This window comes from Microbacterium sp. MRS-1, from assembly GCF_000585455.1.
GTDB lineage: Bacteria > Actinomycetota > Actinomycetes > Actinomycetales > Microbacteriaceae > Microbacterium > Microbacterium laevaniformans.
This window is the reverse complement of the sequence record NZ_JAUF01000022.1, coordinates 1-44156: the sequence shown is the minus strand read 5'-3', so window position 1 is coordinate 44156 and position 44156 is coordinate 1. Positions and strand designations below refer to the sequence as shown.

At 69.6% G+C, this 44156-nt stretch carries 45 protein-coding genes and 1 tRNA gene; 25 read left to right on the top strand and 21 right to left on the bottom strand.

Going from position 1 to position 44156, the window contains the following annotated elements:
• Window positions 1–1205, top strand: a 1205-nt coding sequence (locus AS96_RS06055) for an ROK family transcriptional regulator (RefSeq protein ID WP_036286855.1), incomplete at its 5' end; no start/stop codon positions are given.
• Window positions 1206–1215: 10 nt separating this feature from the next.
• Here AS96_RS06055 and AS96_RS06050 read toward each other — a convergent pair.
• The 3 genes from AS96_RS06050 to AS96_RS06040 are packed head-to-tail and all read right to left on the bottom strand — an operon-like array spanning window position 1216 to window position 4053.
• Entirely contained in the window at window positions 1216–2256 is a 1041-nt protein-coding gene (locus AS96_RS06050) for a lactonase family protein (protein WP_036286852.1), read from the bottom strand.
• Window position 2257: 1 nt separating this feature from the next.
• Entirely contained in the window at window positions 2258–3544 is a 1287-nt protein-coding gene (locus tag AS96_RS06045) for an adenylosuccinate synthase (protein WP_036286848.1), read from the bottom strand.
• Window positions 3529–4053: a DUF5979 domain-containing protein gene (locus AS96_RS06040; protein WP_036286844.1), complete on the bottom strand. Its 525-nt coding sequence runs from the start codon at window positions 4051–4053 to the stop codon at window positions 3529–3531. The genes AS96_RS06045 and AS96_RS06040 overlap by 16 nt, the downstream gene beginning before the upstream one ends.
• A 184-nt stretch (window positions 4054–4237) precedes the next feature.
• Here AS96_RS06040 and argG point away from each other — a divergent pair, with 184 nt between their 5' ends.
• From argG to AS96_RS06015, 5 genes are all read left to right on the top strand, one after another.
• The gene (gene argG, locus AS96_RS06035; protein WP_036286841.1) at window positions 4238–5680 is read left to right on the top strand and encodes an argininosuccinate synthase; all 1443 of its coding nucleotides are present in this window, start codon (window positions 4238–4240) and stop codon (window positions 5678–5680) included.
• 106 nt (window positions 5681–5786) lie between these two features.
• On the top strand, window positions 5787–6410 hold the full coding sequence (locus AS96_RS06030; RefSeq protein ID WP_036286839.1) for a TetR/AcrR family transcriptional regulator: 624 nt from the start codon (window positions 5787–5789) through the stop codon (window positions 6408–6410).
• Window positions 6410–7105, top strand: a complete 696-nt coding sequence (locus AS96_RS06025; protein ID WP_036286837.1) for a hypothetical protein — start codon at window positions 6410–6412, stop codon at window positions 7103–7105. The genes AS96_RS06030 and AS96_RS06025 overlap by 1 nt, the downstream gene beginning before the upstream one ends.
• The gene (locus tag AS96_RS06020; protein ID WP_036286835.1) at window positions 7102–8955 is read left to right on the top strand and encodes a YhgE/Pip family protein; all 1854 of its coding nucleotides are present in this window, start codon (window positions 7102–7104) and stop codon (window positions 8953–8955) included. The genes AS96_RS06025 and AS96_RS06020 overlap by 4 nt, the downstream gene beginning before the upstream one ends.
• Before the next feature lie 103 nt (window positions 8956–9058).
• A complete protein-coding gene (locus AS96_RS06015) occupies window positions 9059–10522 on the top strand; it encodes a phytoene desaturase family protein (protein WP_036286833.1) in 1464 nt (487 codons plus the stop codon).
• Between the two features lie 19 nt (window positions 10523–10541).
• On the opposite strand, the gene AS96_RS06010 is transcribed toward AS96_RS06015, so the two are convergent.
• The 8 genes from AS96_RS06010 to AS96_RS05975 form a co-directional block, all read right to left on the bottom strand.
• The gene (locus AS96_RS06010) at window positions 10542–11108 is read right to left on the bottom strand and encodes a GNAT family N-acetyltransferase (RefSeq protein ID WP_036286862.1); all 567 of its coding nucleotides are present in this window, start codon (window positions 11106–11108) and stop codon (window positions 10542–10544) included.
• 264 nt (window positions 11109–11372) lie between these two features.
• Complete coding sequence (gene mnhG, locus AS96_RS06005; RefSeq protein ID WP_036286831.1) at window positions 11373–11729, bottom strand: monovalent cation/H(+) antiporter subunit G; 357 nt, start codon at window positions 11727–11729, stop codon at window positions 11373–11375.
• A complete protein-coding gene (locus AS96_RS06000) occupies window positions 11726–11995 on the bottom strand; it encodes a monovalent cation/H+ antiporter complex subunit F (protein ID WP_036286829.1) in 270 nt (89 codons plus the stop codon). The genes mnhG and AS96_RS06000 overlap by 4 nt, the downstream gene beginning before the upstream one ends.
• On the bottom strand, window positions 11992–12573 hold the full coding sequence (locus AS96_RS05995) for a Na+/H+ antiporter subunit E (protein ID WP_036286827.1): 582 nt from the start codon (window positions 12571–12573) through the stop codon (window positions 11992–11994). Before AS96_RS05995 ends, AS96_RS06000 begins: the two co-directional genes overlap by 4 nt.
• Window positions 12570–14135, bottom strand: a complete 1566-nt coding sequence (locus AS96_RS05990; protein ID WP_036286825.1) for a Na+/H+ antiporter subunit D — start codon at window positions 14133–14135, stop codon at window positions 12570–12572. The genes AS96_RS05995 and AS96_RS05990 overlap by 4 nt, the downstream gene beginning before the upstream one ends.
• Window positions 14132–14677 (bottom strand): Na(+)/H(+) antiporter subunit C, encoded by a 546-nt coding sequence (locus AS96_RS05985; RefSeq protein WP_036286822.1) that lies wholly within the window; start codon window positions 14675–14677, stop codon window positions 14132–14134. Before AS96_RS05985 ends, AS96_RS05990 begins: the two co-directional genes overlap by 4 nt.
• On the bottom strand, window positions 14674–17601 hold the full coding sequence (locus AS96_RS05980; RefSeq protein WP_036286819.1) for a Na+/H+ antiporter subunit A: 2928 nt from the start codon (window positions 17599–17601) through the stop codon (window positions 14674–14676). The genes AS96_RS05985 and AS96_RS05980 overlap by 4 nt, the downstream gene beginning before the upstream one ends.
• A 56-nt stretch (window positions 17602–17657) precedes the next feature.
• Complete coding sequence (locus AS96_RS05975; protein ID WP_036286816.1) at window positions 17658–18707, bottom strand: LacI family DNA-binding transcriptional regulator; 1050 nt, start codon at window positions 18705–18707, stop codon at window positions 17658–17660.
• Between the two features lie 108 nt (window positions 18708–18815).
• Here AS96_RS05975 and AS96_RS05970 point away from each other — a divergent pair, with 108 nt between their 5' ends.
• The 6 genes from AS96_RS05970 (at window position 18816) to AS96_RS05945 (ending at window position 24602) form a co-directional block, all read left to right on the top strand.
• Window positions 18816–20048, top strand: a complete 1233-nt coding sequence (locus AS96_RS05970) for an MFS transporter (protein WP_036286813.1) — start codon at window positions 18816–18818, stop codon at window positions 20046–20048.
• A gap of 83 nt (window positions 20049–20131) precedes the next feature.
• Window positions 20132–21487 carry an HNH endonuclease signature motif containing protein gene (locus AS96_RS05965; protein ID WP_036286810.1) on the top strand — a complete coding sequence of 452 codons (1356 nt, stop codon included), beginning with the start codon at window positions 20132–20134 and terminating at the stop codon, window positions 21485–21487.
• 44 nt (window positions 21488–21531) lie between these two features.
• Window positions 21532–22224 carry an endonuclease NucS gene (nucS, locus tag AS96_RS05960; protein WP_036286807.1) on the top strand — a complete coding sequence of 231 codons (693 nt, stop codon included), beginning with the start codon at window positions 21532–21534 and terminating at the stop codon, window positions 22222–22224.
• Between the two features lie 20 nt (window positions 22225–22244).
• Window positions 22245–22940, top strand: coding sequence for an HAD hydrolase-like protein (locus AS96_RS05955; protein WP_036286804.1), 696 nt, complete (start codon window positions 22245–22247; stop codon window positions 22938–22940).
• A 136-nt stretch (window positions 22941–23076) separates the two neighbouring features.
• Window positions 23077–23577: a septum formation family protein gene (locus tag AS96_RS05950; RefSeq protein ID WP_036286801.1), complete on the top strand. Its 501-nt coding sequence runs from the start codon at window positions 23077–23079 to the stop codon at window positions 23575–23577.
• Window positions 23574–24602 (top strand): hypothetical protein, encoded by a 1029-nt coding sequence (locus AS96_RS05945; protein ID WP_036286798.1) that lies wholly within the window; start codon window positions 23574–23576, stop codon window positions 24600–24602. The genes AS96_RS05950 and AS96_RS05945 overlap by 4 nt, the downstream gene beginning before the upstream one ends.
• 94 nt (window positions 24603–24696) lie before the next feature.
• Here the strand turns inward: AS96_RS05945 and AS96_RS05940 are convergent, their stop codons facing one another.
• Window positions 24697–24903 (bottom strand): cold-shock protein, encoded by a 207-nt coding sequence (locus AS96_RS05940; protein WP_028496198.1) that lies wholly within the window; start codon window positions 24901–24903, stop codon window positions 24697–24699.
• Between the two features lie 208 nt (window positions 24904–25111).
• Here AS96_RS05940 and AS96_RS05935 point away from each other — a divergent pair, with 208 nt between their 5' ends.
• Entirely contained in the window at window positions 25112–25762 is a 651-nt protein-coding gene (locus tag AS96_RS05935) for a GntR family transcriptional regulator (RefSeq protein ID WP_036286795.1), read from the top strand.
• Window positions 25763–25807: 45 nt separating this feature from the next.
• Here AS96_RS05935 and AS96_RS05930 read toward each other — a convergent pair whose 3' ends face one another.
• Window positions 25808–26554: an SDR family NAD(P)-dependent oxidoreductase gene (locus tag AS96_RS05930; protein ID WP_036286791.1), complete on the bottom strand. Its 747-nt coding sequence runs from the start codon at window positions 26552–26554 to the stop codon at window positions 25808–25810.
• Window positions 26555–26563: 9 nt separating this feature from the next.
• Window positions 26564–27769, bottom strand: coding sequence for an MFS transporter (locus tag AS96_RS05925; RefSeq protein WP_036286788.1), 1206 nt, complete (start codon window positions 27767–27769; stop codon window positions 26564–26566).
• A gap of 59 nt (window positions 27770–27828) precedes the next feature.
• Here AS96_RS05925 and AS96_RS05920 point away from each other — a divergent pair, with 59 nt between their 5' ends.
• Both AS96_RS05920 and AS96_RS05910 read left to right on the top strand, forming a co-directional pair.
• The gene (locus AS96_RS05920; RefSeq protein WP_036286785.1) at window positions 27829–28515 is read left to right on the top strand and encodes a GntR family transcriptional regulator; all 687 of its coding nucleotides are present in this window, start codon (window positions 27829–27831) and stop codon (window positions 28513–28515) included.
• A gap of 491 nt (window positions 28516–29006) precedes the next feature.
• The gene (locus AS96_RS05910; RefSeq protein ID WP_036286782.1) at window positions 29007–29675 is read left to right on the top strand and encodes a GntR family transcriptional regulator; all 669 of its coding nucleotides are present in this window, start codon (window positions 29007–29009) and stop codon (window positions 29673–29675) included.
• An 82-nt stretch (window positions 29676–29757) separates the two neighbouring features.
• Here the strand turns inward: AS96_RS05910 and AS96_RS05905 are convergent.
• A tRNA-Leu gene (locus tag AS96_RS05905) sits at window positions 29758–29841 on the bottom strand.
• Between the two features lie 208 nt (window positions 29842–30049).
• On the opposite strand from AS96_RS05905, the gene AS96_RS05900 reads away from it, so the two are divergent.
• From AS96_RS05900 to pknB, 7 genes are all read left to right on the top strand, one after another.
• Window positions 30050–30781, top strand: coding sequence for an FhaA domain-containing protein (locus AS96_RS05900; protein ID WP_036286779.1), 732 nt, complete (start codon window positions 30050–30052; stop codon window positions 30779–30781).
• Window positions 30778–31329, top strand: a complete 552-nt coding sequence (locus tag AS96_RS05895) for an FHA domain-containing protein FhaB/FipA (RefSeq protein WP_036286776.1) — start codon at window positions 30778–30780, stop codon at window positions 31327–31329. Before AS96_RS05900 ends, AS96_RS05895 begins: the two co-directional genes overlap by 4 nt.
• Before the next feature lie 10 nt (window positions 31330–31339).
• Window positions 31340–32578, top strand: a complete 1239-nt coding sequence (locus AS96_RS05890) for a PP2C family protein-serine/threonine phosphatase (RefSeq protein ID WP_036286773.1) — start codon at window positions 31340–31342, stop codon at window positions 32576–32578.
• Window positions 32575–33966 (top strand): FtsW/RodA/SpoVE family cell cycle protein, encoded by a 1392-nt coding sequence (locus tag AS96_RS05885; protein ID WP_036286770.1) that lies wholly within the window; start codon window positions 32575–32577, stop codon window positions 33964–33966. Before AS96_RS05890 ends, AS96_RS05885 begins: the two co-directional genes overlap by 4 nt.
• Complete coding sequence (locus tag AS96_RS05880; protein WP_036286767.1) at window positions 33963–35423, top strand: peptidoglycan D,D-transpeptidase FtsI family protein; 1461 nt, start codon at window positions 33963–33965, stop codon at window positions 35421–35423. The genes AS96_RS05885 and AS96_RS05880 overlap by 4 nt, the downstream gene beginning before the upstream one ends.
• Window positions 35420–37156 (top strand): protein kinase domain-containing protein, encoded by a 1737-nt coding sequence (locus tag AS96_RS05875; RefSeq protein ID WP_036286764.1) that lies wholly within the window; start codon window positions 35420–35422, stop codon window positions 37154–37156. The genes AS96_RS05880 and AS96_RS05875 overlap by 4 nt, the downstream gene beginning before the upstream one ends.
• A 104-nt stretch (window positions 37157–37260) precedes the next feature.
• Window positions 37261–38964, top strand: a complete 1704-nt coding sequence (gene pknB / locus AS96_RS05870; protein ID WP_036286762.1) for a Stk1 family PASTA domain-containing Ser/Thr kinase — start codon at window positions 37261–37263, stop codon at window positions 38962–38964.
• Here pknB and AS96_RS05865 read toward each other — a convergent pair.
• From AS96_RS05865 to AS96_RS05855, 3 genes are read right to left on the bottom strand one after another with little or no spacing between them, the layout of a single operon-like run.
• The gene (locus AS96_RS05865) at window positions 38899–39609 is read right to left on the bottom strand and encodes an anthranilate synthase component II (protein ID WP_036286759.1); all 711 of its coding nucleotides are present in this window, start codon (window positions 39607–39609) and stop codon (window positions 38899–38901) included. The two genes, pknB and AS96_RS05865, sit on opposite strands and share 66 nt — an antisense overlap.
• Window positions 39590–39748 (bottom strand): hypothetical protein, encoded by a 159-nt coding sequence (locus AS96_RS15450; protein ID WP_036286756.1) that lies wholly within the window; start codon window positions 39746–39748, stop codon window positions 39590–39592. Before AS96_RS15450 ends, AS96_RS05865 begins: the two co-directional genes overlap by 20 nt.
• On the bottom strand, window positions 39748–40668 hold the full coding sequence (locus tag AS96_RS05855) for a class E sortase (RefSeq protein WP_231477132.1): 921 nt from the start codon (window positions 40666–40668) through the stop codon (window positions 39748–39750). Before AS96_RS05855 ends, AS96_RS15450 begins: the two co-directional genes overlap by 1 nt.
• Window positions 40669–40723: 55 nt before the next feature.
• Between AS96_RS05855 and AS96_RS05850 the strand changes: the two genes are divergently transcribed.
• The gene (locus tag AS96_RS05850; protein ID WP_005054721.1) at window positions 40724–40963 is read left to right on the top strand and encodes a cell division protein CrgA; all 240 of its coding nucleotides are present in this window, start codon (window positions 40724–40726) and stop codon (window positions 40961–40963) included.
• 106 nt (window positions 40964–41069) lie between these two features.
• Here AS96_RS05850 and AS96_RS05845 read toward each other — a convergent pair whose 3' ends face one another.
• The gene (locus tag AS96_RS05845; RefSeq protein WP_036286754.1) at window positions 41070–41915 is read right to left on the bottom strand and encodes a rhomboid family intramembrane serine protease; all 846 of its coding nucleotides are present in this window, start codon (window positions 41913–41915) and stop codon (window positions 41070–41072) included.
• Window positions 41916–41935: 20 nt separating this feature from the next.
• Entirely contained in the window at window positions 41936–42493 is a 558-nt protein-coding gene (locus AS96_RS05840) for a peptidylprolyl isomerase (protein ID WP_036282703.1), read from the bottom strand.
• Between the two features lie 91 nt (window positions 42494–42584).
• Between AS96_RS05840 and AS96_RS05835 the strand changes: the two genes are divergently transcribed.
• Window positions 42585–43154 (top strand): hypothetical protein, encoded by a 570-nt coding sequence (locus tag AS96_RS05835; protein ID WP_036286752.1) that lies wholly within the window; start codon window positions 42585–42587, stop codon window positions 43152–43154.
• Window positions 43147–43629: an aminoacyl-tRNA deacylase gene (locus tag AS96_RS05830; RefSeq protein WP_051498769.1), complete on the top strand. Its 483-nt coding sequence runs from the start codon at window positions 43147–43149 to the stop codon at window positions 43627–43629. Before AS96_RS05835 ends, AS96_RS05830 begins: the two co-directional genes overlap by 8 nt.
• A gap of 18 nt (window positions 43630–43647) precedes the next feature.
• Here AS96_RS05830 and AS96_RS05825 read toward each other — a convergent pair whose 3' ends face one another.
• Window positions 43648–44085, bottom strand: a complete 438-nt coding sequence (locus tag AS96_RS05825; RefSeq protein ID WP_036286749.1) for an NUDIX hydrolase — start codon at window positions 44083–44085, stop codon at window positions 43648–43650.
• Between the last annotated feature and the right edge of the window lie 71 nt (window positions 44086–44156).

The following is a 44156-nucleotide window of genomic DNA, read 5'->3' as shown; positions in this document are numbered from 1 at the left end:
CCTCCGCGGCGCCCGCCTCGGCGACCGTCACGACGCTGCGTCAGCAGAATCGTGCGGCCGCTCTGCGCTTCGTGCTGCAGCAGGGCGAGACGACCCGGGCCGATCTCGCGCGGCGTTGCGGATTCTCTTCGGCTTCCGCCGCGAACATCACCTCCGAGCTCATCGATGACGGGTTGCTGGCCGAGGTCGGCTCGGTCTCCTCGCGCGGCGGACGACCGATCTCACTCATCGCGCCCCGCGCCGAAGGTGCCTACGCGATCGGCGTCGATGTCGGCGAGCGCGGCGTCGCCGTCGAGCTCTTCGACCTGTCGTTGACGATGGTCGACCGCGAATTCCGCGGCGGAGGCCACGACGAGACCCCGCCGGACATCCACCGCGATCTCGTCGAAGCCATCGCCGCGTTGCGCGCGCGCAATCAGGAGCGGTGGCCGCGTGTCCTCGGCATCGGGCTCGGGCTTCCGGGTGTGGTCGAGACCGGACCCGACGGTGCCCAGGTGCTCTACGCCCAGAGTCTCGGTTGGGAGCCGTGGCCGATCCCGCGCGACCTGGACGCGGATCTGCCCGTCTTCGCGGAGAACGGTGCCAAGACGCAGGCGCGGGCCGAGCTCTGGTACGGCGCCGCACGCGGAATCGACCATGCCGTCGTGGCCCTCCTCGGTCGCGGCGTCGGACTCGGCGTGATCAGCGACGGAGCCCTCGCGCACGGCGCGTTCAGCAGCGCCGGCGAGTGGGGTCACACGAAGATCGTGGTCGGCGGCGCGCGCTGCCGGTGCGGACAGAACGGCTGCGTCGAGGCCTACCTCGGCGCCGACGCGATCCTCGCCGAATGGCAGATCCGCGGCGGCTCCTTCGAGGGCTCGGGGTGGCAGGCGATCGGCGCGCTGCTCGCCGCGGCGGACAGCGACACGGACGCGCGCGCCGTCGTCGACGGGGTCGTGGAGGCGCTCGGCGCGGCGCTGGGAAGCGTCGTCAACCTGACCAACCCCGAACGCATCGTCGTCGGCGGATGGGTCGGGATGCGCTTGATGGAGCACGGATCCGCACGGATCGCCGATGCGGTGCGGCGCAACTGCCTGACGCGCCTGGGCACCCAGTTCGAGATCGTCCCCGCGTCCTTCGGCGGCGACACGGTCGCGCTCGGATCGGCGCTGATGCCCATCACGGCACTGATCGACACTCCCCGCAGCGAACTGTTCGCCGTCTGAGCCCCACGCCTCAGGATGCCGGGAGCAGACAGGTCGGCGAGGGGGCGTCGACACGGCGTCGCGCTCGCCCCGGCACCCCGGTGCGCTCGTTCAGCGTGAGCGCGGCGATCTCGTCGGAGTGCTGACCGGCGACGAGGAGGGTGTCGCGCACGACGACGTGATGCCGCGGCCCCTCCACGCCCGCATCGACGAGCGCGACGGGACGCAGCTGCGCCCCGTCACCGCGCACCTCCACGACGGCGATCGTGTTCGAACCGCGCAGCCCCGCGTAGACGAAGCGGCCGTCACGCGAGAAGGCGAGCTCGGCCGCGGCGTCTCCGGCGAGCGCGCCCGGCGACAACGCCACGCCGGCGGCGACGCGCCACTGCCCGCTCGCGTCGGGCGCCAGCGCGTAGAGCTCGTTCGACTGCTCGGTCACCACGAAGAGGTGCTCCGACGGATGCCATCGACTGTGGCGCGGCCCGGTCTGCCGCGGAAGCGCGACGTCGCGCGAGCCCTGCGTCCCCGTGCCCCGCCAGAAACGCACGAGATCGAGCCCGAGATCGGTCGTCGCCATCGTGTCGCGCGGCAGGAACCGCACGTGGTGCGCGCGCGACGGCCGCGGCTCCTGCGATATGCCGACCAGGGCATACGGGTCGGACGCGGCGGCGAGCACGCTCGGCTGGGACGGGCGTCCCTCGGCATCCAGCGACATGCGCACGAGGCGCCCATCACCCCAGCAGGCCGCGATCAATGCGTCGCCGGCGGGGGCGACGGCGAGATGGCAGACGGCATCGCCGGCCTCCACGGGGGCGCCGAGGGCGATGAAGCCCTCCTCGCCGGTGCGGCGATATGCCTGCACGACGCCGCGCCCCTCCAGCGCGGCGTAGACGACCGCACGCGTCGGATGGCACGCGATCCATGACGGCGACTCGGCGCCGACGGCGACCTCCGCGCGCCGGGCGAGCTCTCCCCCGGCCGATCCGTCGTCGGGGTCTCCAGCCAGGAGCGTGCCGATGCCCTCCGCGCGGCCGCCCATGTCGGCGGAATACCCGCCGAGGAAGAAGCGCACCTCAGTCGACGAGATCGTGGCGCACGATGACCGCGTCCCGGGCGGGACCCACACCGATCACCGAGATGCGCGTGCCGCTCATCGCTTCCAGAGCGAGCACGTACTCCTGCGCCGCGACGGGCAGGTCCTCGAAGCTCCGCGCGCCGGAGATGTCGTCCTGCCAGCCCGGGAAGTACTCGAAGATCGGGGTCGCGTGGTGGAAGTCGCTCTGATTGACCGGGACCTCATCGAACCGCTCGCCGTCCACGTCGTATGCGACGCACACGGGGATCTGCTCGAGTCCGGTGAGGATGTCGAGCTTGGTGAGGACGAGGTCGGTGATGCCGTTGATGCGGGTCGCGTAGCGCGTGATCGGCGCGTCGTACCAGCCCACCCGGCGGGGCCGACCCGTCGTCGTGCCGAACTCGAAGCCGCGCTTGCGCAGCCACTCGCCCTTGTCGTCGAACAGCTCCGTCGGGAACGGGCCGGAGCCCACGCGTGTCGTGTAGGCCTTGACGATGCCGACGATGCGGTCGAGGCGGTTGGGGCCGACGCCCGAACCGGTCGAGGCGCCGCCCGCGGTGGCGGAGGAGGAGGTCACGAACGGGTACGTGCCGTGGTCCACGTCGAGCATCGTGGCCTGGCCGCCCTCGAAGACGACGACGTCACCGGCATCCAATGCCCGACTGAGCAGCAGCCCGGTGTCGCAGACCATGGGGCGCAGGCGCTCGACGTAGGAGAGCAGATCGTCGACGACCTCGTCGACGGTGATGGCACGGCGGTTGAAGACCTTGACCAGCAGGTGGTTCTTCTGATCGAGCGCACCCTCGACCTTCTGGCGCAGGATGTTCTCGTCGAAGAGGTCCTGGATGCGGATGCCGACCCGGTTGATCTTGTCGGCGTAGGTGGGACCGATGCCGCGGCCGGTGGTGCCGATCATGCGCTTGCCGAGGAAGCGCTCGGTGACCTTGTCGAGGGTGCGGTGGTACTGCGTGATGACGTGCGCGTTCGCACTGATCTTCAGGCGCGACGTGTCGAGGCCGCGGGCATTCAAGGCCTCGAGCTCGGCGAAGAGCACCTCGAGGTCGACGACGACGCCGTTGCCGATCACGGCGTTGACGCCGGGGGACAGGATGCCGGACGGCAGCAGATGCAGCGCGTACTTCTCGTCGCCGATGACGACGGTGTGACCCGCATTGTTGCCGCCGTTGAACTTGACGACCCAGTCGGTGCGCTCACCGAGGAGGTCGGTGGCCTTGCCCTTGCCCTCGTCTCCCCACTGGACGCCGACGATCACGATGCCTGGCATGGACTGCTCCCCCGTTTTCGGCCTTCTGGCGCATATCGGACGGTTGCACCGGGAATGCCGGTACACCCCATCCTATCGAGCGGCCCGCCCTGCGCTCCGACACCGCTGAGCACGATGCCGACGATCAAACCTGCGATCCCGGAGCCAGACACCCCGAGCACGAGCGCCGAGCTGCCACCGGTGGCCGGCAACGGCTTGTCGAAGCGGTTGTCGACGCCGACCGCGATCGTTCTGTCGGCGGTGATGACGACGCTCGCCGGGTTGGCGGAGTGGCCGCCGTCGACGATCATGGTGACCTGCTTCGCCTCGCCGGTGCGCGTCTCGGTGAGCACGCACGCGGCATCCGTCGGCAGATCGGTGTACACGACGGGCGTTCCCACGGTGAGATCGCGGACGGCGCCGCCCGGGATCGGCAGGTTCTCGCCGTACCAGGTGCACACGAGCGTCACACCGAAGGTGTCGCCGGTGTGGGCGGATGCCGCGGTGCCGCTGACCAGCGCGCATGCCAACTACGCCCAAGGCAGAGCGCCCCTGCCACCGACCCACGTCGGCAGCCTCGATCCCACATCGGAGGGCGCACGTGGGTCCGACCATAGGGCATACATGCACAGCTATGCGAATCCGGTGACCCCCCGCGATCGGGGGGGTCGCCTCCGCAGGTTGCACCGCCGCCGCTCAGTAGACTGAGGTTCCATGTCGAAGGTCCTTCAGTCCCTGCCCGTCGGCGAGCGCGTCGGCATCGCCTTCTCCGGGGGTCTCGATACCTCGGTCGCGGTCGCGTGGATGCGCGACAAGGGCGCCGTTCCGTACACGTACACCGGCGATCTGGGGCAGTACGACGAAGACGACATCGCATCGATCCCCGGTCGCGCGCTGCAGTACGGCGCCGAGAAGTCGCGCCTCATCGACTGCAAGCCGCTGATGGTCGAAGAGGGGCTCGTCGCCCTCTCGTGCGGCGCGTTCCACATCCGCTCCGGCGGCCGTACCTACTTCAACACGACACCGATCGGCCGCGCCGTCACCGGCACTCTGCTCGTGCGCGCGATGAAGGAGGACGGCGTCGACATCTGGGGCGACGGATCCACCTACAAGGGCAACGACATCGAGCGCTTCTACCGCTACGGCCTGCTCGCCAATCCCGCCCTGCGCATCTACAAGCCCTGGCTGGACGCCGATTTCGTCACCGAGCTGGGTGGTCGCAAGGAGATGAGCGAGTGGCTCGTCGCCCATGACTTCCCGTACCGCGATTCGGTCGAGAAGGCCTACTCCACCGATGCCAACATCTGGGGCGCCACACACGAGGCGAAGACCCTCGAGCACCTCGACGTCTCACTCGAGATCGTCGACCCGATCATGGGCGTGCGCTTCTGGGATCCGGCGGTCGAGATCGCGACCGAAGACGTGTCGATCACCTTCGAGGCCGGTCGTCCCGTCGCCATCAACGGCGCCGAGTTCACCGACACCGTCGCGCTCGTGAAGGAGGCCAACGCCATCGGCGGCCGTCACGGACTGGGCATGAGCGACCAGATCGAGAACCGCATCATCGAGGCGAAGTCCCGCGGCATCTACGAGGCGCCGGGCATGGCGCTGCTGTTCATCGCGTACGAGCGCCTGGTCAACGGCATCCTGAACGAAGACACGCTGGCGACCTATCACGAGCAGGGTCGCCGGCTCGGCCGCCTCATGTACGAGGGACGCTGGCTGGAGCCGCAGTCCTTCATGCTGCGCGAGTCGATCCAGCGGTGGGTGGGCTCCGCCATCAGCGGCACGGTCACCCTGCGTCTGCGCCGCGGCGAGGACTACACGATCCTCGACACCGTGTCGCCGAACCTGTCGTACGCGCCGGAGAAGCTCTCGATGGAGCGCGTCGGAGACGCCGCGTTCGGTCCGACCGACCGCATCGGCCAGCTCACGATGCGCAACCTCGACATCGCCGACTCGCGGGCCCGTCTCGAGCAGTACGCGGGTCTCGGGCTCATCGGCGGTGCGACCGCCGAACTGGTGGGCGAGCTCGCGTCGGGCGCATCGGCGGAGATCACCGGACACGCGGCTCCGTTCGACGAGGCGCGCGAACAGCTCGCCGAGGCGGTCGACGAGGCATCCGAGTCGGCGTCGTTCGACTTCGGCGCCGACTGAGCGCGGCATCACGGCGTCCGCGTTTCGACTCGTCACCGCGCTCCTCGCGCAGCGAGGCGAAACGTCGTAACTTGCACACCTCTGTGCAGGTTTATACACTGAACCGGTGACCACCACCGCTCCCCTCCGCCGTCCGCGCAAGGATGCCGCCGCAAACCGTGCCGGCATTCTGCGCGCCGCCGCGACGACCCTCGCGGTCGATCCCTCCGCCTCGATCGATCAGATCGCCCGCGCAGCGGGATTGTCACGGCGCGCGCTGTACGGCCACTTCGACGACCGCCGGGCGCTGCTCACGGAGCTCATCGCCGCCGGCGCGCAGCGCTTCAACGCCATCGCCGCCTCCCTCGACGAGCCGCATCCTCCGCTCGCTCTCGCCCGCCTGACCGCCGCCCTCTGGACCGAGGCCGCCCACGTGCAGGTCGCCGCAGCGCTCGCCCTCCAAGAGGGGCATCTCGAGCAGACGGCCACCGCCCTGGCACCGCTGCGGCGCGCCCTGGTGGCCGTGGTCCGCGCCGGTCAGGACGACGGGACCCTCCGCGTCGACATGGCCGCCCCGACTCTCGCCCGTCTCATCGAGGAGACGGCGCGCGCGGCGGTCAGCCGCATCGATGCATCGTCGCCGATCGCGACCTCGCTGGCCGTGCGGGCCGTCCTCAGCATCGCCGGGCTGTCCTGGCGGGAGTCCGAAGCCCTGCTGAACGCCCACCCCGATGTGCTGGAGACGAAGTGATGCGCGTACGTCTGGATGAGGTGCAGAAGGGGCGCCGCGGCGAGGCCCTGGGGGCGACGAGCCTCACCTACCGCAGCGGGCGCGCCACGCTCGCGGTCGCCGAGACCGAACAGCGCCCCACCGTGCTGGGTCTCATCGCGTCGGGGCGTATGCGCCCCGACGCCGGCACCGTCGCACTCGATGACGCCACCGACCGCCGTGCGCACAACGCGCTGCGCCGTCGGGTTGCCCTGGTCGATGCTCCCGACGTGAGCGAGCCCGCCCCGAACATCGCGGTGGCCGGTGTCGTCGCCGAGGAGCTCATGTTCGCAGGCCTCGCCTCCGATCCCCTGTCGGCTCGACGGTGGCTCGACGAGCACGACCTGCGCTCGTCGGCGCGACTGCCGATCGCCGACCTCGCACCGGCGCACCGACTGCGCATCCTTCTCGAACTCGCCTCTGCGCGCCCCGGGGTCGACGGCCTCGTCCTCGTCTCCCCCGACCGCCACGGGGGCGACCCCGTGCAGTGGTGGGAGCTCGCCGAGGAGTTCGGCGAGCGAGGCTACGCCGTGCTCGTCATCGCCGGCGAGGCCGCCGCGTCGGCCCTGATCGACACCTCGGCATCCCTGGCGCCGCATCCCTCCAGCGCCCGCGTCCTCAAGCCCAGTCGGGTGCGCCTGCGCACCACCGCTCCCCTCGCCGGAGGCCACCGATGAAGATCCCCGCCATGATCGCCGCCGAGCTGCGGCGCCTGACGGCGACGCGCATGTCGGTCATCGCTCTCGTCGCCCTCATGCTGGTGCCCGTCCTCTACGGCGGGCTGTACCTGTGGGCCAACCAGGACCCGTACGGGCATTTCTCCGAGGTTCCCGTCGCCCTGGTCGATCTCGACGAGGGGTCGGGGACCGGCGGCGATGCGGCGCAGTACGGCAGCCAGGTCTCGCAGCAGCTGATCGACGGCCACGCCTTCGACTGGCGCGCGATGAGCGCGGCCGATGCCGCAACCTCTCTGCACGAGGGGACGGTCGACTTCATCGTGACGATCCCCTCGGATTTCTCCGCGGCCCTCGTCTCCTCCGGCGGCTCCGCACCACGCCAGGCGACCATCGGCCTGCAGACCAACGACGCCAACAACTACCTCGCATCGACCATCGGCACCCAGGCCGTCGAGAAGATCCGCCGCTCGGTCGCCGAGCTCGTCGGCCAGGAGGCGGCTTCGCGCTTGTTGGGAGGGCTCGCCGACATCCGCGCCCAGCTCGTGCAGGCGTCCGACGGCGCCACGACCCTCGCAGACGGGGCCGCCCAGGTCGCCGGAGGCAGCACGACACTGGCGCAGGGCACCGCCGCACTGGCGCAGGGCGCGGGAACGCTCACCGACGGCGCCAACCAGGTCGCCGCGGGCGCCGCGCAGGTCGCCGACGGCGCCCGTCGCGTCTCGGCGGGGACGGCGACGCTCGACGGGTATGCCGATCGCGCGGCATCCGCGGGGCAGCAGGTGGTCGCCGCCCTCCCGCAAGCTCGCGCCGACATCGCGACGCTGCTGGCCGACCGCGGCGTCGACCAGGCCACGATCGACCGGGTGCTCGCCGCGCTGGATCCCATCGGCGACGCCGCGGTGACCGGCAACAACCGTCTTCAGGCGGCCGTGTCACAGGTCGATCAGCTGGCATCCGGGGCAGCGCAGGTCGCCTCCGGCGCCGCGCAGGTCTCCGCCGGGGCGACGCAGGTCGCGGGCGGCGCCGGCTCGCTCCGCGACGGCGCCGACCAGGCCGCGGCCGGCGCGGCGACCCTCGCGTCCGGCGCCGGCCAGGTCGCCGGCGGCGCGTCACAGCTGCGCGACGGTCTGGCTTCGGGGGTGCAGGCGATTCCCGACACGGATGCGGCGACCCGCGACGCCCAGGCCAAGACCATCTCCGATCCGGTCGCGGTGAGCTCGAGTGCGCAGACCTCCGCGGGCGATTACGGTGCCGGGCTCGCGCCGTTCTTCGCTGCCCTCGCCGGCTGGATCGGCATCTACGCCCTCTTCCTCATCGTCAAGCCGATCTCGCGCCGAGCCGTCACGGCGTTGCGCTCACCGGTCCGGGTCACCATCGCGGGCTGGCTCACCCCGGCTTTCCTGGGCAGCGTCGGCATGGTCGCGCTGTTCGGCGTGCTCTCGTTCGCCCTCGGCTTCCGGTTCGCGAACCCACTCGGCACTCTCGGCATCCTGATGCTCGCCTCCTTCACCTACGCGGCGATCATCCTGGCGCTGAACGTCTGGCTGGGCTCGGTGGGCCAGTTCGTCGGTCTCGTGCTGATGGTGCTGCAGCTCGTGACGGCGGGAGGCACCTTCCCCTGGCAGACGCTGCCGGCACCGCTGGCAGCACTGCATCACGTGCTGCCGATGGGCTACGTCGTCGACGCGATGCGCCAGCTGATGTACGGCGGTGACCTCGCCCGCGTGGGCACGGACATCGGCGTGCTGCTGCTGTGGCTCGGCGGGGCGCTGGCGCTGGCGGCGGTGGGGGTGACCCGGATGACCCACCGCCGAACGCTCCGCGACCTGCAGCCGAGTCTCATCGGGTAGGGCGCCGGGGCATCGTCCCGCCGCCCGCCCGCCCGCCCGGCCGCCCGCCCGGCGACGGCGGGCGGCCCGCCTCTACGATGGGAAGGGACCCGGAGGAGGCTCCATGGCGACCAGCGCATGGCCGTTCGACGTCGAGGTCGTCGGCTCCGGCCCCAACGCACTGGCCGCCGCCGTCACCCTCGCACGCGCGGGCCTGTCGGTGCGCGTCTTCGAGCGGATGTCGCACCTCGGCGGGGGAGCCCGCACCGCCGAGACGGTCGCGCCCGGATTCCACCACGACACGTGCTCGGCCGTGCACCCGTTGGCGCTGGCCTCACCCTTCTTCCGCGCCTTCGGGCTCGCGCGTCGCGTGCAGTTCGTCACACCGGAGATCTCGTTCGCACATCCCTTGAGCGCCGCCGACGGCGGCTCCGGCATCGCCTATCGCGATCTGGAGCGCACGGTCGAGAGCCTGGGCCGCGACGGCGCCGCCTACCGCCGCCTGATCGCGCCGCTCGCCGCGCGTTCGCGCGAGATCGCCCGGTTCACGGGTTCCCCGCTGCTGCGCGTGCCTCCGCATCCTCTCGTCAGCGCCCGCTTCGGCGCGCGAGCGGTTTTGCAGGGCAGCGCCGCCTGGAATGCGCCCTTCAGCGGCGCCGTCGCTCCGGCGATGATCACCGGCGTCGCCGCCCATGCGATCGCGCCGCAGCCGAGTCTGATCGCCGCGGCCGCCGGCCTCGCCCTGCAGACGCACGCGCACGCGGCCGGTTGGCCGATCCCGATGGGCGGCTCCCAGGCGATCTCCGACGCCCTCGCCGACGATCTCCGCGCACACGGCGGCGAGATCGTGCTCGACCACGAGATCGCCTCGCTCGACGAGCTGAACGCTCGCGCGGTGGTGCTGGACGTCACCCCGCGCGCGCTCGTGCGGCTCGCCGGCGAGCGGATGCCGAGCGGCTACCGGCGGCGCCTGGAGCGGTTCCGCTACGGCAGCGGCTCGGCAAAGGTGCAGTTCGCACTCTCGGGTCCGGTCCCCTGGGCCGACGACCGGATCGCCGAGGCCGGCACGGTGCACATCGGCGGCACGCGCGCTCGCATCGCTGCGGCCGAACGCGAGGTGCTCGCCGGGCGACACGCGGCATCCCCCTATGTGCTCGTCTCCCAGCCATCGGTCTTCGACGCGACACGAGCGCCGCACGGCCACCACGCCCTCTGGGCGTACACGCACGTGCCGGCCGGTTCGACGCTCGACCAGACCGAGGCCGTCACCCGCGCGATCGAGAACGTCGCACCCGGATTCCGCGATGTCATCATCACGTCGCGCAGCACGTCGGCCGCGCAGCTCGAGGCCGACAACCCGAACTACATCGGCGGCGACATCGCGGCCGGCGCCGCGACCCTGCGCCAGCTGCTCGCACGGCCCGTGCTCAGTACTGAGCCATGGCGAACACCCCTGCCGGGCGTCTACCTCTGCGGCGCGGCGACGAGCCCCGGGCCGGGTGTGCACGGGCAGTCGGGATGGTTCGCCGCGCGGAGTGTGCTGCGACACGAGTTCGGAATGGCCCGCACACCGTCACTCGCACCCTGAGGTCGCCGCGCGAGGCGCGTCATCGCAGCGGCAGCATGACCTTCTCGAAGCGGAAGCCGCGATCCTCGCCGTCGAAGCTCTCACCCGGTCGATCCGCTGCATCCGGCTCCTCGGGCGGGCCGGGATGCGGGTGGCCCTCGTGGAAGAACTCGACCGCGTGAAAGCCGCAGACGTTGATGTAGAAGTGGATGTTGCGCACCTCGAAGTGCGGCGTGAAGGTATCCCAGACGCGGGTGTCGGGGTAGCGCTCCTCGATCGCGCGCCACGCCCGCCGACCGAGTCCCTTGCCCTCGCGACCGACATCGATGAAGAACAGCTCCAGCGCGCGGCGGCCCGCCTCGCGGCCCGGAACGACGACGGCCCCTCCGACGCGTTCGCCGTTCTCAAGCAGGTGCAGCACCTCGGCATCGGGAGCATCGAACGACTCTGCGAGCTCACGATCGCTGGGAATGGGTTCCGTGCTGGGCTGCCCCGTCTCCTTCTCCATGGCGGGGGCGAAGGCCGCCTGAATGCGCCGACCGACGTCGGCGAGGTCGTCGCGGATCGCCGGTTCGAGCGTCAGGGATGGCGTGTTCGCGGTTGTCATGATTCGTGCCTCTCTCACGCGGTTCTTCCAGTCGATCAGCACGCCGCGTCGGCCGCATCGCCCGAGCGACCGGACTTTCCCGCCGATCGGGGGACGCGGCCGCGGACCGAGGGGAGGGATGCCGGGGCCGGACCTGTGACCCCCCAGTTGACGGTCCGGCCCCCGACTCGTCCAGTGTGGCGGCGATGCCGGACGTGTGCGCCGTTGTCCACAAGTGCCGCCGGCAGCGTCCGCACATCCGACGATGGGGAGGAGTTCTCGCGCTCAGCCGCCCGCCGCAGGGGGCGTGCGACGGGCCTCGTCGAGCTCGTCGACGTACAGCGAGCGTTCGTCGATCGTGCCGTTGCGATAGGCCTGGCGTCCGACCATGTGAGCCGACAGCGGCGCGGTGGCGAGCTGCATCATCACCACGGGGACGAGGAAGGCGACCACCGGCCAGCTCCGCAGCGACAGCGCGATCGCGAGGCAGATGAGAATGAGCCCGAGCACCTGCGGCTTCGTCGCGGCATGCAGCCGCGTCGGCACATCGCGAAAGCGCAGCAGCCCGATCGCCGCCGTGACGCACAGCAAGCCGCCGATGAGCACGAGCACGAGGGCCGCGATGTCGAGGAGATCGTTCATCGGTCGGTGTTGTCCCTCCGTGCGACGAAGCGCGCCACCGCGATGGAGCCGAAGACACCGACGGCGGCGATGATGAGCAGCGCCGGCAGCGACCGGGTGTGGTGGTTGATCACCATGTCCGCGCCCAGGGCGCACATGACGAGCGTCAGCAGCACGTCCGATGCCACGGCGCGGTCGAGGATCGACGGCCCCACGATGATGCGCCACAGCGTGAGAAGGCCCGCCGCCGCGAAGACGACGTAGATGGCGATGATGAGAACGGTCATCGAGGTGCGCCGCCTTCCCGCGGCGAGCGCGCACCGATCTGCTGAATGGCCCGCAGCTGGGCGCGCGATCCCACCGCGCGCACGATGCGCGCCTCCCAGCCCTGCACGGCGCGGCGCTGCTTCTCCACATCCTCGGCGGAGGAGACGCCGATGACGTGCAGGAAGAGAATGCGCCGGTCACGGTCGACGTCGACGATCAGCGAGCCCGGGATGAGTGACGCCGTCACGCCGACGTGGGCCATGATCAGGTCGTCGTCGGTGCGCAGCGGCACCGCGATCACCGCGGTGCCCGGATAGCGTCGCGGATTGAGGGTCTGCCACGCGACGAGCAAGGATCCACGGATCAGAGCGAGGAAGAACATCACCACGAAGACGAGGCCGTACCAGAAGTTCACCCGTCCCGACAGCTCGACCGCCGGCAGTCGGAACACGCGGGTGACCACGAGCGCCACGACGACGCCGGTCACGGCGGCGAGCACCGTGAACTGACCCCACAGCAGCATCCACAGGGCGACCAGCCACACGAAGAAGGGAAGCTGGCGCCAGACGGCAGCCGCCACCGACGACGTCGGACTCATGATCCGCCCCCGTCGTCGAGCTGCACCAGTGTCACGGGCGTGAGCAGCGCGTCGCCGATGCTCGCGCACAGCGCGTAGAGGGGACCGGCGAAGACCGTGAGGGCGACCGTGACCGCGACCATCCCCGCCGTCGTCGCGGTCATGATGCGCGGAATGACGCGACGCGCGCCCTCGTCGTCGGCTGCCGGGGCGTCACCGAGGTACGAGATGCGCTCGACGACGCCGGTCTCCTCCGAATGGTCGTCGTCCTCGCGCCAGAAGGCGAGGTTCCACGCGCGCATGAGGGTGTACAGGGTCAACAGCGACGTGACGATGCCGCCGATGATCAGGAGGTACATGAGCGGCGTGCCGACCTCGGCCGCCGCGTCGAACAGCGCGAGCTTGCCGATGAATCCCGAGAACGGCGGCAGCCCGCCGAGGTTGATCGCCGGGATGAAGAACAGCACCGCGAGCAGGGGTGCGGCGCGCATCAGCCCCTTGACCTTGAGGATCGATGTCGAGCCGGCACGACGCTCGACGAGCCCGACCGCGAGGAAGAGCGTGGTCTGCACGATGATGTGGTGGACCATGTAGTAGATGGTCGCGCCGAGAGCGAGAGGCGTCGCAATCGCGAGCCCGAACACGAGGTAGCCGACGTGGCTGACGAGTGTGAACGACAGGATGCGCTTGAGCTCGGCTTGGGCCAGCGCGCCGAGGACGCCGACGATCATGGTCGCCAGCGCGACGATCAGCAGCAGCGTGTTGACGTCGTTGTCCCGGAAGATCTGCGTCTCGGTGCGGATCATCGCGTAGACGCCGACCTTCGTCAGAAGGCCTGCGAAGACCGCGGTGACGGGTGCCGGCGCGGTCGGGTACGAGTCCGGCAGCCAGAACGACAGCGGGAACACGGCCGCCTTGATGCTGAAGGCGAGCAGCAGCATCAGATGCAGGACGAGCTGCGTCGAATCGGGAAGCTCCGTCATCCGCTCGGCCAGCTGCGCGATGTTCACGGTGCCCAGGGCGCCGTAGATGGCAGCGATGGCGGCGAGGAAGAGGATCGAGGAGACGAGCGAGACGACGATGTAGACGACCCCGGCGCGGATGCGCGACTCCGTGGAACCGAGGGTGATGAGCACGTACGAGGCGACCAGCAGGATCTCGAAGCCGACGTACAGGTTGAAGAGGTCGCCCGCGATGAACGCGTTGAAGATGCCCGCTGACAGGATGAGATACGAGGGGTGGAAGATCGTCACGGGGGTGTCGTCGTCGCCGTCGGCGGCGCCCTGCCCGACGGAGAAGAGCAGAACGGCAAGCAGCACGATGCTCGAGATCACCACGAGCAGCGCCGCGAGACGATCGACGTACAGCACGATCCCGAACGGGATCGGCCAGCCGCCCACCGACACGGCGATCGCCTGCCCCGACGAGTCGACGGTGTACAGGAGCACGGCGGCGATCGCCGCCACGAGCGTCAGCGTGATGACCGAGACACCGACCTGGACGCGGCGCTGGCGACCGAAGACGAGCGCGATGCCCGCGCCGAGCAGCGGCAGGGCGACGAGAAGGGGAACCAGAGCGCTCACCGCGCATCACCCCCGTCTCGGCCGTCTCGACCCGGGCGATCGACGGGTGCGTCGTCGCGGATGCCGTCGAGGTCGCGGTGGTGCAGCACCGTGATCGGGGCCGTCTCGGTGCCGATGAAGTCGGTCGTCGCATCCTCGTCGTCGTCTTCGATGGACGTCTCGTCGTCCATCTCGTCCTCTTCGACCGCACCGCGATCACGCACGGCGATGTCTTCCTCATCGTCGACCACCGTGTCGGCCTGGCCCAACTGCCAGGAGCGGTAGATGAGCGCGAGCAGGAAGGCCGAGACGGCGAAGGTGATGACGATCGCCGTGAGCGTCAGCGCCTGCGGCAGTGGGTCGCTCATCTCATCGACGTCACCCGCGCCGAAGAAGGGGGCGATGCCGGGGCGGCCCATGACGACCAGCAGGAACAGGTTGGTCGCGTTGCCCAGCAGCAGGAAGCCGATCAGCACGCGGGTGAGGCTGCGCTCGAGCATCGCGTAGGCGCCGCACGCGAAGAGGGCGGCCATGATGACGATGAGAACGGCCGAGACGGTCACGAGACCATCACCCCCCGCTTTCGAAGTTCCTGCGTCTGCCGGTCGACCTCGCCACCGAGCGAACGCAGCACGTCGAGCACGAGGCCGACCACGACGAGGTAGACGCCGATGTCGAACAGGGTCGACGTCACGAACTCGATGTGACCGATGATCGGGATCTCCGCCTCCCAGAACACGCTCTTCAGCGGCGGCAGACCGAACAGTAGCGGCACCACCGCCGTGGCGACGGCGAGCGCCATCCCGGCGCCGAGCAGACGCCCGGCATCCGTGGGGGCCGCCGCACCGAGCTCGTACCGACCACCGGCGACGTAGCGCATGACCAGCGCCATACCGGCGACCAGGCCACCCGCAAAGCCGCCGCCGGGAAGGTTGTGACCGGCGAAGAGCAGGTAGATCGACACGACGATGATCGTGTGGAAGAGGATCCGAACGATGACTTCGAGCAGGATCGACCGATTCTCCGGGCGAACCTTCTGTCCACCCACGAGCCATGTCTGACGCGTGCTGTCGGGATCGCTTCCGCGGGGACGCGGCCCCTCCGCGGTCTCGATGAGGGGCCGCCGCGTGCGGGTGACCCCCGTCGGCAGCGCCGAGATCGATCGCGAGATGAGATCGGAGCGGTGGGTGACGAAAACCAGCGAGGCCACCCCAGTCGCGGCGAGGATCAGGACCGACAGCTCTCCCATCGTGTCCCAACCGCGCAGGTCGACGAGGGCGACGTTCACGACGTTCTTGCCGTGCCCGAGCTCGTAGGCGAGGTCGGGGAAGCGATCGGAGATCGGCGTCGCGACGCGCGCACCGGTCGCGACCATCGCGACCATCGCCATCGTCGCGCCGACCGCAATGGCGAGGATCGCCCGGAGGATCGGCTTGACGGAGGCGTTGTGCTCCCCCAGGCGCGCGGGGATCCGACGCAGCACCAGAGCGAACGCCACGAGGGTGACGGTCTCGACGAGGATCTGCGTCAGGGCGAGGTCGGGCGCCCCGCTCGTTGCGAACAGGGCGATCATGCCGAGTCCGGTCGCCGAGACGAGGACGACGCCGGTGTAGCGCTTCCGAGCCCGTACCGCGAAGATGCCCGCGACGATCATGATCGGCGCGACCACCAGCTGCATGGGCGTCTGCCAGGCGTCGAGCGAGATCTGCCAGTCGCGGCCCGCGAACAGCGCCGTGCCCTCGGCCGCCACGAAGACGACGAAGATCGTGCCGACGTACAGCGGAAGCGAACCCCGCTGGGTGAAGGTCGTGGTCCACACGGCGATGCGCGCGATCATGCGCAGCACCAGGTTGTAGACGTCGGCGGCCGTGAACGGCAGCAGGCGACGCGGCATACGCCCCGTGCGCTGTGCGATCGTGAATACCAGCGCGCCCAGGGCGATGCTGCCCAGCGACAGGAACAGGGCCGGCTCCCATCCGTGCCAGAGCGCCAGGTGGTACGGATATCCGCCGGCGGTGGGGAGCGTGTCGGCGTAGCCGGAGAAGGCGTGATCGAGCAGCGGTGCCGTGAAGCCGGCGGCGAGAGTCAGGACGGCCAACAGGATCGGCGCCGCGAGGAAGGCCAGCGGCGGATCGGGCCATTGCGTGGCAGGGCGGGCCGCGCCGTCGGCATCCTTCTTCGTCCAGAAGGCGCCCCACACGAAACGCAGACCGTACGCGGTCGTGAGGATCGAGCCGAGAAGGATGCCGAGCAGAGGGATGAGCGCATCAGGGCGCGTGCCGCCTTCGAGCAGCGAGCTGAGCACCGCCTCTTTCGCAACGAAACCGACGGTGGGGGCGAATCCCACCATCGATGCGACAGCGATGATCGAGACCACCGCGAGCGTGGGTGCCTGGCGCCCCACGCCGGACAGTTCACCGATGTCACGGGTCGACAGCTGACGGTCGATGACGCCGACCACGAGGAAGAGCGCCGATTTGAAGAGCGCGTGGCCGATCAGCAGCGCGAGGCCCGCGAGCGCGGAGTTGCGCTCTCCGTAGCCCAGCACGACCGTGAGCATGCCGAGCTGGCTGACCGTGCCGAACGCGAGGATGCGCTTGAGATCGGATTCGCGCAACGCCTGGAAGCCGCCCAGCAGCATCGTGAAGATTCCCAGACCGATGACGATCGGTCGCCACAGCTCGTTCTCGGCGAACGCCGGCGCGAGCCGGGCGATCAGATAGATGCCGGCCTTGACCATCGCGGCCGCATGCAGATACGCGCTCACGGGCGTGGGCGCGGCCATCGCACCGGGGAGCCAGAAGTGGAAGGGGAAGATGGCCGACTTGCTGAGCGCACCGACCAGCAGCAGAACGATCGCGGTGGCGAGCAGTCCGTCACTTCCCGGCCGCAGGGCCGCCGCACCGCTCACGATCGCGGTGATGCTGTTCGTGCCATAGATCACCGAGAGCATGACCGCGCCGACGAACATCACGAGTCCGCCGAGCGTCGTGACGAGCAGCGCCTGGAGGGCGGCTCGTCGGCTCGCGCCGCGCGCGTGGTAGAAGCCGATGAGCAGGTAGGACAGGATGCTGGTGATCTCCCAGAACATCACGAGCACGATGATGTCGTCCGTCAGGACGAGTCCGTACATCGCCCCCGCGAACCCGAGGAGCACCGCGGCGAACAGGCCGACGCCCTGCGTCTTGCCGTCGAAGTACCAGCGGCAATACAGCAGGACGAGCGCTCCCACCCCGGTGACGATGAGCGTGAGGACCCAGCTGAGGGTGTCCATGCGCATCGAGAGATCGATGCCGAGTTGGGGAATCCAACGAAGGGACTCGGCCGGCACCCGACCGGCGACGACCTCGGGCGTGGCCATGGCGGCGTGGACGAAGGCCACGACCGGCAGCAGCGCTGCGACGAAGAATGCTCGCGAGCCGATGCGCCCGACCAGCCACGGCAGCGCCAGCGGAATCACCGCGAACGCAGCCAGGAGCACGAGCAATCTGGCCTCCTGACGGGTCGCGGGGGTCGGAAGGCCAGTCTACCGGGCGCCCGGTGTCACCCGGCGCGCGAGGTCGTATTACCGATGCGGAATGTAGAAGTGAGGTTGACCGACTCCGGTTCACGCCCGTCGAGCATCGCAGCGATCGCGGCGCCTGCCGCGCGGCCCTTGGCCGTCGCGGGCTGGACGAGCGTGGTCAGCTCGTAGGGGGCGAGCCCGTCGACGGGAACGCCGTCGAACCCGGTGACGCTGACGTCCTGGGGCACGCGCAGACCGGCATCCTCGGCGGCGCGGATGACACCGGCGGCCAGAAGGTCGCTCTGCGCGATGACGGCGGTGGGCCGGGTGCGCGGGTCGGCGAACAGCACGCGCCCCGCGGCGAATCCGTCGTCGATGGAGCTGCCTGCGCACGCGAAGGCCGGCGCGTCGGGAAAGACGTCACGAGCTCCCTGAAGACGATCGCGCGTCACGTCGACCGCGATCTCGGCATCCGGCGCGATCCATCCGACCGTGCCGGCGGCGTCCTGCCACAGCGTGACGATCGCGACGCGGGCGTGGCCGAGATCGCGGACGTACTGCGCCGCCCGCCGCTGCGCGTCACGGTTGTCCAGAGCGATGCGGGGAATGCCCTCGCCGGCGTCTCCTTCGACCACCACGACGGGGATGCCGCGGGCCTGGACGATCGGCAGCGACGCGCGGAGCGACCCATCGCAGCCGATGAGCACCGCGGCGTCGATGGACGCCGTCGTCAGGGTGGGGGCGTTCTCGATGTCGAGCTCGTCGTCGCGGCGAAGGAGGAGGAGGCCCGCACCGAGGGGGGCGACGGCTTCGGCGAGCCCGTCCATCAGGAGACGCTGGACGGGGTCGACGAACATGAAATTCAAGGATGAACCGACGACGACGGCGACGATGCCGCTGCGGCCCAGACGCAGCGAGGCGGCGCGGGGGTCGGGCCCGGTGTAGCCGAGGGAGTCGGCGGCCTCGATGACCCGCAGTCGCGTGGTGTCCGAGACCGGGGTCTTGCCGCTGAAGACGACGGACGCCGTCGACGGCGAGACGCCCGCGACGCGGGCGACGTCGGCGATGGTGGCCCGGCGGTTCGTCACTCCCCGATGCTAACCCGCGTCGAATCGTTTCGGGGCGGGGATCGGGGATGTGGCGCGCTCGTCATCGAGGCGTCGAATCGATTCGAGAAATGTGGATACAGTGAGGGGGTGATCTCCCGCTCCCGCCTCGACCGCCGCCAGCTCGTCCGCTGGCGGACCTCGATCTTCACGCTGTTCCTCCTGTGCGGCGTGACCTTCGCGTCCTGGGCGTCGCGGCTGCCGGCCGTCAAGCAGAACCTCTCGATCGACGACTTCGAGGTCGGCATCCTGCTGTTCGCCATGGGTGCCGGCTCGCTCATCGGCGTGATGTCGGCCAACGTCGTGGTCGTTCGCTGGGGCGCCAAGCGCGGACTGTCCGTCACGATCGTGGGCATCGCCATCGGCCTGTTCCTGGCCGCGCTGGGAGTGGACGCGCTGTCGTCCTATCCCCTGACGGTGATCGGATTGGCGACCCTCGGGCTGTGCTTCGGCGCCACGGACGTCATGATGAACGTCGAGGCGGCCGAGGTCGAGCAGGCGTTCGAGCGCACTCTCATGCCGCTTTTCCACGCGTTCTTCAGCCTCGGCACCGTCGCGGGCGCCGGTATCGGCGTCGCGATGACGGCCTGGGGCGTCGGTGCATCGTGGCACCTCGGCACCGTGGCCGTCGTCTGGCTCGTGATCACGGCCAACGCGCTGCGATCCATCCCCCTGCAGGCGCAGGTCACGGTCGACCCCGACGCCGCGTCTCCGGGGCGCCGGGAGCGCCTGCATGCCGCGCTCGAGGTCTGGCGTGACCCCCGCACCTATGCGATCGGCGCGATCATCCTCGGCATGGCCTTCGCCGAGGGCAGCGCGAACGACTGGCTGACGATCGCGGTCGTCGACGGTCACAACGAGTCGGAGGCCACCGGAGCGGTCTTCCTCACGGTCTTCTCCGTCGCGATGACGGTGTTCCGCGCGGTGGGCGGCCCGCTCGTCGACCGCATCGGTCGCGTGTGGACCCTGCGAGCCCTGTCGGTGGCCGCCGGGGTGGGTCTGGTCGTCTTCATTCTCGCGCCGAACCTTCCGGTCGCCTTCATCGGCGTCGCCCTGTGGGGGGCGGGCGCGTCGCTGGGCTTCCCCCTCGGCATGTCGGCTGCGGCCGACGATCCCCGCAAGGCCGCGGCATCCGTCTCTGCGGCGGCGACCATCGGCTACGTCGCCTTCCTCTGCGGACCGCCCGTCCTCGGCTGGGTCAGCCACCAGATCGGCATCCTGAACACCCTCTGGATCATCGTCGGGCTCATCGCCATGAGCGGCTTGGCATCCGGCGCCGCCAAGCCGATCGCGGGGTCGAAGGTGGGCGCGGGACACCACTAAGGCGGTCGCTCTCCCCGGGATGCCGCGACGGTCACCTGTGGATAGATCGAACAAATGTCCGAATGTCGCCGTACACTCGGGGTATGACGGAGATCGCGCCGGGGGGCGTCATCGAGACCGACAACGGCGGCCGGTTCGTGGCTATACTGTCGGGTCTCGTTGCGGACACTGAGGCGGTGTCTCGCGCTGTGACGGCGGCGCAGGTCGCGGAGGTGCGGGTGCTGGCGCGGGCGGGTCAGCTCGCGGAGCGGGAGGCGGCGGCACAGCGGGGGTCGGTGCGGGAGCACGACATGGTGTTGCGCTCGATCGCGGCGGAGCTGGGCGGGGTGCTGCGGGTGACCGATCGGACGGTGCAGCAGCGGATCGGTGAGGCGCGTGAACTCGTCGAAAGCTACCCCGCGACCCTCGACGCGTGGGAGGCGGAGCGGATCACGCGTGGTCATGTGCGGGTGATCGTGGATGCCGGCGGGCTCGTTCCCGCCGAGCGGCGGGCGGAGTTCGAAGCGGAGGCGATCCGGCTCTGTGAGGGGGATACGCCCAACCGGGTGCGGGCGGCGGTGGAGATTCTCGCCGAACGCACCGCGGAGCGTTCCTTCACCGAGCGCCACCGCACGGCGAGCGCGTGCCGCCGGGTCCGGGTGATCCCCGGGGCTGATGGCATGTCCGACCTCGTCGCGACAGTGCCGACGGTCATCGCCCACGGCATCCTCGACCGTCTTACGCAGCAGGCGATGGTGATCGCCGACAGCCGCCATCACGAGGGCGACGGCGTTGGCGATGGCGATGGCGATGGCGATGGCGATACGCGGACGATGGATCAGATTCGCGCCGACGTGCTCTGCGACATGCTGCTCACCGGCAGCCCGACCCTCGACCCCAGCGCGGTCGGCGACCGGCCCGGGGCCCTGGGCGCGATCCGCGCGCAGGTTCAGGTCATCGTCCCCGCACTCACCCTGCTCGACGCCGACGACGGACCCGCCGACCTCGTCGGACGTACCCCGGTCGACGCCGATACCGCCCGCGCTCTCGCCGCAAACGCGCCCACGCTCACCCGGATCCTCACCGACCCCGTCGACGGGGCCGTGATCGCCGTCGATCGGTACCGCACCGCACAGTCGCAGCGTCGATTTCTCCGCGCGCGCGACCAGCACTGCCGGTTCCCCGGATGCCGACGGGCAGCGATCCGCTGCGAGATCGACCACACCGTCGACCACGCGCAGGGCGGCCCCACTGCCCTCTGGAACCTCGCCCACCTGTGTCAGCGGCACCACTCGATGAAGCAGTTCACCGCGTGGAGAGTGCGACAACACCCCGGCGGCATCCTCGAATGGACCTCACCCACCGGACGGGTCTACCGAGAAGACGCCCCCGTCCCCCTCGTGGCGTTCACGGTCGACCCACCACCGCATCCACCAGCGGAATCCGTGCCACCCTTCTGAGCGACCGCGCGGGTTCTCCCCGCGCGCCCTGCGAGACTGGACGAGTGCGTCTCATCATCGCCCGCTGCTCCGTCGACTACTCCGGACGGCTGAACACCCATCTTCCGCTGGCGACCCGCCTGATCATGATCAAGGCCGATGGCACCGTCGCGTTCCATCGGGACATTCAGCACGCCCCGCTCAACTGGATGAGCCCGCCGTGCACCCTGACCGTCGAGGCACCGGATGCCGAGTCTGCGTCGGCCGGTGTGATCGAACACTGGCGCGTGACCCATGCGAAGTCCGGCGATGCTCTTCTCGTGCGCATCTATGAAGTTCTGCACGACTCGTCGCACGAGCTCGGTGTCGATCCCGGCCTGCAGAAGGACGGCGTCGAGGCCGACCTGCAGCGCCTGCTCGCCGAGCAGGTCGAGGTCATCGGCGACAACCTCACCCTCGTGCGCCGGGAGTTCCCGACCGCGATCGGCCCGGTCGATCTGCTGTTGCGCAATCCGGACGGCGGAACGGTCGCGGTCGAGGTCAAGCGCCGCGGCGACATCGACGGCGTCGAGCAGCTCACCCGTTACCTGGAGCTGCTCAACCGCGACCCGCACCTCGCACCGGTGGCGGGAGTGTTCGCCGCCCAAGAGATCAAACCGCAAGCCAAGACGCTCGCCGGCGACCGCGGCATCCGTTGCGTGACCCTCGACTACGAAGGCATGAAGGGCGTCGAATCGGGCGCGCCGCGACTGTTCTGACGGCACCCTAGGCTGGACCCATGACGATGCGATCCCCTTTCACGTGCGTGCTCTGGGACGTCGACGGGACCCTCGTCGACGCTTCCGACGGCATCCTGCGGCGCCTCACGACCGCCCTCGAGCACTTCGGCAAGCCCGCACCGACGCGTGACGAGCTCGTGCACTGGATCGGCCCGCCGATGTTCAACTCGTTCCAGGACAACGTCGGCATGACCCCGGAGCAGGCCACCGAGGCCGTCGCGTACTACCGCACCTTGGGCAAGGCCGACGGTTACACCACGGGAGCGCGACTGTACCCGGGGGTGGCCGAGATCATCGCCGACCTCGACGCTGCGGGAATCTCTCAGGCGACGGCGAGCTCGAAGCCGGAGGTGCAGGTCGTCGCACTCATGGAGCACTTCGATCTGGCGCCGCACATGACGGCGATGGTCGGCTCCACCCCCGACGAGAAGACGCTCGCATCGAAGTCCGACATCGTCGCCGAAGCCCTGCGCCGCCTGCGCGCGGCGGGCGTCGACACGAGCCGCCCGGTGCTCATCGGCGACCGCCACCACGACGTCGAGGGCGGCGCCGCGCAAGGAGTGCCGGTGGTCTTCGTGCGGTGGGGCTTCAGCTGGCCCCACGAGGCCGATGGCGCGTCGGCCGCCGTGGAAAATGCGGCGCAGCTGCGGTCACTGCTGCTCATCGATGATGAGACGGCGTCTCACGCCGGCTGAGCTCTACCGATATATTGGGGGCGCTGCACGGTCGGGGCACGGCCGGGAGTCGGTGACGTGCCCCTGTCTCTCTCACGCGGAGCGTGGGAGCGTGCGGCCCGTGTGAGTCGACATACGTAACCGGAAAGAGTGCCCCATGCGCCTGCACCGCATCATCCCCGCCGCCGCCCTCGTGTCGAGCATGATCCTCCTCGGAGGCTGCTCCACGATCACGAACCTGATCGGGGGTGATCAGGCCGTCCGCGACGCCGACACCGGACAGGTGACGGAATCCGGCAAGGCCGACGCGTTCACCATCAAGGTCGGCGACTGCTTCAACGACCAGAGTGGCGAGCAGATCAGCGATGTTCCCGCCGTGCCCTGCACCGACCCGCACGACAACGAGGTGTACTACGACCTGACGATGCCGGCCGGTGACTACCCCGGCGACAGCGCGGTGACCGACGCCGCCGAGAAGGGATGCGGAGACGCCTTCTCGACGTTCGTCGGCGTGCCGTACGAAGAGTCGACGCTGGAGTTCAGCTACCTGTTCCCGACGAAGGACAGCTGGGAGGGCGCCGACGACCGCCTGATCTCGTGCATCGTCTACGACCGGTCCGGCAAGGTGACCGGCAGCCTCGCCGGCGCCGCCCGATGAGCACGCCGTCGGGCGAGCAGGTCGTCTTCCGCAGCTCTCTCGCCCGACGGGCGCTCGGCGCCCTCGTCCTGTCGGCGATCCTCGGTGCCCTGGCACTGTTCGCCCTGCCCTCGTTTCTGCCCGTCACCACGAGCAGGTCCACGCGGGCCACTCTCGCCATCACGGCCGCGGTCATCGTCGTCGCCCTCGTGTGGGGCAGCGCGCTCTGGTATGCGAACACGCGCGTGATCGTCGACCGCGACGCCGTCGAGATCCGCCGTCCCGGACAGCTGCTGCATCGGTGGGAGCGCTCGAACGCGGCGTTCACCAGTCGCATCACCAAGCGCTACACCAACGGCATCCCATCCGGCGTCGATCGCACGCTGATCGTGGAGTCGCCCGGCCGCCGCGACGAAGTGAACGTCCCGCTGTCACGCGAGGCGTTCACCGAGCTGGTGGCCCTGCTCTCGCCGCTCACGGAACACGTCGCCGTCCGAGAGGCCGACGGCATCCACACCGCTGCGTCTCTCGTCGGCACGCGGAGCTTCAGCCCCGATGCCACGGCAGTGCGGCGCAGCGCACGTCGCGCCGGCGTCGCGGCCGCCGTTGTCGTCGCCATCGCCGCCGTCACGATCGCCGTGGCGATGTCGGGCGTGCTGGTGCGCGACGATCGCGAGATCGTGTCGGTCGTGGTCGTGCCACTGCTGCTCGTGCTCGCGGTGATCCTGGGCGTCGTCGCGCTCGTCACCGCCGCGCGGGCTCGCTCGGTACCCGGACGCGTCGATGTGTCGGCGGGTGCCGTCACGGTCGACGGGCAGACCTTCTTCCTCGCACAGCAGCGCGCCGTGCGTCTCAGCCCGCCCGCCTATCCCCGACGCCGACTCGTCGTCGTCGATCCGACGGGAACCACCCGCCGCTGGCTGCTCGGGCTGCCGGGATCATCGAAGCGCACGCCGGAGATCCTGCCGGCCTACCCCGACCTCGTGGCCGCCGTCGCCGCTGCCGCCGTCGGCGCCGAGCAGATCGTGCGGCTCGATCTGGAGTGATCCTCGCTCACGACGAACGAGCCGCCGCCGCACAGGTGCGGACGACGGCTCGCTCCGACGTGAAAACGGCCCGCTCGAAAGCGGGCCGTCGAACTCACAGGGGTCGGATGTTCTCCGCCTGCAAGCCCTTGGGGCCCTGGGCGATCTCGAACTCGACGCGCTGGTTCTCCTCGAGCGAGCGGTAGCCGCCCGACTGAATGGCGGAGTAGTGGGCGAAGACGTCAGCGCCGCCCTCATCGGGAGCGATGAACCCGAAGCCCTTCTCCGAGTTGAACCACTTGACGGTACCGCTGGTGCTCATGAACTGCCTTACTGACGTGCGATGACGACGCGAGTGCGCCGACGGGCTCCACGCTAACGGTCGGCATGGCCTCGCGCAGTATCAGATGAGACAAGGTGACACAAACGTTGCAAGAACACAGCCAAAGGTGGCAACCCCGACACACTCGCCCACCGGCGGCCGGCAGCCGTACACTCATCACTGAGATGACCCGAACCGTCTCAGTAAGATGTCTACTTTTCTTCGACCGATCGATCACAACGATCTGACCACTGGCGTAAGCCTGAGCGACGAGGTCTACGCGCGCATCGGCGCGGCCATCGTCGATGGCTCCCTCGCGCCCGGAGAACGTCTGCGCGACGGCGACATCGCGGCGCAGTTGGGCATCTCGCGCACTCCCGTGCGAGAGGCTCTGCAGCGCCTGGAGCGTTTCGGCCTCGTCGAGATCGCCGTCGGGCGCTACACCCGCGTGTCCGTGCCCGACGAGCGCGTGCGACGCGAAACCGGAGTGTTCACCGCCTACCTCATGGGCAACGCGATCCATCTCGCGCTCGCCAACGCCACCGACGACGAGCTCGACGGCATCGTCGCGGTGGCCGGCACCGTCGTCGACAGCGCGGCGCACCGCGACATCGCGTCGCTCTTCTCCCGCTGTACGCAGATGTTCGAGCTCATGACCCGCGCCACCCACAACACGGTGTTCATCGGCGTCGTTCGCGAGGTGGCGCTGACGATCGAGCGGAATCTGCGCGGTTGGGACCCGTTCCTCACGGCAGCGGCCGGTCGCGTCGACCTCTTCGACGCGCTGCGACGCCAGCTCGCCGAGCGCGACGGTCGCGGCGCCGAGGAGACGCTGCGACGGCTCCACGATCTGCACTGATCCCGCGCCGATGCGAGTCGGCGGATGCCGATTGACCGGCGGCGTTCAGCGTCCGAGCACCATGCCGCCGTTCGCCGAGATGATCTGGCCGGTCACCCACCCGGCATCCGGACCGAGCAGCCAGGCGATGATCCCGCCGATCTCCTCGGCCGTGCCCACCCGGCCGACGAGGGTCTGCGCGACGCGGTTCTGCACGACGTCGTCCGAGACCCCCGCCCAGAACTCGGTCCCGGGCACGAATCCCGGTGCGACGACGTTGGCGGTGCCGCCGAAGCGGCCCAGCTGCGCGGCGAGATCGAACATCCACGCGTGCAGGGCAGCCTTGGACGCACCGTACGAACCGGTCCGCGAGCCACGCAGGGCCGAGACCGACGACAGCAGCACGACGCGTCCCCCGTCGGCTTCCAGCGCGGGTCGCAGCGCTTCGACCAGCAGGACCGCGGTCATCACGTTGAGGTCGAATCCCGCACGCCAGTGATCTCGGATGGCTTCGAGGTTGTCGTCGGACGCCGCGGGGGCGTTGCCCCCGGCGGAGGCGACCACACCGACACCGCCCAGGCCCGCGTCGCGCACGGCATCCGCCACACGGCGCGCGCCGTCGGGGGTGCTGACATCGGCATCCACGACGAGGAACGACGACGGTTCGTGGGCGGCGACCTCCTCGAGCGGTGCCCGCCGGCGGCCGACGAGGGTGACGTGGCGACCGGATGCGGCGAGGCGGAGGGCGGCGGCACGGCCGATACCGGTGCCGGCACCGGAGACGACGACGGTGGAGCGATGCGGGTCGTTCATGACACCACGCTAACCGTGCATGCCGCGGTCTCGGCGCGGAGTGATCGCGAGCGCGGCGAGCGGCGTCGCGCCGACCAGCGCGAAGGCGAGGGGGTAGCCGACCAGGGTGACGAGCGACCCGACCAGCGGGCCGACCGCCGACGCCGCGACGAACTGCCCGGTGTTCTGGATGCCGAGGGCGCGACCCGACCAGAAGGGTCCGGCCGCTTCGGCCACCGACGTGTACGCGAGGCCGTTGTCGGCGACCGCGATCGTGGACGCGACGAGATACAGCACGCCGACGAGCGCGTCGGCGTGCACGGCGCCGGCGACTGCGAGCGCCGCCATCGCCACGACACCGGCGCCGGCGACCCAGCGCAGCACGCCGACGCGGGTGCCGACGCGATCACTGAGGTGGCCGACGACGATCCTGCCCACCGCGCCCACGAACTGCGATGCCGCCACGAGCGCGCCGGCCGCCGACGCACTCCATCCCATCGCCGTCACCAACCACACCAGGCCGAAGATCGACATCGCGAACTGCGGGCCGACGAGAAGAGCCGAGGCGAGGTGGATGCGCACCAGGAACGCGCTGGCGCGATAGGGGTTGGTCGCGGCATCCGCCGGGCCGATGCGGCGCGCGGGGCGCGGTGGATTGCGGATGCCCCACGCGCAGAGCACGGCGAGCGCGCCGGTCACCCCCGCGGCGACGACGAAGGGCGCGGCGAGCCCGCCCTCGGCCAGCGGTGGAACCGTCAGCGCAGCGGTGGCGACACCGAGCGGCTGGGACATCTGGCGGATGCCCATCGCGAGTCCGCGGCGCTCCACGGGGAACCAGCCGATCACGACGCGGCCGCTCGCGGCGTTCGTGCTGGCCGACGCGGCACCCCCGCACGCGAGGAGCACACCGAGAACGAGATATCCGTCGCCGCTCGCTGCGGCGGCAGCGAGCGAGAACACGGCGGTGAGGACGAGCCCGCCGGCGATGATCTGCCGTTCGCCGTACCTGTCGGTGAGCACGCCCCACACGACGAGCGTGCACACCATGCCGAGAGTGGGCGCCGATGCGAGCAGCCCCGCCTGAGCGAGGGGCATGGCGCGCTGAGTGTGCAGGAGCGGGATCAGGTAGGCCGGCGCCGAGACGAGGAGGGTTCCGGCGGCTTGCGCCAACACCCCCAGCGCCAGCATCACCCACGCCCGCGTGGGCGTCGCTGTCGTCGTGTTCGTGCTCGGCATCGTCTGATCCTCCGTCGGGTACACTCTGGTATACCACCCTGGTACACCAGAGGAGCGACGTGACCACTTCCCCCGAGACCGGCAGTCCGTACGAGCGCCTGCGCGCCGCCATCCTGTCCCTCGAGCTGTTGCCGGGTGAGCGGCTGAGCGAACGCGGACTCGAGTCGATGCTCGGTGCGTCGCGCACCCCCATCCGCGCCGCCCTCATGCGCCTCGAGAACGAGGGACTGACACGGCGCGATGACCGCACCTGGCGCGTGACGCCGATCGACCTCAGCGAGATCCGCGCGCTCATGGAGTACCGCGAGGCGCTCGAGACCGCCGTCGTCGCACTCGCGGTGGACCGCGCCGACGATGCCGAACTGGACAGCCTCGGCGCGATCGCCCGTGCCGGCGGCGAGCACGACGACGCCGACGCCGTACTGCGCGACGGCAGCGACTTCCACGTCGCCCTGGCACGACTGTCGCGCAATGCGTTCCTCGTCGACGCGATCGCCGGCACGCTCGTGCGCCTCAGCCGCACCCGCTGGCTCGAGGTGCGCAGCGCCGCCTCCCGCGCCCACGCCGCCGCCGAGCACCGGGAGATCGTGGCCGCGGTCGCTGCCCGGGATGCCGAGCGCGCGCGCGAGCTCGTCATCGCACACGGCCGCGGCACGCGCGACCGCGTGCTCGCATCACTGTCGGAGGAGCGCCTGCGGCTACGCGGGCGAGGTCTGTCGATCGTGGAGTCGGCAGCGGCGGGCTGAGGTCGCGCCGCCGCGTCACCTTCCGACGGTGGGCGGTGCCATGGTTCCGACGACGCCGACGCGCTCCACCCGCCCGCTCAGCGTCGGCGCGATGTCCACCTCGATGCCGTCCGGAGCCTCGTACGCGGCGCGCAGAGCTCTCTCCGGGGTTCACGCTGCCATCGGGGAGGAGGGAGTCCCAGCGCTCCCAGCTCGTCGTCGCGCGATGAATCTCCGTGTCGTGCGCGACGCCGTCTCGAGGGTGCTCGCCGCGCGTGCGGATGATCCGCGCCTCATCTTCCTCGACGCCGGAGTCTGCTCCCGGATGCCGAGGTGTCAGACCTCGACGATGGCCTGCACCCGAACGCCGCCGCGTCCGAGCGTATGGGCATCCGCTTCGCGGAGCGCGCGTTCGCTGCGGGTGCGCAGTTGGCCACGCCGCGCGTCTGAGCGTGGGCCCGCAGCGGCGTCCCCTGTCGCGGCCGGGTGCGGCGACGTACCATTCGTTCCAAATGAGTGCCACCCTCGCCCCGATCGAGCTCGTCAGCGGGATGATCCTGAGTGACGAGATCTACGCGCGCATCGGCGCGGCGATCGCCGACGGCACTTTCCCTCCCGGACATCGCCTCCGCGATGTCGAGCTCGCCCAGCAGCTGGGCGTGTCGCGAACACCCGTCCGAGAAGCACTGCAACGACTGGAGCGCTTCGGGCTCGTCGAGATCGCGGTCGGCCGCTACACGCGTGTCACCGCTCCCAGCGACGCATTGCGCCGCGACACCGGCGAGTTCGCCGCCTACTTCCTGGGCAATGCGCTCAGCCTTTCGCTGTCACGGTGCTCGGACGACGACCTGGCCGACCTGGTCGCCACGGTGGATGCCGCGCTGGCGGGCATCGACACCGGCAACGCGGCCGCGGTGTTCTCCGCGGCATCCCGCCTGGGCATCGTCGCTGCGCGGGCGACCGGCAACAGTGTGTTCGACACGATCATCCATGAGACCTCGATCGTCGTCGAACGCAATCTGCGCGGATGGTCGGGGGTCCGGGCCGAGGCCGCGCCGCGCCGCGAGAACTGGCAGCTGCTGCGTGACCGGATCTCGGCGCGCGATGCGGCCGGCGCCGAAGAGACCATCCGGCGGCTGTACGGCGTCACGCCCGGCGCCGCACGGCCCGCGCACCCGTGAGTCCCGTTCGGCCGGGGTACATCGACGAAGAGGCCGGGCCCGGATCTGATGTCCGGCCCGGCCTCTTCGTTCGCACGTCCTGTGCGCGAGGGGGGAGTTGAACCCCCACGCCCTTTCGGGCACTGGCACCTGAAGCCAGCGCGTCTGCCTATTCCGCCACTCGCGCGAGCCACGACATCCGAAGATCTCACGGACTCAACTTCCCGAGGATATCACGCCCCGAGACCCGTTTCGACTCGGCGGTGCCCGCCTCGCTCAACGACCGCGCCCGGCCACCTCCCGGTCATTGAGCGCGCGCCAGCTCGGCGCGTTCCGCGTCTGCTCAGCCTGTGCAACTAGCATGTACGCACCGGTCGGCGATCCTGAGGAGCCCTGTGGGACTACTGGACAGCTTCGAGAAGGGACTCGAGCGCGCAGTCAACAGCGCGTTCGCGAAGTCCTTCCGTAGCGGCATTCAGCCCGTCGAGATCGCGGCCGCCCTGCGCAGCGAACTCGACGCGAAGGCTGCTGTCGTCAGCCGCGACCGCATTCTCGCCCCGAACATCTTCGAGGTGCGCATGTCGCCGGCCGATGCCGAGCGCATGCTGGGTCTGGGCAGCGCGCTCGACTCCGAACTGCACACCCTCGTCGACGCCCACGCGAAGGCGCAGGGGTTCAGCTTCGCCGGTCCCGTCACCATCGCTTTGGCCGGTGACCCCACCCTCTCGACGGGCACGCTGCGCGTCGCCTCGCAGACCGCGGCCGGCCAGGTCGCCTGGCGCGGCGTCGTCGAGATCGCCGGAGCCTCGCACACCCTCGCGAAGGGGCGCACCGTCATCGGGCGCGGCAGCGACGCCGACATCACGATCCCGGATGCCGGGACCAGCCGTCGTCACGTCGAGATCCTCTGGGACGGCGAGCGCGCCATGGTGCGCGACATGGGCTCGACCAACGGCACGCAGCTGAACGGCACGAAGATCGCCGAAGCGCCGCTGCCCCCCGACTCGGTGGTCACGATCGGCCGCACCGACATCGTCTTCCGCGTCATCGCACAGGCCGCGCCCCCTCGCCCCACGACCTCTGCCGCCGACGCGACCCGCGCCTTTGGAATCGGAGGACCCGCGTGAGCGAGTTGACTCTCCTGCTGCTGCAGATCGGCTTCCTGATCCTGCTGTGGTTCTTCGTCTTCGCCGTCGTCTACTCCCTGCGCGCAGACCTCTTCGGCGTCAAGGTGCGAAAGCTCGCCGAACCCGCGGCCGCCGGCGTGGGCGTCGCCGCCGCGGCATCCGCGCCCGCCGCCGCCCAGGCGGCGACGGCACCCATCGCCCCGGCCGCTCCCGCCGCCGCTGCGAGCCCGAGCGGACCACAGAAGGCGACCCGCGACGCCGTGTCGCGCATCGTGATCACGAGCGGCCCGAAGGCTGGCCTCGAGCTGCCGCTCGGTTCTGACGCGCTCACGATCGGCCGCTCCAGCGAGTCGGGTCTCGTGATCCGCGACGACTACACCTCCAGCCACCACGCGCGCCTGCTGCTGTGGGGCGACCAGTGGATGATCCAGGACCTCGACTCCACCAACGGAACCTGGCACGACGGTGCTCGCGTGAGCACCCCGGTGCCCGTCCGCGTGGGCGCACCGATCAAGGTCGGCGCGACGACGTTCGAGCTGAGGAAGTAGCCCGCCTCTCATGGTCTTCGAGGGATCGAGCGTCGCCATCTCCCACACGGGGAAGGTGCGCTCCAACAACCAGGATTCGGGCTACGCGGGCTCGAATCTCTTCGTCGTCGCCGACGGGATGGGCGGCCACGCCGGGGGTGATGTCGCCTCGAGCATCGCCGTCCACCGCCTGAAGAACCTCGATCACCCCTACGCCTCGACCGCGGAGGCCGAGCAGGCGCTGCAGGAAGCCATCTCCTCGACCGCGGGGGTGCTGATCGACACCGTCGCGCGCCGACCCGAACTCGCCGGCATGGGCACCACCGTCAGCGGCCTCATCATGGTGGACGACTACGCCGTGATCGCCCACATCGGCGACTCGCGCATCTATCTCTACCGCGACGATGCGCTCACCCAGATCACCACCGACCACACCTTCGTGCAGCGGCTCGTCGACTCCGGTCGCATCACTCCCGAAGAGGCGCGCTACCACCCGCGTCGGTCCGTGCTCATGCGCGTGCTCGGCGACATGGACCCCGACCCCGAGGTCGACACGTTCATCATGCCGACCCAGCCCGGCGACCGCTGGCTGCTCTGCTCCGACGGCCTCTCCGGCGTCGTCGACGACGCGCACACCAGCAAGGTGCTCGGCCACCACTATCCGCCGGGCCGCACCGCCGATCTCCTGCTCAAGCAGGCGCTCGACGGCGGAGCCCCCGACAACGTCACCGTCGTCATCGTGGACGTCGGCGGCAGCCACCCGATGTTCAGCGGCACCGCGACGATCGTCGGCTCGGCGTCCAACCCGCAGGGCGTCGACGTGCCGGCCGCCCGCCCCGGGCGTACCAGCTGGCTGCACACCGCCCGCCAGGCCGCCAACGAGCCGACGCACTTCGAGCCCGCCGCGGAGTTCCTCGAGGAGCTCATCGAGGAAGACCGCCGACGTGCCCGCCGTCGGCGCATCTGGTGGGTCGTCGGCCTGATCGCGATTCTCGCCGCCCTCTCGGCGGCAGCGCTCGGCGCCTACGCCTGGACTCAGACGCGGTACTTCGTCGGCGCCGATGCCGACACCGTCGTCATCTACCGCGGCATCCAGCAGGACATCGGCCCGATCTCGCTGTCGTCCGTCTACGAGGACACGGGCATCGTGCTGAACGACCTGCCCTTCTACCAGCGTCTCGCGGTGACCTCGACGATCTCGGCGCGCTCGCTCTCGGACGCCGAGCAGATCGTCGACACCCTGCGCACCACTCTGGAGGGTGGACGATGAGCTCGGCGACAGACACCGTCCAGGCCGACACGACGGTCGTGAAGGCGCTGCGAAAGCTCCGGATGCCGCAGACGCAGCGCAACCGCGAACTCGGTCTGCTGCTGTTCGCCTTCGCGATCAACGGCGCCGCCGTCGCCCTCGTGCAGCTGGGCGCGCTCGGCCACATCGACTGGACGTTCCTCTACTACTGCGGCGCACTGACCGTGCTGGTGCTCGGACTGCACATCGTGCTGCGCTTCAAAGCGTCGCAAGCCGACCCGTTCGTCGTCCCCATCGCGACCGTGCTGTCGGGTCTCGGCCTGGCGATGATCTACCGCATCGACATCGAGGACCAGAGCACCGGGTGGGACGCCCTCTCGACCCGCCAGCTGGTGTGGCTGGCCATCGCGAGCGCCGCGGCGGTCGCGATCGTGATCTTCCTGAAGAACTACCGCGTGCTGTTCCGCTACACGTACGTCTTCGGCTTCGTCGGCATCCTGCTGCTCGTGCTCCCCTTCGTGCCGGGGCTGGGCACCGACGCCAACGCCGATGTGTGGATCTCCATCGGTGGCCTCTTCTCCTTCCAGCCCGGCGAGCTGGCGAAGATCGCGTTGGCCATCTTCTTCGCCGGCTACCTCGTGCGCACGCGCGAGGCGCTCACCTCGGTCGGTACGCGCTTCCTCGGCATGACGTGGCCGCGTGCCCGCGAGCTTGGACCGCTCCTGCTCATCTGGCTCGCCTCGATGGCGATCATCGTCTTCCAGCGCGATCTCGGCACGGGTCTGCTCATGTTCGGCATGTTCATCGCGATGATCTACGTCGCCACGGGCAAGACGAGCTGGGCGGTGCTCGGTCTGCTGCTGGCCGTCGGCGGCGCCCTCATCGCCTCGCAGGTGCTCAGCTACGTGGGAGGGCGCTTCCAGAACTGGCTGGACGCCTTCAACCCCGCCGTCATCGACAGCGCGGGCGGCAGCTATCAGCTCGTGAGCGGCATCTTCGGCCTGTCCGAGGGCGGCCTGCTCGGAACCGGTCTCGGCCGTGGACGGCCGGGGCTGACCCCCCTGTCGCAGAGCGACTACATCTTCCCCAGCATCGGCGAAGAGCTGGGGCTCATCGGCGTCTTCGCGATCCTCTGCCTGTACATGGTGTTCACCAGTCGCGGCATCCGCATCGGCATCGCCGGCCAGGACGACTTCGGAAAGCTGCTCGCCACCGGACTGTCGTTCACCATCGCGCTCCAGGTGTTCATCATGGTCGGCGGCGTCACCCGACTCATCCCCCTGACGGGGCTGACGACCCCGTTCCTCGCGGCGGGCGGATCGTCTCTGGTGGCCAACTGGATCGTCGTCGCGTTGCTGCTTCGCATCTCCGATGCCGTGCGCTCGCGCCCCCGGGTGGTGATCGGATGACCCGCGAACTGCGACGGCTGTCGCTGATCATGCTCGCCATGTTCGTGGCCCTGTTCGGCGCCACCAGCTGGATCCAGGTCGTCCAGGCCGGCGATCTCAGCGAGAACCCGCTCAACAAGCGCGCGCTCTACGACTCGTTCGAGGTGCAGCGCGGGTCGATCATCGCCGGCGATACCGTCATCGCCGACTCCGTGCCCAGCGACGACGTGTACGCCTGGCAGCGCCAGTACGCCGACCCCCAGATGTGGGCGCCGGTCACGGGGTACATGAACCCGTTGCTCAACTCGCTCACCGGCCTCGAACAGTCGATGAACAAGGAGCTCTCGGGCACCGCCAACTCGCAGTTCCTCTCGCGCGTCGATCAGATCATCACGGGTCAGCCCGCGCGCGGCTCCAACGTTCTGCTCACCCTCGACCCGGCCATCCAGAAAGCTGCTTTCGACGCGCTCGGCACCTATCAGGGCGCCGTCGTCGCGCTCGAGCCCAAGACCGGGCGCGTTCTCGCGATGGTGACGAGCCCGAGCTACGACACCAACGCGATGGCCGTGCACAACGCGCAGCAGGTCAACGAGACCTACGACCAGCTGATAAACGCCGCCGTCAATCCGCTCGACAATCGCGCGATCGACACCCTGAACCCGCCTGGATCGACCTTCAAGCTCGTCGTCGTCTCGGCGGCGCTGGCGTCGGGCAAGTTCACGCCGGACTCGACCTTCCCCAACCCCGCGACCTACACGTTGCCGGGAACGTCGACCTCGATCCGCAACTTCGACGGCAACACGTGCGGCCCCGGAGATCAGGTCACCATCGCCACCGCCCTGCGCCTGAGCTGCAACATCCCGATGGCACAGCTCGCCGTCGCGCTCGGCCAGGACGCCCTTCGCGCCGAGGCCGAGAAGTACGGCTTCAACAACGCGAGCATCGACATCCCGCTCGGCGTCGTCACCTCGGCATACCCGACGGGCGCCCTCTCGGCCGACAAGGTCGCCCTGACGGGGTTCGGACAGGGCAGCGTCACCGCCACGCCGCTGCAGATGGCGATGGTGGCCGCCGGCATCGCCAACGGCGGCATGGTCATGAAGCCGCGCATGGTCGACCGGGTCGTCGCGCCCGATCTGACCGTGCAGGAGACGTTCACCGACCCCGAGCTGGGCCGTGCGCTCAGCTCGACGGATGCCGCGACGATGACCTCGCTGATGATCTCCAATGTCCGTGACGGCGCGGCCAGCGGTGCAACAATAGACGGGTTCGACGTGGCCGGGAAGACCGGTACCGCGGAGCACGGACCCTCGGATCCGTACACTCTCTGGTTCACGGGCTTCGCCCCGGCCAACGACCCGAAAGTGGTCGTCGCCGTGATGGTGGAAAACGGCGGAGGTCTCGGGCAGTCCGGCACGAGCAACGGGATCGCGGCTCCAATCGCGAAGAAAGTCATGGAGGCGGTGCTGAGCAGATGAGACCGACACAGGGTGTGAGCTTCGGTGGACGCTACGAGCTGGATTCGCGGATCGCGATCGGCGGCATGGGCGAGGTCTGGGAGGCCACCGACCACGTGATCGGACGCACCGTCGCGATCAAGATCCTCAAAGACGAGTACATGGGAGACCCGGGCTTCCTGGAGCGCTTCCGCGCCGAGGCCCGCCACGCGGCGCTCGTCAACCACGAGGGCATCGCGAGCGTCTTCGACTACGGCGAGGAGAACGGCTCCGCCTTCCTCGTGATGGAGCTCGTCCCCGGGGAAGCACTGTCGACCATCCTCGAGCGCGAGGGATCACTGTCCACCGACAAGACCCTCGACATCGTCGCGCAGACCGCCGCCGCCCTGCAGGCCGCGCACGCCGCCGGTCTCGTGCACCGCGACATCAAGCCGGGAAACCTGCTCATCACCCCCGACGGACGGGTGAAGATCACCGACTTCGGCATCGCCCGCATCGCCGACCAGGTGCCGCTGACCGCCACCGGTCAGGTGATGGGCACCGTGCAATACCTCTCGCCCGAGCAGGCGTCGGGGCACGCGGCATCCCCCGCGACCGACATCTACTCGCTGGGCATCGTCGCCTACGAGTGCCTCGCCGGCAAGCGCCCCTTCACCGGGGAGTCGCAGGTGGCGATCGCGATGGCGCAGATCAACGACACCCCGCCGCCGCTGGCGGCCACCATCGCCGAGCCGGTGCGCAACTTCGTGATGAGCATGATCGCGAAGAAGCCGGAGGACCGGCCCGCGACCGCATCCGCCGTCGCCCGAGCGGCGACCGCGCTTCGTCGCGGTGACGTCGCCGGAGCGGCGGCCATCGTCCCCGCCATCGCCGGTGGCCTGGCCATGGACGAGGCGACGAAGCTGCTGACCCCGGGACTCGCGACTCAGGAGGCCACGCGCCTGCTGCCGACCGCGGGAGCGGCCGGCGCCGTCGCGGCCGTCGATGCCGCAGACGAGCCGCAGAAGAAGAAGCGCAGCCCGTGGACGTGGCCGCTGGTCGCGCTCATCGCGCTGCTGCTCATCGTGCTCGGCGGCACCCTGTTCGCCCTCTTCGCGAACCAGGGCGCGCAGCCCGCGCCGACGACGAGTTCCTCGACATCCTCGACGCCCAGCCGCTCGGCGACGCCCCCGTCACCCTCGGCGAGCCCCACGACGGTAGCCATCGACAGCCTTGGACTGATCGGTCAGACGTGTGACGCCGCAAAGGCCATCGCTGAGAAGGCTGGTTTCACCAACGTCTCCTGCGAGCGGGGATCCGCGGCAACGACGCAGGACGAGGTCGGCAAGGTGTACCAGACCAACCCGACCACGGGCAACGTCAAGCTCAGCAGCCCGGTGACGCTGACCTTCTACGACGAGATGAGCCCGATCGGCACGCCGAACCCGCCGACGGTGACGAACGACCCGAAGGGGTCGCAGACCTTCACCGTGACCTGGGAGGCGTTCAGTGGATGCCCGGCCGGATCGTCGGTGACCGCGTACAACTTCACCGTCATCAACGGCACCTTCAACGCGAACAACAGCACGACGTATCAGTCGCCCACCGCGCCGCGGAGCCTTCAGGTGACGGCCGACAAGAACGTGCAGCCGGGATCGTTGATCCTCGTGAAGTACAGCGCGCAGTGCGGCGACCGCACGAGCCCGGATTCCCAGGAGGGTCAGGCGCCGATCCCGACGACGAGCACGCCCACGGGCACGCCGGTCGCTCCCTGAGAGCGCGGCCCGCGTCCCCGGGGTGGGGGTCGCGGGCGTAAGGGTCCAGGGGTCGCACAGCAGGGTTCTATTAGGCTGGCTATGAGTCAGCCCAGGGGAGAGAAGTGTCTGCAGATCCGCGTGTGCTGTCCGAGCGGTACCGCGTCGATGAACTCATCGGCCGCGGAGGCATGGCCACCGTGTACCGCGGGCAGGACCTGACCCTCGGGCGTCAGGTGGCCATCAAGATCCTCAAGCGGGAGCTCGCCGAAGACAGCGCGTTCCGCACCCGATTCCGGCTCGAGGCGCAGTCGGCCTCGCGAATGTCGCACCCCGCGATCGTCCGCGTCTACGACGCCGGTGAGGATGCCGAGACCGACCCCGACGGCTCGACGCACCCCGTCCCCTACATCGTGATGGAGCTCGTCGAAGGCACCCTCCTGAAGGATGTCGTCAGCGACGGCGGCGTGCCGGTCGGCGACGCCATCCGCTACGTCGACGGCATCCTCGAAGCACTCGAGTACTCTCATCGCGCCGGCGTCGTCCACCGCGACATCAAGCCCGGCAACGTCATGATCACCCCCGGCGGCCAGGTGAAGGTCATGGACTTCGGCATCGCCCGCGCCGTGTCCGACTCCTCCTCGACCGTCGCCGAGACCACCGCCATCATCGGCACCGCGGCCTACCTGTCGCCGGAGCAGGCCAAGGGTGAGCCGGTCGATGCGCGCGCCGACCTCTACTCGGCCGGCATCGTGCTGTACGAGCTGCTCACCGGTCGCCAGCCCTTCCGCGGCGAGTCTCCGGTCGCGGTCGCCTATCAGCACGTCAGCGAGACGCCTCTTCCCCCCTCCGAACTGGTCGACGCGATCCCCCGCTCGATCGACGCGGTCGCGCTGCGCGCTCTCGCCAAGGATCCGTTCCAGCGGTACCAGGACGCGGCGTCGTTCCGCCAGGCGCTCGACGCCACGGTCGACGGTCACACCCCGACGAAGAAGCAGGTCGGCGCGCTGGCCAGCGAGCTCTACGGTGCGAACCCGCGGCAGGCCGCAGAGACGGCCCGGTCGCTGCGCCAGCTGACCGCCGACACGACCATGCGGCGGACGCAGGCAGGACCCCCGGCCGCGTGGATCTGGGCCGGGGTGGCACTGCTCGCCGTCGTCCTGATCTCGGTGCTGATCTGGGTCATCACGATTAGGCCCGGCGCCGCGGTGCCGCAGAATTCGCGCGTCGTCGAGGACGTCGTCGACATGTCGTGGGACCGCGCGAGCGAGAAGCTGGTGGGTCAGGATCTTCAGGCGAAGCGCGTCGACCAGAGCGACAATGCGATCGTCTCCGGCAACGTCATCCGCACCGACCCCGCCGCGGGTACCATCGTGGCTCCCGGCCAGACGATCACGGTCTACGTCTCCACGGGTCAGCAGACCAGCGCCATGCCCGACATCACCGGCAAGTCGTCGACAGACGCAGAAGCGGCTCTGAAGGCCGTCGGATTGCAGCTGGGGGCCGTGACGACGCGCAGCGACCCCGACCTCGCCCAGGGCATCGTCATCTCGGCCGACCAGACCGCGGGCACGCAGATCCCGGTCGGAACGCGCGTGAACCTCACGGTCGCCAGCGGCAAGGTCGCTCTGGTGAACCTCGTCGGCTACACCGTCGACGCCGCGACCAGGGACCTCACGTCCGCCGACCTCAAACTCACCGCGAGCGTCGTCGAGGACCCGTCGTGTCCCGCCGTGGGCTCGACGCCGATCGTCGCCGGACAGTCACTGCCCCCGGGCGATGTGCCGATCCACTCCACGGTCGAGCTCCGCGTCTGCACCGGTAAGTGATCCCCGCCGGGGCTGCAGCTCGCGGCCGCGTGCTGCAGCCCCGGCGGCCCCGACGCGCTCCAGCCATGAGCCCAGCAGTAAGTGCCCACCCTCGGTGAGCACCGATTCGGGATGGAACTGCACGCCCCAGAGCGGCAGCTCGCGGTGGGCGAGTCCCATGATGACTCCGGACGATGTGCGCGCGGTCACCTCGAGCTCGGCGGGCAGCGAGTCCGGAACGACCGCGAGAGAGTGGTAGCGCGTCGCCGAGAAGGGCGACGGCAGTCCGGCGAAGGGGAACGCGCCGTCATGCCAGACCCGCGATGTCGTGCCGTGGCGCAGCTGCGGGGCCTCGGCCACCGTCGCACCGAACGCCACCCCGAGCACCTGGTGGCCCAGGCACACCCCCATCAGGGGGATGCGCGCGGAAGCCGCCGCCCGCACGATCTCGATCGAGGCCCCGGCATCCTCCGGCGAGCCGGGTCCGGGTGAGATCAGCACTCCCGCATACGGGGCGATCACGGCCACGGGGTCATCGACGGCATCCGCTTCGACCATGTCGGTCGTCGCCCCCAGCTCGTGCAGATAGCCGACGAGCGTGTGGACGAAGCTGTCGTGGTTGTCGACGACGAGAACTCGTCGCCCCTCAGCCGCCGACCGTGGCATCCTGCGGATTGACGAACTGAGCGACCCACGGGAACACGTACCAGAACAGCCCGTAGAGCACGGCGGCCAGCAGAACCAGCAGAATGAGGATGCGCACCCAGGCCGGGCCGGGAAGAACACGCCACAGGGCGGCATACATCAGGCGGACACTCCCTGGGTGAGCGAGGCGGGCGGTCCCGCCGAGGTCGGAGTGAAGCTCTCGAACACGGCGTACGCGATGATGCGCTCGAGCATGTTGAGCTTCGGGGCGCAGCTGGTCAGTGTGAGATAGCGGCCGTTTGCTGCCATGCCGACCCGCTGCGGAACCGGCAGCAAGACCTCGACCTGCGTCGCCTGCACGTACTCGAGAGTGCGGAAGCGATACGTGTACCAGCCGTCCGGCGTCTGGATGACGATCGCGTCACCGATCACGAGCTTGTCGATCGGGTCGAACGGTGCGCCCGAGGTCCATCGGTGGGCGGCGTACACGGTGTTGCCGACCTCTCCGGGCATGGCGGTATCGGTGTAGTGACCGATCTCACCCGCGTCGAGGATGTCGTGGCGGCCCGTTCCCGCGGCCACCGTGAACTGCCAGTTCGGTCCGAAGCGGGGCACGAACATCACCCCGAACTGCTGACCGTAGTCCTTCTGCGCCATCACCGGAACCGGTGCGGCGGCCGCGGGCGATGAACTCGCACTCGGAGACGGCGTGGGCGTGTCGGATGCCGTCGGGCTCTGCGGTACCTGCTGGAGCCAGCTCTGCGACAGCGCACTGGCCTCCGTGTGCTTCTGAGACCCGATGATCCAGTCACCGATCCACATCTGCCAGGCGACGTAGAGCAGTGCGACGACGCCGGCCGTGATCAGCAGCTCGCCGAGGACGCCGAGGAACGAGGCTCGTCGTCGCGGCTTCGCGGCGCGCAGCGGCGCAGACGCACCCTCCGGCTCCTGGGTGATCGGCTCCGCCGGAGTGGTCGGCCCCGACTCCTCCGACTGCGCTGCAAGACGGCGGGCGCGCCGAGACGTGTGCTCGAGCGAGCCGATGCCCTCAGCTGCGTTGCCGTCGATGCCGTCCTTCACGCTGTGATTGTCGCACAGCATGGCTGAGGGAGACCTGCCAGGTAGAATCGTGGCCATGGCGCGTTCAGGAAAGCACGACGAGCAGGTCGCGGAGTACGGCGAAGGCGAGTCCGCACCCAACCCGGTGTGGTTCAAGCCCATCATGCTCGGGCTCATGATCCTGGGTCTGCTGTGGGTGATCGTGTTCTACCTGAGCAACCAGGCGCTGCCGATCCCCGGCATCGCCGGGTGGAACCTCGTCATCGGCTTCGGAATCGCCTTCATCGGATTCCTCATGACCACGCGCTGGCGCTGATCGCCGGCGTCCGCGGTCTTTCCACAGGTGTCATGGCCTGTGAATTACACGGGTGTGATTCATCCCCATCTGTGGATGAACCTGTGGATAACTCTCGGCTGACGGTCTAGGCGTACAGGTAGAGCGGAACAGCCAGCGCACCCAGCAGGCCGACGCCCACGGCGACCAGCAGCCAGATCTGCAGCGCGCGCTGGCGGATCTTCCGCGTGCGCGCGAAGATGACGCCGATCAAGGCGCCGACCAGACCGCCGCCGATGTGCGCCTGCCAGGCGATGTTCGATCCCGGCAGGAACGTGATCACCAGGTTGATCCCGAGCAGCACGGCGATCGCCGTGACGTTGGCGCCGAGGTGACGGCCGATGACGAACATCGCGCCGAGCAATCCCCAGACCGCACCGGAAGCGCCGACGACCCAGGTGTTCGGGGCGAGCAGCGCCGTCAGGACCGAGCCCCCGAGAGCGCTCAGCAGGTAGAGCGCGAGGAAGCGCCACCTTCCGAGCAGCGGCTCGAGACTGCGTCCGAGCGCCCACAACGCGAGCATGTTGAAGGCGATGTGGAAGATGCTCGCGTGAACGAGTGTCACCGTCAGCAGTCGCCACGGCTGCACGTACGCCAGCTGCGCGTGGAAGGCGAGCAGGTTCTGCACATAGAGACCGATGCCGGGGATCAGTCCGATCAGGTAGAACACGCTGGTGACGATGACCAACGTGTACGTCACGACGGGCTTTCCGTCGATACCGGACGGGCGTCGACGCGGCATCCGCGTGACACTCGCCGACGCCGCCTTGCGCTGTTCGGCGAGGCACTCCGGGCAGATGACTCCCACCGGAAGCGGTGTCTGGCACTCTCCGCAGATCGTGCGCAGACACCGCTGACAGAGCACGAAGCTCTGCCGATCCGGATGCCGGTAGCAGAAGTTGTCCGGATTGGTGCGGATGTCGGAGTCGGTCACGCGGGCCGGTTCCGCTCTGCTCAGGCGGGGACGACGTCGATCGAGCTGATCACGACGGGCTCGATCGGGCGGTCGCCCGCGGCGGTCGGAACGGCCGAGATCGCGTCGACGACGGCACGCGAAGCATCGTCGGCGACCTCGCCGAAGATCGTGTGCTTGCCGTTGAGCCACGGCGTCGGATCGGTCGTGATGAAGAACTGCGAGCCGTTGGTGCCCTCGGCCTTGCCCGTGATGGCGTTGCGGCGCAGGCCCGCGTTGGCCATCGCCAGCAGGTAGGGGGCACCGAAGGTGAGCTCGGGGTGGATCTCGTCGTTGAAGTTGTAGCCGGGTCCCCCGACGCCCTGACCGAGCGGGTCGCCGCCCTGGATCATGAAGTTCGGGATGATGCGGTGGAAGATGACGTCCTTGTAGAGCGGGCCTTCGCCCGGCTTGCCGGTCGCCGGGTGCGTCCAGGCCTGCGAGCCGTCGGCGAGACCGGTGAAGTTCTGCACGGTGCGCGGTGCGTGGTCTCCGAAGAGGTTGACGACGATGTCGCCGTGGTTGGTGTGGATGGTCGCGACGGCGGTGTGGATCGGCATGCCTAGCATTCTCTCACCTGTCAACCCCTCGCGAGGCCCGGCAGGTCTGGCAAGATGGGATGAAACCCAGCCGGAACCCAGGGAGGGCACCGTGAGCCTCAGCCGCAAGCGCAAGAAGGAACTCCGCAAGCTCCAGCACCAGGCGAACACGCTGTGGGAGTCGCAGCAGGTCCTGATCGGACAGGCGGGCGAGGTCGCCCGCGAGGCCGGTCGTCAGCTCGGCAACTACAACCGCGAGCAGGTCGTGCCGACCGTGCAGCACACGTACGAGAAGTACGCGGCGCCGTATGTCGAGCAGGGCGTCGCGACCTCCAAGAAGGTCTACAACGACAAGGTCGTGCCGACGGCGGGTGCGCTGATCGGTTCGGCGCTGTCGGTGTGGGATGCCGCGACCGAGAAGCGTCATGATCTGGCCGCGGGTCGTGGCTTCGGCTCGATCGACCTCGCCGCCATGCAGAAGAAGGCCGACAAGTACGGCAAGAAGGCGACGAAGCAGCTGAGCGTCCCCGCTCCGAAGAAGAGCCTGGGCGCCGGCGGCGTCATCGCGATTCTCCTCGGCATCGCCGCCGCGGCCGGTGTGGTCTACGCCGCGTGGCAGACACTGCGCGCCGACGACGAGCTGTGGGTGGCGGACGACCCGCTGCGCGCCCCGGATGCCTGATCCCCTCGACCGCGTCCGAGATGCGGCCGCCGCGCGCGGTCTCGACATCGAGCTGCGGGAGCGCCCCGCGGCATCCAGCCTCGCGGACGCTGCGAGCCTGCTCGGTCTGCAGCCTGCTGACATCGTCAAGACACTCGTGGTCAAGAAGTCCGACGACACGTATCTGTTCGCGTTGATCCCGGGAGATCTGGCGATCTCCTGGCCGAAGCTGCGGGCCCTCGTCGGGGTGAACAAGCTGAGGCTCCCCGAGCCGGATCTCGCTCTGGCCGCGACCGGCTACGAGCGCGGGACGATCGTGCCGATCGGCAGCACCAACGACTGGCCGGTGTATGCGGACGCGTCGATCGTGGGGCGGCGTATCGCGATGGGTGCCGGGGCACACGGATACAGCCTGTTCGTCGACGCCGACGACCTCATCCGTGCGTACGACGCGACGGTCGCCGACATCTCCCAGCCGGCGGCATCGGCCTCCTGAGCGCGGCGCTCAGCCGGGTCAGCTCGCCCTGGCGACGGGCAGGCCGGCCATCCCGAGTGCGATGTCGACGAGCTTCACCCGTTGCGGTGGGAGCGCGGTGAGGGCGAACCACTCCGCACGATCGGTCGATCCATTGCGCTCGTAACGCAGCTGCCCGCCGGTCACCTCCGCCCGGTACACGATGCGCAGCGTGTGCAGCGGTTCGGGGTCGTCCGCGAAGACGCGGCGGTTCGCGGGGATCACGCGAGAGTGGATGCCGAGCAGCGCCCCGATACGCACGCGGAACCCCGTCTCCTCCCAGACCTCGCGGCGCGCGGCATCCACCGGATCCTCGCCGTCTTCCAAGCCGCCTCCGGGCATCGTCCACGCTCCGCGGCGCCCCTGGTGCCAGTGAGCGAGCAGCACGCGGTCGGACTCGTCGACGACGACGGCGTAGGCGGCGACCCGCAAGTCCATGCGGTGAGCCTAGCTGTACTTCCCCGTGACGTTGTGAACGCGGGCTGAGGGGGTCTGGCCTCCGATCCCGG

Excerpts from the sequence above, each read along its gene's own strand:
- AS96_RS06045 (WP_036286848.1), bottom strand. The coding sequence starts at position 3,544 with ATGCCAGGCATCGTGATCGTCGGCGTCCAGTGGGGAGACGAGGGCAAG.
- argG (WP_036286841.1), top strand. The coding sequence starts at position 4,238 with ATGTCGAAGGTCCTTCAGTCCCTGCCCGTCGGCGAGCGCGTCGGCATC.
- AS96_RS06025 (WP_036286837.1), top strand. The coding sequence starts at position 6,410 with ATGCGCGTACGTCTGGATGAGGTGCAGAAGGGGCGCCGCGGCGAGGCC.
- AS96_RS06020 (WP_036286835.1), top strand. The coding sequence starts at position 7,102 with ATGAAGATCCCCGCCATGATCGCCGCCGAGCTGCGGCGCCTGACGGCG.
- AS96_RS06015 (WP_036286833.1), top strand. The coding sequence starts at position 9,059 with ATGGCGACCAGCGCATGGCCGTTCGACGTCGAGGTCGTCGGCTCCGGC.
- AS96_RS06010 (WP_036286862.1), bottom strand. The coding sequence starts at position 11,108 with ATGACAACCGCGAACACGCCATCCCTGACGCTCGAACCGGCGATCCGC.
- mnhG (WP_036286831.1), bottom strand. The coding sequence starts at position 11,729 with ATGAACGATCTCCTCGACATCGCGGCCCTCGTGCTCGTGCTCATCGGC.
- AS96_RS06000 (WP_036286829.1), bottom strand. The coding sequence starts at position 11,995 with ATGACCGTTCTCATCATCGCCATCTACGTCGTCTTCGCGGCGGCGGGC.
- AS96_RS05995 (WP_036286827.1), bottom strand. The coding sequence starts at position 12,573 with ATGAGTCCGACGTCGTCGGTGGCGGCTGCCGTCTGGCGCCAGCTTCCC.
- AS96_RS05965 (WP_036286810.1), top strand. The coding sequence starts at position 20,132 with ATGACGGAGATCGCGCCGGGGGGCGTCATCGAGACCGACAACGGCGGC.
- AS96_RS05955 (WP_036286804.1), top strand. The coding sequence starts at position 22,245 with ATGACGATGCGATCCCCTTTCACGTGCGTGCTCTGGGACGTCGACGGG.
- AS96_RS05950 (WP_036286801.1), top strand. The coding sequence starts at position 23,077 with ATGCGCCTGCACCGCATCATCCCCGCCGCCGCCCTCGTGTCGAGCATG.
- AS96_RS05945 (WP_036286798.1), top strand. The coding sequence starts at position 23,574 with ATGAGCACGCCGTCGGGCGAGCAGGTCGTCTTCCGCAGCTCTCTCGCC.
- AS96_RS05940 (WP_028496198.1), bottom strand. The coding sequence starts at position 24,903 with ATGAGCACCAGCGGTACCGTCAAGTGGTTCAACTCGGAGAAGGGCTTC.
- AS96_RS05935 (WP_036286795.1), top strand. The coding sequence starts at position 25,112 with ATGTCTACTTTTCTTCGACCGATCGATCACAACGATCTGACCACTGGC.
- AS96_RS05930 (WP_036286791.1), bottom strand. The coding sequence starts at position 26,554 with ATGAACGACCCGCATCGCTCCACCGTCGTCGTCTCCGGTGCCGGCACC.
- AS96_RS05925 (WP_036286788.1), bottom strand. The coding sequence starts at position 27,769 with ATGCCGAGCACGAACACGACGACAGCGACGCCCACGCGGGCGTGGGTG.
- AS96_RS05910 (WP_036286782.1), top strand. The coding sequence starts at position 29,007 with ATGAGTGCCACCCTCGCCCCGATCGAGCTCGTCAGCGGGATGATCCTG.
- AS96_RS05890 (WP_036286773.1), top strand. The coding sequence starts at position 31,340 with ATGGTCTTCGAGGGATCGAGCGTCGCCATCTCCCACACGGGGAAGGTG.
- AS96_RS05885 (WP_036286770.1), top strand. The coding sequence starts at position 32,575 with ATGAGCTCGGCGACAGACACCGTCCAGGCCGACACGACGGTCGTGAAG.
- AS96_RS05880 (WP_036286767.1), top strand. The coding sequence starts at position 33,963 with ATGACCCGCGAACTGCGACGGCTGTCGCTGATCATGCTCGCCATGTTC.
- AS96_RS05875 (WP_036286764.1), top strand. The coding sequence starts at position 35,420 with ATGAGACCGACACAGGGTGTGAGCTTCGGTGGACGCTACGAGCTGGAT.
- AS96_RS05865 (WP_036286759.1), bottom strand. The coding sequence starts at position 39,609 with ATGCCACGGTCGGCGGCTGAGGGGCGACGAGTTCTCGTCGTCGACAAC.
- AS96_RS15450 (WP_036286756.1), bottom strand. The coding sequence starts at position 39,748 with ATGTATGCCGCCCTGTGGCGTGTTCTTCCCGGCCCGGCCTGGGTGCGC.
- AS96_RS05850 (WP_005054721.1), top strand. The coding sequence starts at position 40,724 with ATGGCGCGTTCAGGAAAGCACGACGAGCAGGTCGCGGAGTACGGCGAA.
- AS96_RS05840 (WP_036282703.1), bottom strand. The coding sequence starts at position 42,493 with ATGCCGATCCACACCGCCGTCGCGACCATCCACACCAACCACGGCGAC.
- AS96_RS05830 (WP_051498769.1), top strand. The coding sequence starts at position 43,147 with ATGCCTGATCCCCTCGACCGCGTCCGAGATGCGGCCGCCGCGCGCGGT.
- AS96_RS05825 (WP_036286749.1), bottom strand. The coding sequence starts at position 44,085 with ATGGACTTGCGGGTCGCCGCCTACGCCGTCGTCGTCGACGAGTCCGAC.